The 42,154-nt window shown below is 45.7% G+C and carries 36 protein-coding genes and 2 tRNA genes; 10 read left to right on the top strand and 28 right to left on the bottom strand.

All coding sequences use genetic code 11. The features are described from left to right. Window positions 1-222: 222 nt before the first annotated feature. Entirely contained in the window at window positions 223-1,140 is a 918-nt protein-coding gene (murB, locus tag AB5026_RS07065; RefSeq protein WP_021650759.1) for a UDP-N-acetylmuramate dehydrogenase, read from the bottom strand. A gap of 117 nt (window positions 1,141-1,257) precedes the next feature. Beyond that, window positions 1,258-1,989 (bottom strand): ThiF family adenylyltransferase, encoded by a 732-nt coding sequence (locus tag AB5026_RS07070; protein WP_044961026.1) that lies wholly within the window; start codon window positions 1,987-1,989, stop codon window positions 1,258-1,260. A gap of 191 nt (window positions 1,990-2,180) precedes the next feature. Here AB5026_RS07070 and AB5026_RS07075 point away from each other — a divergent pair, with 191 nt between their 5' ends. Genes AB5026_RS07075 through AB5026_RS07095 form a run of 5 tightly spaced genes read left to right on the top strand, consistent with a single transcriptional unit; the run spans window position 2,181 to window position 5,160 of the window. Then, on the top strand, window positions 2,181-2,597 hold the full coding sequence (locus AB5026_RS07075) for a stage V sporulation protein AB (protein ID WP_015526908.1): 417 nt from the start codon (window positions 2,181-2,183) through the stop codon (window positions 2,595-2,597). 41 nt (window positions 2,598-2,638) lie between these two features. Beyond that, window positions 2,639-3,097, top strand: coding sequence for a SpoVA/SpoVAEb family sporulation membrane protein (locus AB5026_RS07080; protein WP_092069540.1), 459 nt, complete (start codon window positions 2,639-2,641; stop codon window positions 3,095-3,097). Continuing rightward, window positions 3,094-4,149, top strand: a complete 1,056-nt coding sequence (locus AB5026_RS07085; RefSeq protein ID WP_092069537.1) for a stage V sporulation protein AD — start codon at window positions 3,094-3,096, stop codon at window positions 4,147-4,149. The genes AB5026_RS07080 and AB5026_RS07085 overlap by 4 nt, the downstream gene beginning before the upstream one ends. Before the next feature lie 2 nt (window positions 4,150-4,151). Further along, window positions 4,152-4,508, top strand: coding sequence for a SpoVA/SpoVAEb family sporulation membrane protein (locus AB5026_RS07090; protein WP_059085334.1), 357 nt, complete (start codon window positions 4,152-4,154; stop codon window positions 4,506-4,508). A gap of 25 nt (window positions 4,509-4,533) precedes the next feature. Next, window positions 4,534-5,160 carry a stage V sporulation protein AA gene (locus tag AB5026_RS07095; RefSeq protein WP_059085333.1) on the top strand — a complete coding sequence of 209 codons (627 nt, stop codon included), beginning with the start codon at window positions 4,534-4,536 and terminating at the stop codon, window positions 5,158-5,160. Window positions 5,161-5,282: 122 nt separating this feature from the next. Here AB5026_RS07095 and AB5026_RS07100 read toward each other — a convergent pair whose 3' ends face one another. Together AB5026_RS07100 and AB5026_RS07105 are read right to left on the bottom strand one after the other, a co-directional pair. Next, window positions 5,283-7,265: a sodium-translocating pyrophosphatase gene (locus tag AB5026_RS07100; protein ID WP_368213025.1), complete on the bottom strand. Its 1,983-nt coding sequence runs from the start codon at window positions 7,263-7,265 to the stop codon at window positions 5,283-5,285. Between the two features lie 196 nt (window positions 7,266-7,461). Then, entirely contained in the window at window positions 7,462-8,385 is a 924-nt protein-coding gene (locus AB5026_RS07105; protein ID WP_021977051.1) for a 4Fe-4S binding protein, read from the bottom strand. Between the two features lie 191 nt (window positions 8,386-8,576). On the opposite strand from AB5026_RS07105, the gene AB5026_RS07110 reads away from it, so the two are divergent. Further along, complete coding sequence (locus tag AB5026_RS07110; RefSeq protein WP_368213026.1) at window positions 8,577-9,494, top strand: LysR family transcriptional regulator; 918 nt, start codon at window positions 8,577-8,579, stop codon at window positions 9,492-9,494. Between the two features lie 118 nt (window positions 9,495-9,612). Here AB5026_RS07110 and AB5026_RS07115 read toward each other — a convergent pair whose 3' ends face one another. Beyond that, on the bottom strand, window positions 9,613-10,911 hold the full coding sequence (locus AB5026_RS07115) for a dicarboxylate/amino acid:cation symporter (protein ID WP_015526900.1): 1,299 nt from the start codon (window positions 10,909-10,911) through the stop codon (window positions 9,613-9,615). Between the two features lies 1 nt (window position 10,912). After that, on the bottom strand, window positions 10,913-11,764 hold the full coding sequence (gene rfbD / locus AB5026_RS07120) for a dTDP-4-dehydrorhamnose reductase (protein ID WP_015526899.1): 852 nt from the start codon (window positions 11,762-11,764) through the stop codon (window positions 10,913-10,915). A gap of 332 nt (window positions 11,765-12,096) precedes the next feature. Between rfbD and AB5026_RS07125 the strand changes: the two genes are divergently transcribed. Further along, window positions 12,097-14,625, top strand: coding sequence for a leucine-rich repeat protein (locus AB5026_RS07125; RefSeq protein ID WP_368213027.1), 2,529 nt, complete (start codon window positions 12,097-12,099; stop codon window positions 14,623-14,625). A gap of 169 nt (window positions 14,626-14,794) precedes the next feature. Beyond that, the gene (locus tag AB5026_RS07130) at window positions 14,795-15,292 is read left to right on the top strand and encodes a QueT transporter family protein (protein WP_129974556.1); all 498 of its coding nucleotides are present in this window, start codon (window positions 14,795-14,797) and stop codon (window positions 15,290-15,292) included. Between the two features lie 62 nt (window positions 15,293-15,354). Here the strand turns inward: AB5026_RS07130 and AB5026_RS07135 are convergent, their stop codons facing one another. The 15 genes from AB5026_RS07135 to AB5026_RS07205 form a co-directional block, all read right to left on the bottom strand. Then, a complete protein-coding gene (locus AB5026_RS07135; protein ID WP_021650746.1) occupies window positions 15,355-16,077 on the bottom strand; it encodes a SigF/SigG family RNA polymerase sporulation sigma factor in 723 nt (240 codons plus the stop codon). 2 nt (window positions 16,078-16,079) lie between these two features. After that, window positions 16,080-16,505 (bottom strand): anti-sigma F factor, encoded by a 426-nt coding sequence (spoIIAB, locus tag AB5026_RS07140; RefSeq protein ID WP_015526893.1) that lies wholly within the window; start codon window positions 16,503-16,505, stop codon window positions 16,080-16,082. Then, a complete protein-coding gene (locus AB5026_RS07145) occupies window positions 16,489-16,848 on the bottom strand; it encodes an anti-sigma factor antagonist (protein ID WP_044961012.1) in 360 nt (119 codons plus the stop codon). Before AB5026_RS07145 ends, spoIIAB begins: the two co-directional genes overlap by 17 nt. Before the next feature lie 125 nt (window positions 16,849-16,973). Continuing rightward, window positions 16,974-18,299 carry a hypothetical protein gene (locus tag AB5026_RS07150; protein WP_368213028.1) on the bottom strand — a complete coding sequence of 442 codons (1,326 nt, stop codon included), beginning with the start codon at window positions 18,297-18,299 and terminating at the stop codon, window positions 16,974-16,976. Window positions 18,300-18,309: 10 nt separating this feature from the next. Further along, window positions 18,310-18,462, bottom strand: coding sequence for a hypothetical protein (locus tag AB5026_RS07155; RefSeq protein ID WP_021977044.1), 153 nt, complete (start codon window positions 18,460-18,462; stop codon window positions 18,310-18,312). Continuing rightward, window positions 18,459-19,757 carry a folylpolyglutamate synthase/dihydrofolate synthase family protein gene (locus tag AB5026_RS07160; protein WP_368213029.1) on the bottom strand — a complete coding sequence of 433 codons (1,299 nt, stop codon included), beginning with the start codon at window positions 19,755-19,757 and terminating at the stop codon, window positions 18,459-18,461. The genes AB5026_RS07155 and AB5026_RS07160 overlap by 4 nt, the downstream gene beginning before the upstream one ends. Before the next feature lie 171 nt (window positions 19,758-19,928). Continuing rightward, window positions 19,929-22,031 carry an LTA synthase family protein gene (locus AB5026_RS07165; RefSeq protein ID WP_368213031.1) on the bottom strand — a complete coding sequence of 701 codons (2,103 nt, stop codon included), beginning with the start codon at window positions 22,029-22,031 and terminating at the stop codon, window positions 19,929-19,931. 15 nt (window positions 22,032-22,046) lie between these two features. Next, window positions 22,047-24,701, bottom strand: coding sequence for a valine--tRNA ligase (locus tag AB5026_RS07170; protein ID WP_368213032.1), 2,655 nt, complete (start codon window positions 24,699-24,701; stop codon window positions 22,047-22,049). A 495-nt stretch (window positions 24,702-25,196) separates the two neighbouring features. Next, a complete protein-coding gene (locus tag AB5026_RS07175) occupies window positions 25,197-25,940 on the bottom strand; it encodes a creatininase family protein (RefSeq protein ID WP_059085324.1) in 744 nt (247 codons plus the stop codon). A 13-nt stretch (window positions 25,941-25,953) separates the two neighbouring features. Then, a complete protein-coding gene (locus AB5026_RS07180; protein WP_059085323.1) occupies window positions 25,954-26,784 on the bottom strand; it encodes a carbohydrate ABC transporter permease in 831 nt (276 codons plus the stop codon). Beyond that, window positions 26,784-27,626 (bottom strand): carbohydrate ABC transporter permease, encoded by an 843-nt coding sequence (locus AB5026_RS07185; RefSeq protein ID WP_059085322.1) that lies wholly within the window; start codon window positions 27,624-27,626, stop codon window positions 26,784-26,786. The genes AB5026_RS07180 and AB5026_RS07185 overlap by 1 nt, the downstream gene beginning before the upstream one ends. 66 nt (window positions 27,627-27,692) lie before the next feature. Then, the gene (locus AB5026_RS07190) at window positions 27,693-29,102 is read right to left on the bottom strand and encodes an ABC transporter substrate-binding protein (protein WP_059085321.1); all 1,410 of its coding nucleotides are present in this window, start codon (window positions 29,100-29,102) and stop codon (window positions 27,693-27,695) included. A 10-nt stretch (window positions 29,103-29,112) separates the two neighbouring features. Next, on the bottom strand, window positions 29,113-30,135 hold the full coding sequence (locus tag AB5026_RS07195) for a LacI family DNA-binding transcriptional regulator (RefSeq protein ID WP_059085320.1): 1,023 nt from the start codon (window positions 30,133-30,135) through the stop codon (window positions 29,113-29,115). Between the two features lie 198 nt (window positions 30,136-30,333). After that, on the bottom strand, window positions 30,334-34,206 hold the full coding sequence (locus AB5026_RS07200) for an FtsX-like permease family protein (RefSeq protein ID WP_173739933.1): 3,873 nt from the start codon (window positions 34,204-34,206) through the stop codon (window positions 30,334-30,336). Then, window positions 34,200-34,913 carry an ABC transporter ATP-binding protein gene (locus AB5026_RS07205; protein ID WP_021977039.1) on the bottom strand — a complete coding sequence of 238 codons (714 nt, stop codon included), beginning with the start codon at window positions 34,911-34,913 and terminating at the stop codon, window positions 34,200-34,202. Before AB5026_RS07205 ends, AB5026_RS07200 begins: the two co-directional genes overlap by 7 nt. A 321-nt stretch (window positions 34,914-35,234) precedes the next feature. On the opposite strand from AB5026_RS07205, the gene AB5026_RS07210 reads away from it, so the two are divergent. After that, window positions 35,235-35,573, top strand: a complete 339-nt coding sequence (locus AB5026_RS07210) for a hypothetical protein (RefSeq protein WP_278635217.1) — start codon at window positions 35,235-35,237, stop codon at window positions 35,571-35,573. A gap of 70 nt (window positions 35,574-35,643) precedes the next feature. Here AB5026_RS07210 and AB5026_RS07215 read toward each other — a convergent pair whose 3' ends face one another. The 5 genes from AB5026_RS07215 to AB5026_RS07235 are packed head-to-tail and all read right to left on the bottom strand — an operon-like array spanning window position 35,644 to window position 40,725. Then, window positions 35,644-36,282, bottom strand: a complete 639-nt coding sequence (locus AB5026_RS07215; protein ID WP_021650734.1) for a bifunctional 4-hydroxy-2-oxoglutarate aldolase/2-dehydro-3-deoxy-phosphogluconate aldolase — start codon at window positions 36,280-36,282, stop codon at window positions 35,644-35,646. Window positions 36,283-36,300: 18 nt separating this feature from the next. Beyond that, window positions 36,301-37,353 carry a sugar kinase gene (locus tag AB5026_RS07220; protein ID WP_147603389.1) on the bottom strand — a complete coding sequence of 351 codons (1,053 nt, stop codon included), beginning with the start codon at window positions 37,351-37,353 and terminating at the stop codon, window positions 36,301-36,303. A gap of 2 nt (window positions 37,354-37,355) precedes the next feature. Next, window positions 37,356-39,101 carry a dihydroxy-acid dehydratase gene (ilvD, locus tag AB5026_RS07225; protein WP_278635216.1) on the bottom strand — a complete coding sequence of 582 codons (1,746 nt, stop codon included), beginning with the start codon at window positions 39,099-39,101 and terminating at the stop codon, window positions 37,356-37,358. Between the two features lie 18 nt (window positions 39,102-39,119). Continuing rightward, complete coding sequence (locus AB5026_RS07230) at window positions 39,120-39,356, bottom strand: HPr family phosphocarrier protein (RefSeq protein WP_059085314.1); 237 nt, start codon at window positions 39,354-39,356, stop codon at window positions 39,120-39,122. A 13-nt stretch (window positions 39,357-39,369) separates the two neighbouring features. Then, window positions 39,370-40,725, bottom strand: a complete 1,356-nt coding sequence (locus AB5026_RS07235; protein ID WP_059085313.1) for a GntP family permease — start codon at window positions 40,723-40,725, stop codon at window positions 39,370-39,372. Between the two features lie 295 nt (window positions 40,726-41,020). Between AB5026_RS07235 and AB5026_RS07240 the strand changes: the two genes are divergently transcribed. Continuing rightward, on the top strand, window positions 41,021-41,713 hold the full coding sequence (locus tag AB5026_RS07240; RefSeq protein ID WP_173733878.1) for a FadR/GntR family transcriptional regulator: 693 nt from the start codon (window positions 41,021-41,023) through the stop codon (window positions 41,711-41,713). 126 nt (window positions 41,714-41,839) lie between these two features. Here the strand turns inward: AB5026_RS07240 and AB5026_RS07245 are convergent. Both AB5026_RS07245 and AB5026_RS07250 read right to left on the bottom strand, forming a co-directional pair. Continuing rightward, window positions 41,840-41,910: transfer RNA gene (locus AB5026_RS07245), tRNA-Cys, on the bottom strand. Between the two features lie 3 nt (window positions 41,911-41,913). Next, window positions 41,914-41,986 (bottom strand) — tRNA-Asn (locus AB5026_RS07250). Between the last annotated feature and the right edge of the window lie 168 nt (window positions 41,987-42,154).

The following is a 42,154-nucleotide window of genomic DNA, read 5'->3' on the forward strand; positions in this document are numbered from 1 at the left end:
GCTCCTGACACTCCTGTAACGATCACAAAACGCATAGTCTCTCTTCCTTTCCATTTCTTCTTCCGTTATCTGTAAAGCGTACATACGCATTCCTGTTCCCTCTGTTTCATATCCTGGGTATCTGAAAGCCGGGCTACGCTGAGGCTTTTAGGTCTGTGCGATCGGATCCACAGACAAGTAAGTGGTATAATTATTTTGAAAACGATGTACCAGAAATGGTCATCAGGCTTCAAAATCACCCAGGAACTTCACCTCCGGTTCCAGCGTAACTCCATATTTCTTATAAACGATATCCCTGACATTATCCATCAGCGTGCGGACATCCCTGGCAGTTGCACCGCCTGCATTGATCACAAAGCCACAGTGTTTCTCAGAAACCTGTGCACCACCTACCTGATATCCAGCAAGACCGCTGTCCATGATCAGCTTACCTGCAAAATATCCCTCCGGTCTCTTAAAGGTACTTCCAGCACTGGGATACTCCAACGGCTGTTTGGTGGTACGACGGATCGTCAGATCTTTCATGGTCTCACGGATCACTTCCGGATTTCCCTCCTTCAGCTGTAGCTTTGCTTCCAGCACGATATAACCTGCGGTTTTGATGATGCTGGTACGATATCCCAATTCCAGTTTATCTGCCGGAAGGGTAACGATCTCTCCCTCCTCATCCATCACAGTTACCTCTGTGAGAACATCCTTCATCTCGCCGCCATAGGCACCTGCATTCATCACAACCGCACCGCCCATAGTTCCCGGGATCCCGCCTGCAAACTCAAAGCCTGTAAGAGCTGCATTTTTTGCTGCTGCTGCCACCGATGAAAGCAGCGCACCTGCCTGTACGGTGATCTCTGTTCCTTCTACGGTAACGGCAGACATATTTTTGTAGATCTGGATAACCGCGCCACGATAACCGCCGTCTCCTACCAGAAGATTACTTCCGTTTCCGAGGATAAAATAAGGGATCGCACTTTCTTTACAGATTTTTACGATACGCCCCACATCTGTGTCTTTATCCGGCATCAAAAAATAATCCGCCGGACCTCCGATCTTAAAAGTTGTATGACGGCTCATTGCTTCGCCTGTAAAAACACGTTCTTCTCCAAGAAGATCGCAGAACTTTTTTATGATTTCTGAATTCACTTTTTATTTCCTCAGTCTTTCTGTTTTATTTCTGTAAAGCAGACATTACTGTTCCGCCTTGACTCATGCTCATGAACTGGATCTGTCCGTGATCTGCGCTCAATTTCTCATTTGCTGTCAGCTGTGTGAAACGTTTCCGGCTGACAGTATATCCCGCACAACTTCTCCCGCCAGCAGATATCCCGCAGTCCCTGTCACAAAGGAAATATTTCCTTCGGCAGGCTTCTTCACCATAGTTCTTCTCCGTCTGAAAAGCTTTTCTTTTGCCGGTTGTTCTCTGGAATACAGTACTTTGAGTTTACGTATTCCCTGTTTACGCAGTTCTTTTTTTATGATCCTGGCCGCCGGGCATACTGTGGTCCTGCTGATATCCGCAACCTCAAGTCTAGACGGGTCTATCTTGTCCCCGATGTCCAGGCAGGAGATCACAGGCACACGTCCCTCCCTTGCTCTGCTGATCAGAAGCAGTTTTGACGACAGTGTTCCCATTGTATCCACAATATAATCAAAGGAACGCAATTCAAACATTCCCGCAGTCTCCTCATTATAAAAGGTTTCGTAGGTATGCACCAAAATATTCTCATCAATATCCCGGATTCTCTTCTTGGCCGCCTCTACCTTGCTCATTCCCAGAGTAGAATGAAGTGCCAGCACCTGGCTTCCGATATTCGTCAATGTGATCTTTTCATGATCGATCAGTGTCAGACTCCCCACACCGCAGCGCGCAAGTGACTCTGCCACCTGTGATCCGGCTCCGCCAAGACCGAATACTGCAATTTTCGCCCTGCTGAGTTTTTTTACACCTGTATTTCCAACGAGCAATTCCATACGTGAAAAAGCATCCTGCATATCCGTCCTCCTGACACTGTTTTTTCTTTTGATTGAGAAAGACAGCGCCTGTCCGCCGCTGTCTATATTCTTTTTTATTATACTATCTCTGTCCGTAAATGTACAGATATTCTTGTTTTTTAAGATTTTCGCATAAAAAATTTATATTTTCTCATACTATTCCCATACAATCCCACAAGGAGGTTCTGTCCATGCTTCAACAGCTGATTCTGTGCTTTATCGGTTTCTGTGCCGGGATCATCGTTGCAGGAGGTGTCTCCGGACTGCTGATCGGCCTTTCCATTGTTCCCCGCTATGCAGGTATCACGCATACAGCTGACCAGATTTTTCTTTATGAAGATCTGACACTTCTGGGAACAGTTGCCGGAACCGTGGTCACCCTGTTTCCGATCAGAATTCCGCTGGGACCTTTTTTCCTGGCTGTCTGCGGAGTATTTTTCGGAATTTTCCTGGGCGGCTGGATCCTTGCACTGGCAGAAATCGCAAAAGTCTTTCCCGTCTTTGCCAGACGGCTGAAGCTCTCTCAGGGGCTTTCTCCGGTAATAATTTCCATTGCTGCCGGAAAAGCCCTGGGCTCCCTGTTTTATTATGCCATGAGCTGGATGTAATTCTTACTGTCACTCTACCATCTCACGAAAGGATTTTCCATATGCAAAATATCAACAAAAAAAAATATGAACAATATGTCAAGCAGCTTACTCCCACCCACAGTCTGCCGCTGAATATGGCAAAAGCTTTTCTCACAGGCGGACTGATCTGTCTTCTTGGACAGGTTATCTTAAACACAGCACAGGCTCTCGGTGCAGATGCTTCCGATTCCAGAACCTGGTGTTCTGTCATTCTCATTCTCTTAAGCGTCCTTCTCACAGGCTTTGGTATTTATCCCAAAATCGGCAAATTCGGCGGTGCAGGAAGTCTTGTTCCCATTACCGGATTCGCCAACTCAGTGGCTGCATCCGCCATTGAGTTCCGGGCAGAAGGACAGGTTTTCGGCATAGGGTGCAAGATCTTTACTATTGCAGGTCCTGTGATCCTCTACGGCATCTTAAGCGCCTGGGGACTGGGTGTGATCTATTATATCCTGAAGATCCTGGAGGTGATATCATGAGCAAAAATCTCAGACTTGGCGCAGCCAGCATTGCATTTTCACAGCCTTTGTATATCGAAAGCGCCGCATCCATCGTCAGTCAGAAAGAGGCGGACGGTCCTCTTGGAGATCTTTTTGACCTGGTCTGTGAAGATCCCATGTTTGGCTGTGACACCTGGGAATCTGCGGAAAGCACACTGCAGAAAGAAACTGCCACTCAGGCCATAAGCAAAGCCGGACTGAGCTCCGAAGATATCCATCTGATGTTCGCCGGAGATCTTCTCGCTCAGACATCAGCCACCTGTTTCGGCTCCGCTGGACTTGGAATTCCCTTTTACGGTCTTTACGGCGCCTGCTCCACCATAGGGGAAGCACTTTCTCTCGGTTCCCTTGCTCTGACCGCCGGATTCGGCACACGGGTCTTATGTGCCACCTCCAGCCATTTCGCAAGTGCGGAAAAAGAATTTCGTTTTCCCCTGGGATACGGAAACCAGCGGCCGTTTTCTGCCACCTGGACAGTAACCGGAAGCGGTGCCTGTATCCTAAGTACATCTCCTCCCGGAGAAAAAGCTCCTCTGCGCTCCGGCAAAGGCTGTGCTGCTATCACCGGCCTTACTGCCGGCCGTGTGATGGATTACGGTCTCAGGGATTCCATGAACATGGGAGGCTGTATGGCTCCTGCAGCCTGCGATACCATTGCACGAAGCTTTTCGGATTTCGGGCGGACGCCTTCGGATTATGATGCCGTCTTTACCGGGGATCTGGGGATCATCGGGCAGAAAATTCTCCTGGATCTTCTGGAGGAACAAAATATCCGGCTTTCTCCCATTCATAAAGACTGCGGTATCCTGATCTATGACAATCCTTCTCAGGACACCCACTCAGGAGGAAGCGGCTGCGGCTGTTCTGCTGTAGTCCTTGCCTCCTATATCCTTCCGAAGATTGTATCCGGAGAATGGAAGCGGATCCTTTTTGTACCAACAGGAGCGCTTCTTTCCAAAGTAAGCTTTAATGAAGGTGACAGTATTCCGGGTATTGCCCACGGAGTTGTCATCGAGCATATGGAGGTATGAGCATGGATTACTTTAACGCATTCTGGTTCGGCGGCCTTGTCTGTGCCCTGATCCAGATCCTTCTAGACAAGACAAAGCTGATGCCTGGCCGTGTGATGGTACTTCTGGTATGCAGCGGCGCCCTGTTAAGTGCCGTTGGCGTCTACCGGCCGCTGGTGGATTTTGCAGGTGCCGGGGCCTCCGTCCCGCTGATCGGTTTCGGACATGTATTATGGGAGGGTATGAAAAAAGCCATTGAAGAAGACGGCATCCTTGGGCTTTTTACAGGAGGCTTCACTGCCTGTGCTGCCGGAGTTTCCTCCGCCCTGATCTTCTCTTATCTGGCCAGTCTCTTCTTCCGTCCAAAAATGAAAAAATAATATTCCGGGAAAGGAGTTTTTTCTCATGAGTGATACTCTTTATCTGCAGCTGGATCAGAACATTGAAGTCACCAACCCACATGTATATCTTCAGGATATCGCTGCACTTTCCATGAGTGACCCCAAAATCCTCAATCGTCTGCGGGTCATGCCTGTGATCGTTCTGGATGTGAAAAAGCCCGGACGCTATGTGATGTCTGTCTCGGATCTTCTGAAAAAGATCCAGAAGCTGGAACCCTCCATTGATATTTCTCCCATCGGGGAAACGGATTTTATCATCACCTACCGCATCAGCTCTGCCACAGGGAAAATTTTCCGGTATGTGAAAATCCTTTTTGTATGCCTGGTTTCCTTTTTCGGCGCCGCTTTTTCCATTATGACCTTTAATAATGACGTAGATATGGGCAGCCTTTTTAGCCAGTTTTACACTCTTGTTACGGGAAAAAGTTCCTCCGGCTTTACCATCCTGGAGATTTCCTACTCCATCGGGATCGGCCTCGGCGTACTGATCTTCTTTAATCATTTCGGGCATCTGAAGCTAAGCGATGATCCCACACCTATGCAGGTGCAGATGCGGACCTATGAGGATGATGTAAACCGGACACTGATCGAACAGGCTGCACGAACAGAAAATCCAGAAACTGACTCATAACCAGAGCCCACTCTCATATCCGTACAATTCCGCCGCCTGTCGCACAAAAAAAGCTCCCTGCAGATTTCTCTGCAAAGAGCTTTTTTATATAATATGGGTTTACTTTTTTTCTGAAATGATATTTACAGAAGTCCTCCGATGGATAAGAACAGAGGAGCAAATACCAGTGATACAATAGTCATAAGCTTGATCAGGATGTTAATGGAAGGCCCTGATGTATCTTTGAACGGATCGCCGACTGTATCGCCGACAACGGCTGCTTTGTGCGCCTCGCTGCCTTTTCCGCCATGATGACCTGTCTCGATGTATTTTTTTGCATTATCCCATGCACCACCTGCGTTGGACATGAAGATCGCCATCAGTACACCTGTTACAAGAGCACCGGAAAGAAGTCCTCCAAGAGCCTCAACGCCAAGAACAACACCTACGATAACCGGAACAACGACCGCCATGATTCCAGGAAGCATCATTTCGTGAAGAGCTGCTGTTGTGGAGATCGCAACGCATGATTTGTAATCCGGTTTCTCGGTACCCTTCATGATACCCGGTTTCTCACGGAACTGGCGTCTTACTTCCTCGATCATCTTGTAAGCAGCCTTGGAAACGGATTCCATTGTGAAGGCCGAGAAGAGGAATGTAAGCATACCACCGATAAAGATACCGATCGTAACACGAGGAGCAAGGATATTGATCGCATCCAGATTTACTGCATTCGCATAAGATACAAACAGAGCAAGCGCTGTAAGAGCTGCGGAACCGATCGCGAAGCCTTTACCCATAGCTGCTGTTGTGTTACCTACAGAATCAAGCTTATCTGTGATCTCACGAACTGACTCATCCAGACCTGACATCTCTGCAATACCACCGGCATTGTCAGCGATGGGTCCATACGCGTCAACGGCAACTGTGATTCCTGTTGTGGAAAGCATACCAACTGCTGCAAGAGCGATTCCGTATAATCCATCCACACCGTATGCTACAAAAATACCAACACAGATCAGCAGGATTGGGAATGCTGTAGATTTCATACCTACTGCGATACCACTGATGATAGTTGTAGCTGCACCTGTCTCAGACTGCTCGCCGATTCCCTGAACCGGTTTGTAATCTGCAGATGTGTAATACTCTGTAATGTTTCCGATGATGACACCGACAACAAGACCTGCGATCACAGCAATGGCTGCCTTCATGTCTCCGAAGAGAGTCTTGCTGAGGATCAGGGACACGATGATAACAAGTGCTGCAGATACATAGCTTCCTCTTGTGAGGGCTTTCTGCGGATTGGAATTATCATCACCTTTTACAAAGAATGTTGCAATGATGGATGCGATCAGTCCACAGCCTGCAATAGCCAGCGGATAAAGAACACCGGAAACTGCTCCGGCTACCGCACCAAGTGTAAGGGCAGATACCAGAGATCCTACATAGGACTCAAAAAGGTCTGCACCCATACCGGCAACATCACCTACGTTATCACCTACGTTATCTGCGATAACAGCCGGGTTACGAGGGTCATCCTCCGGGATTCCTGCCTCAACCTTACCTACAAGGTCAGCTCCTACGTCAGCTGCTTTTGTATAGATTCCACCACCAACACGTGCAAACAGTGCGATGGAAGAAGCACCAAGGCTGAATCCAGAAAGTACGTCAACGTTCTTTGTGATGATATACACAACGCTGACACCCAGTGCACCAAGACCTGCAACACACATACCCATAACAGCACCGCCGGAGAATGCAATGGAAAGAGGCTTGTTCATTCCTCCCTCTTTTGCTGCATTTGCTGTTCTTACATTAGCCTTTGTTGCAACGGTCATACCGCAGTATCCTGCGATTGTTGAAAACAGAGCACCTACTACGAAGCAGATTGCTGTTACCCAGCTTCCAACTCCGATTCCGATCAGTACAAAAAGTACGGCTACAAAAATAACCAGGATCTTGTACTCTGCTGTTAAGAAGGCGCGGGCACCTTCTGCGATCGCACCTGCGATCTCCTTCATTCTGTCTGTTCCTGCATCCTGCTTGCTGACCTTCGCTGCAAGGTATGCTGCGAACAGAAGTGCCAGTACTGCTGCCACCGGCACCAAATACATGTAGTTTTCCACTCTTTTTACCTCCGTTCATGTATTGTTAATACTTTATCACATTATTTTGCATATTTCAAATAGAATTTTCACTTAGTTTTTTGTTAATATTGTGATATAATAAAATTTTATATAAACGAAGTAAAATTTTTTTATATTATTGCTCGCATTTTTTCAGTTTCAGACAGCTTATATAATAGGAAGTTTTTTTATATCTCTATTTGGACAAAATTTCCATTTTTCTTTCCAGAAGATTTTTTTCCAATAATTGTTTTTCTGCATTTTCGAATCCAATTCGTTCTATAGTCTCGGCAAAACGTTCTCCCTTTAATCCCTGGTCCTTAAAAAGCAGGATTGCCTTCTCAATAACATCCAGTGCCTCTTCCTCTGACGTAAAGATCCGGTTCAGGGCCTTTCCATGAGAAATTTTCTTTCCCCAGCGTCCACCGATATAGATCTTGAATCCGTAGGTACCGTCCGGGATGGAATGGAATGGACATTTTCCCACACACCTTCCGCAGTGTCTGCAAAGCTCCTCATCAATGTGCAGTTTCCCGTCAACGACTTTCGCCACTTTGTTTGGACATGCAGCTTCAATGGCACATTTTTTGCAGCCCTTGCATGCCTCGCTGTCAAAGTGCGGGATCCTCTGTCCGATGATCCCCACATCATTCAGATTTGGTTTCACACAGTTATTCGGGCATCCGCCTACTGCGATCTTAAATTTATGCGGCAGTGCAACCTGACGGTAGCCTTTATAGAATCTCCGGAAAATCTCTTCTGAAATTGCATAGGAATCCAGAAGTCCATACTGACAGGTGGTTCCCTTGCAGGATACTACCGGTCGGACCTTTGCTCCTGTTCCTCCTGTCTCCAGACCTTCCTTCGCAATAAATTCCTGAAACTCTTCGATCTTTTCGTAGGGGATTCCCTGGATCTCCACGGAAAGCCTGGTCGTGTAGGTAAGATTTCCGTTGCCGAATTTCTCTGCTGCTTCCGCCATACATCTATGCTGTGCCGCTGTCACCTTTCCGTTTACAGTGATCACCCGTGCAGAAAATTCATCGGTTCCCCGGTTATTCAAAAACCCCTGCCCCTTCAGTCTTTTCTCTTCCTCTTTGCTTACAGTTAATGCTGACATATTTCCTCCTCCTGGTCTCACCGGCATTCCGATACTTTCCCACGGTATCGTTGCCCTGTATTTTGCAATGTTGAAATCGTTTTCACGTACTTCCTACTATACCACTTGAAGATGTATTTGAGAAATGATATTATTTTATAAAAATGATAGGTTTTACCTATATACTAATTTACAATAAAAGGAGATTCCATATGACCATCCGCCATCTCACTGTTTTTGCGGCCGTTGCGGAACAGGGCTCCATGAGTGCTGCTGCCAAACATCTTTATCTTTCCCAGCCAACAGTCAGTCAGGCCATCCGTGAGCTGGAAGCTCATTATAACGGCCTTCTCTTTGAACGTCTTGGAAAAAAGCTTTATCTCACAGAACGGGGAAAGCTTCTTCTTCCCCATGCCCGTGAAATGATCCGCCAGTTTCAGCAGCTGGAAGAGCTGATGCAGAACCAGGGACAGTCTTCCACGCTGAAGCTTGGCTCCACCCTCACTGTGGGAACCTGCCTGACCCCATCCATTATCCTGGATCTGCAGAAAAAAATCCCGGACCTTGACGTTTACTCCTTTGTCACCAACACGCAAAATATCGAACAGAAGCTTCTGCGTTCTGAGCTGGACGCTGCTGTGGTAGAAGGTGAGATCCATTCCCCGGACCTTGTCGTTCTTCCCATCATCGACGACTGTCTGGTCCTTGCCACCGGAAAAAAGCATCCGTTTTACCGCAGAGGACGCATCCATGTCCAGGAGCTAAACAACCAGAAATTTGCAGTCCGGGAATATGGAAGCGGTACCAGACAGCTTTTTGAGGATTACACCCTTCGCCATGATCTGAAAATCCGGACTGCCTGGGAAGCCAACAGTCCGCGGGCACTGCTGAACGCAGTGCTGTATAACCAGATGCTCTCTGTTATGTCCATCCGTCTTATGCATCATGAGATCCGTCACCGTTCAGTCCGGGTCTTCTGCAACGAAGCAGGGGAATGGAACCGGAAATTCAAGCTGGTCTATCACAAGAATAAGTTTCTTACCCCTGCTATCTTTGAGCTGGAAAAGATCCTTCACACCTATCAGCAGCTGGAACTGCCCTCTGTCATGGGTGTTCTGGAACAGGAATAAGCAGGGGACTTACCTGATCCAGTAAAAAAACGGCCGCACATATCGCTTTTACGATATGTACAGCCGTTTTTCGTTTTTTCTCACCCGACAGGGTCGGATCTTTTTTTGAACCGGATATTTAGTTTGATTCGTTAAACACGTTTTTATCCAGTGCACCGTTCTGGTGTGCAACGATGGTTGTGCAGACTGCATCACCGGTAATGTTAACCGCTGTTCTGGTCATATCCAGGATACGGTCAATACCCATGATCAGACCAATTGCCTCAACCGGAAGTCCTACAGAGTTAAATACCATGGTCAGAGTAACAAGACCAACACTTGGTACACCGGCAGTTCCTACGGAAGCAAGGGTTGCAGTTCCGATAACTGTCACATAATCCATCGGACTTAAGTGGATACCGAAGGCCTGTGCCGCAAATACTACGGCAACACCCTGCATGATAGAGGTACCGTCCATGTTGATGGTAGCTCCAAGAGGAATGGTGAATGAAGAAATCTTCTTGGAAACACCCACTTTTTTGGACAGGGTATCAATGGACATCGGGATCGTGGCATTGGATGTAGCTGTTGAGAATGCAAATGCCATAACCGGGAAAAATTTCTTGATGAATTTTATCGGATTCAGTCCTGTGAAGATCTTCAGCAGGATCTGGTATACGCCGAAGCACTGGATTGCCAGTGCAAGGAGAACACCGATCATATATTTTGCCAGCGGGATAAATGCGCTGAAACCGATGTTTGCAAAGGTTCTGCTGATAAGGCAGAATACACCGATCGGTGCAAGTGCCATGATCATCATGGTCATCTCCATCATGATGTCATTGAACTGGCTGAAAAAGTTCGCTACTGTCTCTGCTCGCTCTCCCATTTTCGCAAGGATCACACCCACGATCAGGGCAAATACGATAACCTGAAGCATGGTTCCGCTTGCCAGGGAATTGATCGGATTGTCCGGAATGATATTCAGGATGGTATCCGTAAGAGAGGTAGCCTCCATAGTCTCCACAGAGGAAGCGGAGGACTGAATAGAGCTCATATCAAGTCCCACACCCGGATTGATCAGATTACCTACCGTCAGAGCAACCGAAACAGCCAGAGCTGTAGTCGCCAGATAAAATACCAGTGTTCTCACACCTACGGTTCCAAGCTTCTTGGTATCACCGATGGACATACTTCCGCAGACAAGGGAACAGAATACCAACGGTACAACCAGCATTTTCATCAGACGGATAAATCCCTGTCCGATCACATAAAGGATTCCCTCCACGATCACATCTTTCTTGAAGCTGCTGTCAGGAACCAGGTAACAGAGAATGATTCCCAGTATCGCACCTGCGATCAGCGCCACAAAGATCTTCGTGGTAAGGCCCATTTTCTTTTTCTGCTGTGTTTTCTCTTTTATATTTTTCTCTTTCATTCTAGTCCTCCGCTCTTTCATCCATATATTCTTTCAGCGATGCTTTCCAGTCCGGCATATCATACACTTCAATAATACGGAGGATAAAATTATCAAGGACGGCATATGGCGGTCTGACAGAAGAAAGATCTGACTGCTCTGTCGGCACGGATCTCAGTTCGATCTCCTTTCCTGCAAGGCGAAGGATCTCGGTTGCAAACTCATAACGGTTGCATACACCGCTGCAGGTTACGTGATAAGTTCCATATTCGTTGGTATCGATAAGATACAGGATCATTCTTGCCAGATCCTTGGCGCTGGTCGGTGATCCGAACTGATCCGAAGCAACGGAAAGCGCCTGGCCTTTTTCTGCTGTCTCCAGCACACGGTTTACAAAATTGTTTCCGCCTTTTCCGTATACCCAGTTGCTTCGGATAATGAAATGTTTGTGTGTAAACTCTTTTACATAGTTCTCTCCGGCTCTCTTGGAACGGCCGTAAACAGTCAGCGGATTGGTATCGTCAAACTCTGTATACGGTTTTTTGCTCTTTCCGTCGAAAACATCATCTGTGGAAAGCTGGACGATCTTTGCCCCGCATTTTCTTGCCACGATGCTTAAGTTTCTTGCTCCCAGTGCGTTGACACGGTATGCATGTTCCGGATTCTTCTCACACTCATCGGTATCTGTGATACCGGTGCAGTTGATGATCACATCCGGACGGTTAATGGAACCGAAGTTGATCACTTCATCTGTGTCTGTGATATCCAGCTCATCAAGATCTGTGTTCAGAGTCTCGATCTGCATTGGATCCAGAACATCATTCAGTGCCCGTCCGATCTGTCCGTTGGCACCTGCGATCCATACTTTTAACATCTTTCTACCTCCCTGGTGTAATATGTGTGATATATAAAATAAAGAGACATTGATTTAGATCAAAACCAATGCCCCTTTAACCTATATACTGTAATATATTTTATCAATATCACAAAAAACTGTCAAGAAAAAAGCCCCTGTTTCCATAAGGTTCCTGCTGCTGATGTTACTGCCCACTAGCAGTATTTCCTCAAGATGTTTTTGTGAACAGAATTTACAGAAATCCTGAGGATCGGGAGTTCCATAACTCCCGATTTTGTATTGTAAATTCTGTCCCATGAATTATAATCTAAACAGGAGATCATCTAAAAACACATACAAAGGAGAAACTTATGAAAAAGCTAAAAAAATTAACATCTCTGCTATTTCTGTTCTGCTGTCTTTGCTTCTGTCTGATCCTGTTTCCACAGACAGCCCGGGCAGGCTCTCTTACGCCAACCGCACAGGACAATCTCAATGTCAGGTTACGCCGTACCTCTGATCTTATTCCTGTTTCCGGCGGATACATGAGGGTCTTCCACCAGAAAAATTCTGTCGGCGTTGAATATTACGATAATGATCTGAAGATCAGAAGCAAGCGCAAGATCAACATGGAGCTTCCACTGTGGGGTGGCTTTTATGCCGGATCTGACGGATATTATCTGGTAGAAGGCCAGACAAACAACAAAGAAAACGATTCCGCTGAGGTCATCCGCGTTATCCGCTACGATACAAGCTGGAACCGGAACGGTGCAGCAGCAATTACCAGTAACCCGGAGCTTTTTGGCGGTGAGGTCCGCACGCCCTTTGACTATGGCTGTGTGGAAATGACAGAAAGCAACGGCAAACTCTATGTTGTTACCGGTCACGAAGGATATGTGGATCCCTCTGTCGGTCAGGGACATCAGGGCTTCCTTATGGCCGAGATCGACCAGGCAACCATGAAAGGAAAGATCGTTTCCTGCGATCTGTGGCATTCCTTTGCACAGTATATCAAATCACAAGGTTCTTATCTCTACGTACTGGAGCAGAGTGAGGGTTCACGATGTACAAAGCTTTCCAGATACGACAGCACTACACTTGCCTGCACCACCATAGAGCTTTTGCCATACGGAGGCTCACATACTTCTGTGTGGGCACTGGCCTGCTACGCAAGCGTTGACGGCATGGCTGTTTCCTCTGACAGTGTATTATGCGTTGGCACTTCCATCGATCAGTCCAAATATGATAAGGTATCTGAAAACACGCCTCATAACCTTTATCTGTCCGTCACACCAATGTCTGACTTTTCCGAAAAAGCAACCACTACCAGGAAGCTTACCAACTTTACAGGCGGAGGAAAAAGCTTTGCGGGCGTAAAGATCACCAAAATAAATGACAACCGTTTTATGATTTCCTGGGAAGAATACGTCTCCGACGATAACAAGAAAAACTCTTCCGCTAACGATCTGCTCTCTTCCAGCACCCTTCATTATCTTTTTGTGGACGGAAAGGGAAAGAGTCTCAGCAAAGAGTTTACAACAGCTGCTCCGATTTCTGACTGTCAGCCTGTGGTAAAGGATTCCAGGGTCGTTTATTATGCTTCAAACTCCAACACCTTGAACTTTTATTCCATTAATTCCGACAACGGAAAAGCTGACAAAAAAACTTACCATATCGCAGGTGACAACGCAACCTGGAATTTCAAAAACGGTATCCTTACGATCTCCGGCTACGGACCACTTTCTATTTCCACAGAGGAAAACCACCGATACCCGGTCTCTTCAACAAAAGGCTGGTTTACCTTCTACAGCGATTCCTCCTGGAAAGCTATCAAAAACCAGATCAGAAAGGTAATAATAAAGCCCGGGATCACAAGTATTTCCGAAAGGGCCTTTGTTTATCTTCCTGAGCTGAAAGAAGTGGACATCCAGAAAGGGGTCACAAAGATCGGAAAAGAAGCTTTCGCCTACTGTGACAAGCTATCCAGGATCAACATACCTGATACTGTTAAAAGCATTGGAACGGATGCTGTGTGGGGCGGCTACGGGTATGTCAACTCTCATGCATATTTTTGCAAGATCCATGCTCCGTACGGCTCTTACGCAGTTACATATGCCAAGAAAAACAATATCAGCTATGCATGCAATATTTCCGATGCAGCTGTAACAGGGATCAAAAAAACATATACCTATACAGGCTCTGACATAAAGCCCGTTCCAACCGTAACTCTTGGAAAAGCAAAGCTTTCTGGCATCAATGATTATCATGTGACATACCAGAACAATAAAAAAGCAGGAACTGCTACCCTGAAGATCATCGGTGATTACCATTTCTACGGAACCATCACCTTAAATTTCCAGATCACTCCTGCAGCCACACCAAAGCCACAGACTGCAAAAACATTCCGGGATGCTTATAATGTCTACACAGTCAATACCACCGGGACTTCCGTAGCACTGAAGGGACCACGTTCACGCAATACTGTCACTGCAAAGATTCCGGCCACTGTCAAAGCTAACGGAAAAACCTACAAAGTCACAGCCATTGCAGCCAATGCCTTCAAAAACTGTAAAAACCTGAAACAGGTAACGATTTCAGGAAATATCACAAGCATAGGTGCCGGAGCCTTCCAGGGATGCACAAGTCTTCGTACTGTAAAAATCGGTTCCCGAGTTTCTGCGATCGGCACAAAAGCTTTCTGTGACTGTAAGGCCCTTACCTCTGTCACCATACAGACAGGACGTCTTACTTCCAAAAGCTCAGGTAAATATATCTTCACAAGAGCAGGTCAGAATAATTACAAAAAACTGACTGTAAAGGTTCCGGCAAGCAGACTTTCCTCTTACAAAAAGCTGTTTCAGAGCCAGGGTCTGTCCACACAGGCCAGGGTTATCAAATAGTCAGGATCGTACCTTGCATTTCCACGCCCCTTATGCTATACTCAGTTTCGCTGCAAAAGCCCGCAAAAACCAAGGTCGTACAGGGCTTACAAGGCGGTCACCGCCTATAAATGTGCCGAGTGTTCGTGACCTTCCACTCGTAAAACAAAACTAAAGGAGAATAAAAAACATGAAAAACAAAGGTACTCATTTTCTGGTACAGGGAGCTGCCATTGCAGCTGTATATGTTGTCCTGACACTGGTATTCGCGCCACTTAGCTTCGGTGAAGTTCAGATCCGGTTTTCCGAGGCGCTGACCGTTCTTCCGTTCTTCACACCGGCTGCCATCCCGGGACTGTTCGTGGGATGTATCATCGCCAATCTTCTTGGCGGTGCGATTCCGGTTGACATCATTTTCGGAAGCATTGCCACACTTATCGGTGCATTCTTTACCTACAAGCTTCGCAATACAGGCAAATGGACAGCCCCAATCCCGCCGATCGTTTCCAACATTGTGATCGTTCCTCTTGTGCTTCGTTACGGATATGGCATTAACCTTCCTATCCCGTTTATGATGCTCACAGTAGGAGCCGGCGAATTTATCTCAGCCGGTGTGATCGGTATGATCCTTCTTGGAGCACTTTTCAAATACAAAAATGTACTTTTTCATAAAAAAGCAGCAGTCTGACTAAATCTGCTGCCCACAAAAAGGAGCCATGAGAAAACAGCAGCATTTCTCATGGCTCTCTTTTATTTTTTCTCTGCGGATTCCTGCAGACTGCGCAGGATCCTCTTTTCCATTCTGGATACCTGTACCTGGGATACGCCAAGCTCATGGGCGATCTCCATCTGGGTCATGTTCTGAAAATACCGCATATAGATCAGCCTCCGCTCCTTTGCCTCCAGAGTTCCCAGTATCTCTTCCAGAAAAATCCTGTCCAGTACTTTTTCCTGCCGGTTTTCTTTTTCCGGAAGCTTGTCCATCAGAGAAATCTCCGTTCCCTCACCCTGATAGATCGTTTTGTGAAGAGATTCCACCTCTGCACCGGATTCCATGGTCATTACCAGTTCTTCTATGGAAATTCCCATTTCCTCTGCCATTTCTCCCGTCGTAGGTTCCCGCTCCAGCCGGCGTGTCAGTGCTTCTCTCACCTGATAGATCCTGTAGTGGTTTTCCTTCAGAGAACGGCTTACCTTCAGTATCCCGTCGTCCCTGAGATAACGTTTGATCTCTCCGATGATCATGGGAACGGCATAGGTGGAAAATTTCACATCATAGGACATGTCAAACTTATCCACAGCTTTCAGAAGTCCGATGCTGCCGATCTGGAACAGATCCTCCATCTCCACCCCTCGTCCCAGAAAACGCTTTGCCACACTGTATATCAGTCCTGTATTTTCCTCAAACAAAAGATCTCTTGCCGCTTTATCCCCCTGGTGTGCACGCCCGATGAGGACAAGAGTACGATCCATAGTTACCTCCTGATGATCTTTTTCATGTGCACTGTAGTTCCACGGCCAACCTCCGATTCCACCTGAAGCTCATCCATAAACGCCTCCATGAATGTAAACCCCATACCGGAGCGGTCTTTATCAGCCTTTGTGGTAAACAGAGGCTCCATGGCTTTTTTGATATCCGGGATCCCGGCTCCGTGATCTGTCACATCTACCTGAAGCTCCTGCCCCCGGAGACGACATTCTACCCGAATCTTATGTATCTCCCCTTCATACCCGTGTATGATGCAGTTGGTCACTGCCTCCGATACTGCGGTCTTCAGATCCGAAATTTCCTCCAGCGTAGGATTCAGCTGTGTGCAGAATGAAGCCACAGCAACTCTTGCCAGTGCTTCATTTACCGGTCTGCTGTCAAAAATGATCGTCATTTCATTTGTGTTTTCCATCATAAACACCCTCCTGTTCACCTGCCGATTTTTTAATTCCACAGATTTCAATATATTTTCCCACTCCGGATAGCCGCAGAAGCTTTGCAATATGACTGTTCACATTGACAACCTGCACACATTTCCCCCTCATGCCAAGTGCCCGGTACCTACCCATCAGCAGACCGATCCCGGAACTATCCATAAAAACGGTCTCTGAGAAATCAAAAATCATATTTTTTATATAGTTATGTCCGATAATCCGGTCTGAATCTCTCCGGATCTCATCAGAAGCCGGATGATCCAGTTCCGCCGGAAGATGTACAGTCAGCACGGTTCCGGATTTTTCAAAACCTGATGTCATTCTATCATTCCCCCATTTTTGATTTTTTATTCCATTTTTCATGACCAAAGGGTAAAAAAAGAGGAATGCACCAACGCACATTCCCCTTATCCGAGGTTTCTCCTCTGTATGAGTTATGATCTTTTTTATTCTGTATAACCTCCATCGTAAGAGGAATCCTCATATCCTCCGTCACTGTAGCTGCTGTCTTCTCCGGAATCTCCGTCAGAGCTCTGTGCATCTTCTCCCGCCGAAGCTGCGGCATCCGCTCCAGCTTCAGCTGTTCTATCTGTGCTGCTATCAGCACTGGACGTTCCGCCAGAAGCTCCGCTCTCGATCCCGCTTACACCGGTCTTTCCGCTGATAGTACTGTAAATCCCCTTTGCAGAATCTGACAGTGTATCCACATATACCTTCTGTAGTTCCAACGCCGCTGTATCCAGATCCTCCTGCTGCATGGCAGTATATGCATTAAACAAAGCCTCATAGCTCTGACTGCGTTTCTGCTCTTCCTCTGCCTGCTTGGCAACTGCATCTGCCGTATCACTGGACTGGGCAACTTCTCCCTGAGCCTTGGTAAGCTCCACACTTTGGCTGGAAAGAGAATCACTGTATTGTATGATCTGCTCATTGGCCTGCCTGTAAATATCCTGTTTCACAGCCGGCAGTACAAGAAGCCAGAATGCTGCCGCACCTGCCGCAAATCCAAGTACCGTGGTAAAGAAAAGTGATATCTTTGATCTTTCTTTATAAGACGACGGCCTTACAACGATTTCTCCGGAAATATTATCATTCTCATTTTTTTCATTTCCAAACAAGCCCTTACGCCGTTTTTCTATCTTTGTGGTAACACCCGTCTGCTCGTCAACTTCACGCAGGAAACGAAGTGTAGTGGTATTGGTCTTGTCGATCCTGGCTGCTTTTTTCAGGGTTCTTCTTGCCTTGTTCCACTCCTGATTCTTCATCTGGATCAGCGCAAGAAGGTGATACCCCTTGATCAGCTTGGGATTCTGGGACAGGATCTTTTTCAGGCGGATGGCCGCCATATCCTCATGGCCTTCCCTGCACATGGCAAGGGCATTGTTGTATTTCTTGATGCTTTCGTTGATCGTTTCCAGTTTGTTCTGGTTTGCCTGAAGCCTGGCAATATATTCTGAAGCCAGATTCCGATTCTTCTGGATATTCTTGCTGATGACCCACTCACTCAGTGCGGCAACCACCTCACCGGTCTCAAAATATACAAGGCCAAGAAGATTTCTCGCACGGATATTCCGTTTGTCATAGGCAAGACTCTGCTTCAGACAGCTGATCGCCCCGGACAGATCCCGGATACTGGCTTTTTCCAGGCCCTGGTTATAATAAAGCTTGGAAAGGTAATCCACCTTCTTCTGGATCAGTACATTGGCTCCACAGTGCGGACAGTAATCCAGATCTGTATCTGTCAGGAACGCTCCACAGTTTATGCAGTTCATTCACTTCTCCTTATCTTACACGTCTGTTGCTCTTGACCTCACGCAGCATCTCCTGGAGTACATCCATGATATCTGTGATCTCCCGGTCATAAATGGCGCCTTCTACATCTGCCACATCCAGACATGGTTCAAATTTCTTCAGTTCCTCTTCATAATCGATCATAATTTTTTCCTCCTGATCACAGCCTTGATCTCACCGACCAGATAAAGGGATCCTACACAGAACAGCATTCCATCCTCGCCTTTTTCCTTTACTGCCCGTTCAAAAGCTGCCGGAACATCCTCTATTGCTTCAACTTCCGGTACTCCGTCTTCACGGAAGATCTCCGCAAGCTCTTCGACCGGAACTTTACGGTATCCGCCTACCTGTGTGACGATCACATGTCGGAAACGGATCCTGGTACAGATCGTACGGATCATATCCGTATAGTCCTTGTCATCCACTGCGGAAAACAGCAAAGTCAGAGGAAATTCCTTCTGGAAATGTTCTGCTGTCTCTACAAACTTCTCAACACCGTCTTCGTTATGTGCGCCATCCACGATCACACCCGGAAGAACCGTTTCCATCCTTCCCTGCCAGCGTGTTTTGGCCATACCGGCCTTCAGAGCCTCCAGAGATACCGGGATCTGATCTTCCAGTACCTGAATGGTTTTTACCGCAAGAGCTGCATTCATAACCTGATAACGGGCGATAAACGGTATGTCAAATACGGTATCGCCATATGTCTTGTCCTTAAGAGAAAATCGGATTCCGTCCTTTGTGATCTTATGGATCTCTGTATCTTCCCGTTTCAGCTCATAATATGGACATCCCAGCTTCTCTGCATTCTCACGCATCACTACGGCCGCATCCGGATCATTTCCGTCGTAGATCACCGGAACACCCGGCACCATGATCCCTGCCTTCTCTCCTGCGATCTCGGAAACCGTATTCCCAAGATACTGCATATGATCCAGGCTGATGGATGTGATCACACAGGCTGCCGGATCCTCCACCGCAGTGGTTGCATCCAGACGTCCGCCAAGGCCGGTCTCCAGTGTTACATAATCCACGCCGGCTTCTGCAAAGATCACCATTCCCATCAGAAGGAGTGTCTCAAAATAGGTGGGATGATAGCTGCCCTCCGCAACCAGCTCATCGGAAAGCTTTTTAACTTTTTCAAAAGCACAAAGGAAGGTATCGTCATCGATCACTTCCTCGTTGATCTGAAAACGCTCGTTGATCTCCACCAGATGAGGAGATGTAAAAAGTCCGCAGGAATATCCTGCTTCCCGAAGGACCGATGTGATAAAAGCACAGGTACTTCCCTTTCCGTTGGTTCCTGCCACATGGATCACACGGAATTTCCTCTGCGGATCTCCAAGTCTTTTTAAACATTCTCTGGTATGGTCCAGGCTGTTCTTAGTAGTAAATCTCGGTATATCTTCAATATACGCAACTGCTTCTTCGTAATTCATAAAAAAAACCATCACTTATCTATAATGTATTCGTAAAGAACTTTTGGGGAGAAAAGCTTCTCCCCTTCTGTTCGTTACGATACCATTATATAATAGTGGTGGAAGATGTCCAGTCCTAATCGTAATATTTTATCCGACATTTTTTGTATCGGAGTATCTTTTCTATGTCATTTACTGGTTGTCTGTACTGTTTTCTTCACCGGAATCTTCTGTGGATCCCGTTTCTGACGCTGTATCCGTTAGCCCTGTATCAGAACTGCTCTTTTCACTGTCAAGCTTCCACTTGCTGTCAGCAAGCAGTGCATAAACTGCCCGGTCATGGCTCTTGGTCATGGCTTTTCTGGTGGAACTGTTGCTTCGCTGCACTACCGAGATCCGGTCAAAATCATCCAGTTCTTTTCCGGTAATAATCAGCTTGGTAGGATTCACGTAAACCGTATCGTACCATTCTCCGTTGATCTTCACCTGGCTGGACGGCGTAAAGTTTGTTCCCTGGATATAATAGGTGTGATCCGTCTCAGACACAACCTGAATGGAATCCAGTGTGGTATCATAGATTCCCATACGCATCTTTGTCCGCTCAAAAGGATTCTCTCCGTCATATGTATACTGCTTTCCGTAAAGAAGATCGTACTGCAGGGTCTCCAGATCCACCTGATAATTTTTGGTATTTCTTCTTGCCTGATGATACTTGAAAGTATTTCCCTCATGGATACCTACACGGTCCATAACCTCTGCTGCCATCTGGTATGCCGCAAGATTTTCTTTCTTTTTCTTAAGTCCGAAATTATCCCACATCACATACTCTGTCTGGAACAGATATTTATTCTCCACATCCTCCACAGTCAGTCCCATGGTTGGCAGATGATCACCATACATAACCAGTACCACATCCTCCGGATAATCTGCCAGCTTATCAGTCAGCTCTTTGACAAAATCATCCATCTCATGGATCTGATTTACATAATACTCCCACTTATTGTTCAGCTCGTCCGTAGGGGCCCCGGAAACTGTGATCTCCGGATTTTCCAGCACCGGTTCTGAAGGGTAATCTCCATGTCCCTGTACGGAAATAGTATATACATAATCAGGTCCTTCTGTGGAATCCAGACACTTGACGATCTCATCGGTGAGGACACTGTCCTTGGTCCAGCCCAACGGGTTCTTCTGGTTTTCATCCTTCATGTACTCTGCCGAAGTAAAGGTATCAAATCCCAGATTCGGGAAAATGCTTCTTCTTCCGTAGAAATTCGCCTCATTGTTATGTACTGCATGGGCAGTATAGCCCAGATTCTTCAGAACATACGGCGCGCTCTCACATGTAGTTTCCTTAAGGATACTCTTGTAAGGATATTCTCCCGGTCCAAAATAATGAAGGCTCATTCCAGTAATGGATTCAAACTCAGTATTTGCGGTTCCGGCTCCTACGGAAGGTACCTTATAATATCCGGAGGAATACTCCTTCATCAGCTTTCTGAAATTCGGAATAGGATCTTCTGACAGCTCCAGATAATTTACCAGCGTAGGATCAAAAAAGGACTCCAGCTGCAAAAACAGAATATTCGGATGACTGCCTTCTTTCGTTTCCGGAAGATTTTCTTCCGACTTCTCGATCCTTTTGATCTCGCTTTTGGAATAATCTCTCGGTGCACTGATTCCGGTATTAAAGATCGTCGTTGCCAGACAGTAAGGATATCCGTAATCCTCATAAGCTATGGCAATATTTCCAAAATAATTGGAAAGAACTCTTTTTTCCAGAGCAAGCTGTGTGATTCCTCCAAATGCAAGAACCCCAACCAGGACCAGTGGAATATTCACCTTATATTTCAGCTTGCCTCTGTACTTCGGCGACCTTATCAGGATGATCAGAAGGATTAGAACCGCAATTCCCAGAAGAACTGCACCTATGGTCATCTGGGTATGGGTCAGATATTTTTTTGCAATACTGAGACCATCTGTCAGATTCTTCACATCCGGTCCTGTAAACGGTGTGACACGGTTGAGAAGAAGCACACCGTTTACGATTCCCAGAAACAGCCATAAGCTGCCCACAAAGATACGCCAGAAAATTCTCTTTCGGAAGAGATAAACAATCAGCATCGTCGTAAAGATAAACGCTGCATTATAAGCAAATACAAGCGGCCTTGTGGTCATGTAGGTCCACGCCTCTGTGAACGAGTGCCTGCATATGGCCTCGATCACAAAGTACAGGACTGCACAGCCCAGAGCCTGAAGTATCAGCGAAATCTTATTGAAAAAGTTACACCACTTCATTAAAACACTCCTTCGTTATTTCACCATCTGTGTTAACTGCAGGTTCACTTTCTCTTTCATCTCTTTGTATTTCTCAAGTTTCTCCTTCTCTGCCTCTACCTTGGCTGCAGGTGCCTTGTTCACAAAATTCGGATTGTTCAGCATTCCCTCGCAGCGTGCGATTTCTTTTGTAAGTCGCTCCTGCTCTTTTGTGAGACGTTCGATTTCTTTTTCACGGTCGATCAGATCCTCCAGCGGCAGATAAACCACACCGTCTGCCACAACGATGGATACCGCATCCTCACCGATTCCGTTCTTATCCTGCTGTACGTGGATCTCTTTTGCAAACGCAAGGTTTGTAAAGGATTTCTTGCAGGACTCAAAACGTGCACAGCACTCTGCATCCTTGCCTACGATGTAGATATTTGTCTTTCTGTTCTGCGGTACGTTCATCTCGTTTCTGGTGTTACGGATTCCACGTACAACCTCCTGGAAGCTTGAAACTGCTTTCTCAGCATCTGCAAAGTTCATCTCATCTTTGTATACCGGCCAGTCAGAGATCATAATGGACTCTTCCTCAGGAAGCAGTGTGCAGTAGATCTCCTCTGTGATAAACGGCATGAACGGATGAAGAAGCTTCAGTCCCTGTGTCAGTGCAGTGCGAAGTGTCCACAGTGCATCGTTTGCTGCTGCCGGGTTCTCCTCTGCTTTCCACAGTCTTACTTTGGCCATCTCGATATACCAGTCACAGAGCTCATCCCACAGGAAGTCATAAACTTTCTGTACAGCGATTCCAAGCTCATATTTATCCATGTTCTCGGTAACATCGCGGATCACGGTGTTCAGTCTGGAAAGGATCCATTTATCCTCGTTGCAAAGAGCGTTCAGGTCTTCCGGCTCTGTTACGGTCTTTCCTTCCAGGTTCATCATAATGAAACGGGATGCATTCCAGATCTTGTTTGCAAAGTTACGGCTGGACTCTACACGCTCCCAGTAGAAACGCATGTCATTTCCAGGTGCATTACCTGTCATCAGAGTCAGACGAAGTGCATCTGCACCGTATTTATCGATAACTTCCAGCGGATCGATACCGTTTCCAAGGGATTTACTCATCTTACGTCCTTGGGAGTCACGTACCAGGCCGTGGATCAGTACATGGTGGAACGGAGTCTCACCGGTCTGCTCCAGTGCGGAAAATACCATACGGATAACCCAGAAGAAGATGATATCATATCCGGTTACCAGAACATCTGTCGGATAGAAGTACTCAAGCTCCGGTGTCTTATCCGGCCATCCAAGCGTGGAGAATGGCCACAGTGCGGAACTGAACCAGGTATCCAGAGTGTCCTCATCCTGGTGCATATGTGTGCATCCGCATTTCGGGCACTTCTCAGGCATTTCTCTTGCAACAACCATCTCACCGCACTCATCGCAGTAATAAGCCGGGATTCTGTGTCCCCACCAGAGCTGACGGGAAATACACCAGTCACGGATATTCTCCAGCCAGTGCAGGTAAGTCTTGTCAAAACGTGCCGGAACAAACTGAAGATTTCCGTCGTCCAGAGTCTTGATGGCAGCTTTTGCCATTTCATCCATTTTTACAAACCACTGTGGTTTGATCATTGGCTCTACGGTTGTACCGCAGCGATCATGGGTACCAACGCTGTGACTGTGCGGAACAACTTTTACAAGGAGTCCCTGCTCTTTCAGGTCTTCTACCATGGCCTTACGTGCCTCGTAACGGTCCATACCTGCATATTTTCCGCCAAGGCTGTTGATAGTCGCATCATCGTTAAGGATATTGATCTCCTCAAGATTATGGCGGCGTCCAACCTCGAAGTCATTGGGGTCATGTGCCGGTGTAATCTTAACGCAGCCTGTTCCGAATTCCTTGTCAACATACTCATCGGCAATAACCGGGATCTCTCTGTCTGTAAGAGGAAGTTTCAGCATCTTGCCTACAAGATCTTTATATCTCTCATCCTCCGGATTTACAGCAACTGCTGTATCACCGAGAAGTGTCTCCGGACGAGTGGTTGCGATCTCAACAAAACGTCCTTCCTCACCTACGATGGGATAATTGATGTGCCAGAAAAATCCGTCCTGGTCTTCATGCACAACCTCTGCATCAGAAATAGAGGTCTGGCATACAGGACACCAGTTGATGATCCTGGAGCCTTTGTAGATATAGCCTTTCTCATAAAGGCGGATAAATACTTCCTGAACAGCCTTGGAGCAGCCCTCATCCATGGTAAAGCGCTCACGCTCCCAGTCTGCAGATGCTCCCAGCTTTTTCAGCTGATTGATGATCTTTCCGCCGTACTCCTCTTTCCATGCCCAGGCATGTTTCATAAATTCGTCACGGCCGATCTCGTTCTTATCAATCCCTTCCTTACGAAGCTTCTCTGTCACCTTAACCTCTGTAGCGATGGCTGCATGGTCAGTTCCCGGCTGCCAGAGGGCCTCATAGCCCTGCATTCTTTTGAAACGGATCAGTATATCCTGCATGGTCTCATCCAGTGCATGTCCCATATGCAGCTGTCCGGTTACATTGGGCGGCGGCATTACAATTGTAAAAGGTTTTTTGTCCGGATTAACTTTTGCATGGAAGTATCCGTTATCCATCCATTTTTTGTACAGACGATCCTCAATACCCTTGGGATCATAAGTCTTTGCAAGTTCTTTACTCATGTTTTCCTCCTGAATCTTTCTGATTATAGGAACCTTAAAATGTTCCTGTTCTCTGCAAGAAAAAACACGCCCTCCACACAAAAGCCAATAACTAATGTGCGAAGGGCGATCATTCTCGCGGTACCACCTTCATTATCCGGAAAAAACATCTGTTATTCCCGTCTATCTCTTGTCCCTTAACGCGGGGTACGTGAAAACCTACACAGCAGCATCTGCATCTGTTCTGCATTTCTGCTTTCAGTTTCCCGGCTCCTAAGCTACCTTCTGCAGTCCTCCATCTGAAAATGCCTTTCAGCCTGCGCTTCTCTTGCGTCTGTGCATTTCTCTCTGTCAGCGTAGATCTGCATACTCCTCTTATTCAACACCTTTGCCATGTTCCTACTATAATGAAATTTTCTTTTTTTGTCAAGACAGAGACCTTATTTCAAAAGTAAAAATCAAAATAAAATAGAATATCTCCACCGGTTATTTTTTCCAATGGAGATATTTTTTTATCTATCTTTCTTTTATTGTTTTGTACTCCTTCTCAATGCCTGCGATCAGTGTTTTCATTGTATATTCCAGAATTTCATTTCCGAATGCTTCCGATGATTCTCGGACCGGATGACGTCCTGCAATACCGATCAGATTACTCTCATCTTCTTTTACCTGTCCAAAGTCAACCAGTTCCGGCCGAACAGCCATTACAATAGAGGTCTCATTTGCTCCGGCATGATCATTCTGATATTTCAGTCTCTCATCATCCGCATAGGTCCATGCTGTCATAATGCACAGTCCGTATTTTTCTTCTGCCTCTTCCTTCATTTCCTGAAATGCATTTGTTGACGGACCGTGTCCATGTCCCACAACGATGCGGACTCCTGCTCTGGAAAGCTGTGCAAAAATACTGCGCAGCAGATCCTGAAACAGTCCCTTTTCCATCCAGTAAGCACTGCCTTTCATCTGCTGGGCACAATAAGTATTCAGTGCGCCCTCTGTATTGATATCCATTCCATAAAATACAGTTCCCCGATCATCAAATAAACGGTCAGGTCCCATGAACAGCATCGGAAGCACTACACCACCGACCTTTTCCGCCACCCGGACAAACAGTTCTTTTGACTGGATCCCGTCAGCTCCAAGAGGCATATGCGGACCATGCCATTCCAGTGTGCCAAGTGGCAGATAGGCAACCGGCATCTCCTTTATCCTCTGTACACATTCTTCCGGAAGTAATTCCTCGTATAATACTTTTTTCATGCTCGTCTCCTCCTTATCCTTTTACCGCTCCGGCAATTACTCCCTGTATGATCCATTTCTGGCAGACCATATAGAAAATAACGATTGGTATGATCGCCAACACCAGCATAGCCATCATAAGTCCCAGATCGATAGAGCCATATCCTCCTCTAAGATACTGGATCGCTACAGAGATCGTTTTGTATTCAGAGCCAATTACAAGATATGGAAGCAGATAGTCGTTCCAGATCCACATGGCATTCAGGATCGCAACTGTCATGACGGTAGGACGTATCACAGGAAGCACGACATTAAAGTAGATTTTCATAATAGAACAACCATCGATCATTGCCGCTTCTTCCAAAGAAACCGGGATTGATTTGATAAAACCTGTAAACATAAACACTGACAAGCCGGCGCCAAATCCTACATAGATAAACACAATGCCGATCAGATTGTCCAGCTTAAACATATTTGACACTTTAACAAGAGTAAACATAACCATCTGGAACGGTACGATCATTGCAAAAGCGAACAGATAATACAGTACCTTTGTAAAATGACTTTTTACACGTACCAGATACCATGCTGTCATCGAAGTCAGCAGAACAATAAGGACCACAGATGCTACAGTTATAAATAAAGTAATAAAAAATGCCTGTATAAAACCAGTCTTGATCAGACCCTCTCCATAATTCGCCATTTTTACAAAGGAGTCAGCATTAGGAAGTGCAAACGGTGTACTGTTGATATACAGCTTGCTCTTAAAGGAATTCATAAATACAATAATGATCGGGGCAATAAATAAAACCGAGATCACTGTAAGAATTACGATCATTGCTATTTCGCTTTTCTTGTTTTTCATCAGCTTTCAACCTCCTTACGCCGTGTGACAACAAGCTGCGTTACTGAGATTGCAGCTACGATCAGCAAGAACAGCACCGCTTTTGCCTGTCCTATTCCCTCATATCCCATCCTGTTGTAGAATGAATTATAGATGTCCAGTGCAACCAGCGAAGTTGATTTTCCCGGAAGTCCTGCTGTCAGAGCAAGGTTTAAGTCGAACATTTTAAATGCATTTGTCGTTGTCATAAACAGACAGATCGTAATTGCAGGCATGATCAGAGGCAGGATGATCTTTGTAACCATCTGTCTCCGGTTTACTCCATCGATAAGAGCCGCTTCCTTTACATCCTCTGAAATATTCTGGATAGCCGCAATGTAAATAACCATCATATATCCGATCATCTGCCAGTTCATGGCGATCACCATTCCCCAGAATCCGTATGAGGCCTTCACAGTAAGCGTTGTTTTGAAAAAAGCAAGAACACCATTGATGATCAGCTGCCAGATATAACCAAGTACGATTCCGCCCAGGAGATTTGGCATAAATATAACTGTTCGAAAAATATTTGTTCCACGGAGCTTTCTCGACAGCACATAGGCCAGTGCAAAAGCGATCAGATTGATAGTCACAAGATTTACAAGCACAAATTTAACGGTAAACCAGAGAGAAGCCAGGAAATCCTTATCCTGGAATGCAACTATATAATTGCTCAGTCCAACCCACTGTGCATCTGCCACAGTCGTAAATTTAGTAAATGAAAGATAAATTCCCAGTATAAATGGAATAATAAATGCAACTGTAAATGCGATCAGTGTTGGCAGTACCAATATCACAAATCTCTTTTTAAAAGCTTTTTCCATCTTTTACAAACCCTCTCTTTTATTACACAGGGCAGAAACATTTCTGTCTCTGCCCATGCTCTTCTACTATTGTGCGATCAGAGCTTTCTCCGATGCCCAGCAGTCGATTGTCTTCTTCACTACATCATCCCATTCCATACTTCCCTGTGCATACTCAAGAAGATAGCTTCCAAGCTGGTTTTTAAATTCCTGGCTCGGGAATGTTGCAAAATCCCAGTTGACCGTGTATAAAGAATCATCGTTCATATAAGTCAGCATATCCTGTACAAGCGGGTTATCCGGTCTTTCATCCTCTCCAAATGTGGTAAACGGAGGAATCATTCCAAGGATTCCATTACAGTATGCTTTTCCGCTGTCACTGTTGAACAGCCACTCAAGGAACTTCTGAGAAGCTTTCTGGTCAGCTTCATTAGCCTTGCTGTTTACACAGATATAGTTTTCTGTTCCAACACAGAGTCCCTGTTTTTCTTCTCCCTCTACTCCTGTGTAGATTGGAAGGAACTTAATATCATCCTCTTTGACTACGTTTCCATCCAGGTCATAGATCATTGCCCATCCCCAGTTTCCATTCTGGATCATAGCCACATCGCCCATTGCAAATTCTGCCATGGATTCCTCAACATTTTTAGCACCGACCATAGTTGGCTCTGTACATGAATTGTTCAGATAAAGATCAAAAATATTTTTGAAATTCTTATTGTATGTAAATTTGATCTCATCCAGATTATCTACGTCATCATCTTTATACTCATAGTAGATCGGAAGATTCATAAGATGTGTCTGCCAGCGCCAGTCTTCTCCAGGAGCAAATGAAGTAGATCCGAAAACTCCCTGGATTCCAAGATCATCTTTATGCTTTGTCATATCCTCTACTACAGTTTTAAGTGTGTCGAAATTTTTGATCTCTTTTGTATCTGAAATATCAACGGCTTTATCCGGAAGTGCAAAATACTTCTTCATAATTGCATCATTGTAGATGATTCCATATCCTTCTACCGCATACGGTATAGCATATACGCCATCTCCGTCTGTGATCGCCATATCTTTGTCAGTCAGCCATTCATAAATCTGGGAATCCTTCAGATCAGCACAGTAATCTTTCCAGGTCTGATAGCCGATCGGTCCGTTAACATTGAAAAGTGTCGGCATTTCTTTTTTGGAAAGCTCGGATTTTAATGTCTGCTCATAGGTTCCGCTTCCTGCCGTAACTACTTTCATATTGATTCCGGTTTCTTTTGTAAAGCTTCCTGCTACTTCTTCCCATTCAGCGGAAAGCTCAGATTTAAAATTCAGGAAATATACAGAGCCTGTATCTTCTTCGTCTGTATCTTTTTTGGCTGTATCTTCCTTGACGGTATCTTCTTTGGCGGTGTCTCCTCCGGAATTGCCAGTATTTCCGGCTGTTCCGCATCCTGCAAGAGTCAGCAGTGACATTGATGCCGCAATACCAGCGGCAATTAATTTTTTCGCTTTCATATTTTTCCTCCTATTTTTCATAATGACCAGGAATCCCCACACTGTCACGGATCTGCAGCAGATATTCATTTTCCTTTTCATCACATGGTCTCTCGACTCCATCCTGTAGATACAGCATGCCGTTTATGATACTTTTTGCCTGATATTCTACCGGCTGACTGATCGTAGACAGTGAGGGCGTTATGCGTTCCGAAAACGGAATACCGTCAAACGAAACTACAGATACGTCCTCCGGAATTCTGTAACCATGCTTCATGATCCAGGACATTACCTCTATCGCAACTTCATCGCTAAAACAAAACAATGCCGTTGGCAGCTTCTGAGGTACAAATATCTTCTCTATCACAGAAATCAGACTGCTTTTTTCATAGTCTCCATGGATCTGACCGATCAGGGACTCTTCTTGATCCAGCTGCATCTGCTTTACAGCTCTTAAAAATCCCCGTTTCCTTGCAATAAGGAAGCTGTCGTCCATTTCGTCAATGCAAAAGATGCCCCCTATCCTTCTGTGGCCAAGCTGGGCAAGATAGCATATGGTCTCATAGACAGAGCTTTCATTTTTTTCCATGATATTCAAACGCATTTCCGGTGACTGCATATGACAGACTTTAATCCTAAAATGTTCTTTTATATACGCTTCCTCTTCCCGTGAGAGCAGAAAAAGGCTAAAGCAGACTTCGATTCCTCTGATCTCCAGTTCTCTTAATGCTTCCAGTTTTTCCTCAAATCCTGAATTGCAATAACGGATAATACAGCCATATCCCATCTTACATGCAAACTCATTCAGATACCGAAACAACAGAAGCTGATACTGATTAATGTAGTTTGTCATTATAAAGCCGAACAGTTTTGACTTCTTACCAGCCAGATACTGTGCGTGAACGCTGGGATTATAATTGTACTTTCTGATGGTATCTACCACTCTTTTCTGCAGCTTCTCGCTGACTGGTTTGGAACGGTTGATAACACGGGAAACTGTAGCGATCGAACACCCGCTTTTTTTCGCGATAAATTTAATATCTATATTTGCCATATTTAAAATTCCTCCGGAAGAATTCTATGGTTACATCTTACAGGAAAACGTTTACATTTCAATTGTGAAATACTTACAAAATTAGCTTCAGGCAGATCATGGTCATCCCAGTCTTTCAGGATATTCATTACAAAACTGCCTGCATACAGGGAAATATGTAAAATTCCTGTATGCAGACAGTCTTATCATTTCATTATTTTATTCCACGCTCTTCAGTGACTCTACCATATTGATCTTTTTCAGCTTAAAATGCATTACCATATTTACAAACATGGAGAATCCAAAGGTAATGATCCCACTGTAGACAAAGCTTATTGGCTTGATATTTCTTCCAAACATCACCGCATCTACCTCAACGGTTGTGATCACATATCGGTGAAGGAGGATTCCGAACACTGCGCCTGCCAGAATCCCTATGAAGGACAGCAGGATATTTTCCCGGAATACATACTGGGAAACCTCGCCATCATAAAATCCCAGGACCTTCAATGTTGCAAGCTCTCTCTGCCGCTCTGTGATATTGATGTTGTTCAGATTATACAGTACCACAAATGCCAGCATTCCGGCAGAAATGATCAGGACCCAGATCACCGCTCCGAGGGATCCCAGCATTCGCTCTACCTGACCTGCTGTGCTGCTTGTATAGCTGATACTTAAAGCTGCCGGATATTTCAGGATCGCATTTCCAAGAGTTTCCAGATCACTCTCTGCATCCTCTTTCATAGTATATACTGTACTTGAATACTTCGGTTTCTCCCCGAATGTTTTTTCATAGCAGGATGGGGTCATGTAAACGTAATGTCCCATATAGTTCTCTGTGACAGCAGTGATCTTTACTTTATACTTTCTGTTGTCTTTCTCCAGGGTGATCTTGTCTCCTGCTTTCACACCGATAAGAGAAGCCGTTTTTTCACAGATCACCGCTCCATCATCGGTAAGCTCATACTGCTCGTGGGACTTTCTGTCACGTAATGTTACATCCTCTTTAAAATTTTCCGTATTTTCCGGAACATACACATAGATACTGACACTTCCCTTTTCTTTTGGTGCCGTCATCTTGGTGAGCTGCACACGGGTATAGTGATCGATCTCGCTGTTTCCATCCAGAAATTTCAGAAGATCCTTTTCCTGGCTGTCTGTGGCATCCTCATCATTGATCACCATGGCATCATAGTGCTGGATCTGGTCATATTGGAGAATCGCAATATCCATAATGGAATCATAAAGTCCGAATCCTACAAGCATCAGTCCCATGCTTCCTGCAATTCCGAAAATGGTCATAAAAAGACGCTTTTTATAACGGAAGAGATTTCGCATGGACGATTTCCAGGAAAAGCTCAGATGCTTCCAGATAAAGCTGATCCGTTCAATAAGGATCCGTTTTCCTTCTTTCGGTGCAGGCGGACGCATCAGAGATGCCGGTGTTTCTGCCAGGGTTTTTGCGCAGGAAAACAGTGTAGCGCCCATAGTACAGATCACCGCTGCCCCGGAAGCGATCAGTGCATATTGTAACTCATAATCCAGCTGCATGTGATCGCCAATATTCCAGTACATGATTCCATACGCCTGGATAATGATAAACGGAAGAACCTTTTCTCCGAAAAGTACTCCTGCGATACTTCCGCCTACTGTAGCCAGAAATGCGTAGCTGAGATACTTGGATGCAATGGATGCTTTTCCATATCCTAGCGCTTTCATGGTTCCGATCTGGGTTCGCTGTTCCTCCACCATTCGTGTCATCGTGGTAAGACTGATCAGAGCCGCTACAAGGAAGAATATCATCGGGAAAACCTTTCCGATGTTTTTCAGTCGCTCTGCGTTATCACCAAAATCCGAATATTCTGGAAGGTCATTGCGGTCCGTGACGATCCACTCCGGTGTTTCAATATCATCCACCTCTTTCTGGGCATCCTCGATCTTCTGCTGGGCTTCCGCAATTTTGTCATCGGCTTCTTTTTTGCCGTCCTGATATTCTTTCTTTCCATCGGAAAGCTTCTTTTTTACGTCCTCCAGGTCTTTTTTGGCGTCTTTTAATTTCTGTTCATTTTCCCGGATCTCTTTTTCACCATCCAGGAGCTTCTGTTCATTTTCATCCAGTTCTGCCTGACTGCTGGTAAGCTTTTCCGTATTTGTCTGGATCTCTGCCTGTCCTGCATTTAACTGTGCCTGCTTTTCCTCCAGCTGCTGCCGCCCTGCGCTGAGCTGGGCTCTGGCCGAATCCAGCTGACTCTGGCCATCATCCAGAGTTGCCTGGTTTGCCGTAATTTCTTCTTTTGCCGCTGAAAGCTCAGCTTTCTTTGTTTCCAGCTCTTTTTTCCCTTTATCCAGTTCTTCCTGGCCTGCGTTCAGCTGTGCTTCTGTCTGGGAAAGTGTCTCTTCCTGTTCCTTGATTTGGCTGAAGCCCTCATTGATCTGACCAAGGCTGCTCTCCAAGGTAGCTCTTGTCTGGGCCAGCTCTGATTTTTTCGCTGTAAGCTCTGACTGTGCCCCGTCGAGCTGTGCCTGGCCGGCATTTATCTGTTCTTCCATTGCACTGATCTGGCCATTTAATGTCTGGATCTGCGTGGAAAGCTCAGCCAGCTCTTCCTGGTTTTTTCCTGCTTCCGCACCGGCGTCATACTGCGCCTGCAGCTCCGCCGCCTGACTGCTTAATGCCTCTTTCTGGCTGGTCAATTCATCCAGCTGTGCCTGCTGCCCGGAAAGGGCTTCTTCACTGGAACTGATCTGGGATTCGCCCTCAGAAACCTGTACAAGTCCTGCCTCACACTGTTCTTTCTGACTGGTGAGAGCAGCCTTTGTTTCTTTGATCGTATTCTTTCCCGTTTCCAACTGTTCTCTTCCACTGTCAAGCTCAGCCTGTTTGCTTTCCAGTGTTTTCTCCGCTTCCCGGAGCTGGGCCTCACCGTCACTTACCTGCTGTTTTGCGGCAGTCAGCTGTTCATATCCGGCAGTCAGCTCTGACTGCTTCTCATTTATCTGTGCTTCGGAGTCAGCAAGCTGGGATCTGGCAGCATTTAACTGGGACAGACCGTCTTCCACCTGCTGTTTTGCGCTGTTAAGCTGAGACCATCCATCTTCAATCTGTTTTCTTCCGTCAGCAAGCTGCTGTTTTCCATCGGTCAGCTCCTTTTTTGCATCACTGAGCTGCTGTTTTCCATCTTCGTACTCTTTTTTTCCATCCTCATACTTCTTCTGCCCATCATCCAGCTTTTTCTTCGCGTCGCCAAGTTTTTCCTCTGATTCCTTCTTTCCGTCCTCAAGCTCTTTTCTGGCATCATTCAGTTTTTCATTGGCTTCTGCGACGATCTCATCGTAGCGCAGACTGCACTGTTCTTTTTCGATGCCTTCCACACGCTTCTGTATTTTCCTGATAAGATTGTCGTAAGCATCGGTATAGCTGATCACATCCCCAGATTCATGAACCATAATATAGATCTGGGTAAAAGCTTCCTGTTCAAAATCCTCAGGAAGAATGTATCCGAAGCCGCTGACCTCACCGGATCCAAGAGTCGTATTTCCTCTGTTAAATGAAATATAAAGAGGGCTGCTTCCGATTCCCACAACTGTATAGGTTGTTTTTTTCAGAAGCTCACTGTCTCCATCCTCACTGACAGATATGGTATCCCCGATTTTATACCCCCGATTCTTTGCAAATGGCTTGTCCAGAAAAATCTCGCCGCTTTTTTCCGGTATCCTTCCTTCATCTGCTGTAAGTAGATTAAAATTGCTGCTGATAGATTCCAGATGAAGAACCTTCCTGGCATCGTCCTCTCCACTCATAACATCCGTAGAGTAGCTGCCCTCAGCCAGTTCCACACCGTCAATATCCGATACCGCTTTTACATCACGCTGAGTCAGTCCCAGGGTTCCCTGGATCTTCAGATCCATCAGCTTTGCTGCTTCATAATAAGCATCTCCTGAATATCTCATATCCGGAGAAGACGCCTGGATCCCGGAAAAAAATGCAACACCCAGTGCCACGATCAGAAAGATCGAGATAAAACGTGCTTTACTTTTCCGGATCTCCATCCAGAAATCTTTGTGTAATGCCTTCATTCCGTCACCTACCATTCAATCTCTTCCACTGGTGTGGGATGTGCATTTTCAGTCATCCTGGAAACCTTGCCGTTTTTGATCTTGATCACACGGTCGGCCATAGGTGTCAATGCAGAGTTATGAGTAATGACAATAACCGTCATGCCCCGTTCCCTGCAGGTATCCTGAAGGAGCTTCAGGATTGCCTTGCCGGTCTGATAATCCAACGCTCCTGTAGGTTCATCACAGAGCAGAAGCTTTGGATTCTTCGCCAGCGCTCTGGCTATGGAAACTCTCTGCTGCTCACCGCCGGATAACTGTGCCGGAAAATTGGTCAGTCTCTCCCTCAGCCCTACTTCCTCCAGAACTGTCCTAGCATCCAGAGGATCCTTACAGATCTGAAGAGCAAGCTCCACATTCTCCAATGCAGTCAGATTTGGCACCAGATTATAAAACTGGAATACAAATCCAATATCCTCCCGTCGGTATCCGGTCAGCTGCCGGTCTGTATATTTTGCAATATTTTTTCCATCGATCCAGACATTGCCGGATGTGGCCTTATCCATTCCGCCCAGGATATTCAGCACCGTTGTCTTTCCGGCACCGCTTGGTCCTACCACAACCACAAATTCTCCTTTTTTTATCCGGAAGCTGATCTCATCCACAGCTATGATCTTCACTTCTTTTGAGCCATAGATTTTGGATACATTCTCCAGCTTCACATATTCTTCCGTATGCTCCATTTCCACCCCTCCTCTTTACTCTCTATATGATTTCAGGGGGCTTTTATCTGCCCCCTTTTAATTCTCTCACTCACGTATCACAGCTGTAGAAAAATGTTTTCGGCTGTGATCGAATATTATCAATAACTATATTTATAAGTATATCGGTTCTTAATTCAAAATGCAATTTCTACTTATATTTTACAAAGATTTTTCATTCCTGCGCATTTGTATTTTACATTTCTTTTCTATAATACAGACAGATAAAGAAAATCAATATTATGGCTGACTGTTGCTGACAACAGCAGAAGTATAATTCCAGCAAAACAGGAGGAATGGATTATGTATAAAGCACTGTGGAATCACTTAGATCAAAATTTTAAAAAGGCCCCTGCGCCAGCTGTTTTTCTTGCAATTTTGACAGCTGGATGGAGTGCAGCCGGAATTCTTGCAGGATTACTTGTTTGTCTGGAACTTCAGACAGAACTGATGGTGAAGCTGACTGTGATCTTATGTGCCGGTGGATACGCCGGACTGATTCCCGGTTTCTTCGGTGGGATCTTTTATCTTTACCGAATGGATCTTCGGAAACCTTCTGCGGATCCTGCAGCTGATCTGGCAGCTGAAGCGGAAAAAGCTTCTGCCGATCCTGCTTCATTGATCTATTTTCACAATAATTGACAAAAAAGCAGAACTCTGCCTGGTTGTGCAGGGTTCTGCTTTTTTTATTGAATATGTGTATTAAGTTTGATTACTTTCTTATGGAATCCGCAAGCTTTTTTGCTTCTGCTGTCAGTTCTCTTATTTTGTCAAATTCTCCTGCCTTCACAAGATCTCCTTTTACCATCCAGCTTCCGCCGCAGCAGAGGATTTTGTCACAGGAAAGATAGTCCTCAAGGTTTTTCGCATTGATCCCGCCGGTAGGCATAAAACGGATTCCTGTATAAGGAGCTGCCATAGCCTTGATCATTGAAATTCCGCCTGCCGGTTCTGCCGGGAAGAATTTTACTACCTTAAGACCTCTTTTCACTGCCTGCGCAACCTCAGATGGTGTGATACATCCCGGAAAAACAGGAATGTCTTTTTCCAGACAATAGTCTACGATCTTAGGATCAAAGCCCGGGCTTACGATAAATTTTGCTCCGGCGCCAACAGCCGCGTCTACCTGTTCTGTTGTAAGTACGGTACCTGCTCCCACAAGCATTTCCGGGAACTGCTCTGCCATGAGACGGATAGACTCTTCTGCTGCTTCTGTGCGGAATGTCACCTCTGCACATGGAAGGCCGCCCTCAACCAGAGCCTTCGCCAACGGTACTGCATCTTTTGTATCTTCCAGCACTACAACCGGAACCACACCAAATTTCTGAAATTTTTCTGCTATCTCTTTCATCTGAATTTCCCTTCCTTTTTATCTTTTTATATCAAAGTTCATTTCCATCACATGTCTGATCATAGATACATCATCGGTAATGTTTCCATCACCATGGATCGTATGCTTCACAGCACTGGCAGCAACACCGAAATTCACGGTATCTTCCGGTGTATACTCATTCATAAGGCCATAGATGATCCCACTTACAAATGCATCTCCGCCACCGACACGATCAAGAATGTGGAAGGTCAGGCGCTTGCTTTCGTAAGTCTTTCCGTTTAACCAGAGATATGCCATAAGACTGTTTTCACTGCAGCTATGTGCAAAACGGACATGTCTTGCAATGCATTTTATATTCGGATATCTGTCCGCAAATGCCCGGAACACTTTTTCCTGCTGTTCAAAATCCGGCTGAAACGGGATTCCATCCTTTACATCCCCTGCACTGTGGTCTTCTTCATTTTTCCAGATATGGTACGGCTCGATCCCGAAAAGGACATTTACATATGGAAGACAAAGTGTACAGAAATCTCTGGCCTCTTCCCAGGTCCACAGCGTACTTCTGAAATTTCCGTCAAAGCTTACGGTCATGTTCATTTCTTTTGCTGCCTTCAGGCAGTTTAAGATCAGATCCCTGCATTTTGTTCCAAGAGCAGGTGTGATTCCGCTCAGATGCAGCCATGTATATCCTTCCAGCATTTTTTTCACATCTGTTTTGCTGAAATCATACTCGGAAAAAGCGCTGTGTTTTCTGTCGTAAACTACCTTGCTGGGGCGGATTCCGTAGCCGGTCTCCAGATAATAGGTTCCAAGACGGTGTGTCGGAGTTTCTTCCGCTGTGGAATAAACCACACTGTCACAGTTCACATCATTGCTTCTCATCATACGTACAGAACTTTTTCCAAGACTGTTGTCCGGAACTACCGTAAAAAACGAAGCATCTATTCCAAGATTTGCCAGGGAAAGGGCTACATTCGCCTCGCTTCCCCCGTATCTTGCCTCAAAGGTTGTTGCTGTTCTGATTTTTTCATAATCCGGCGGTGTCAGACGCAGCATGATCTCGCCGAGAGTAATAAATTTATGTTTCATGATCAATACTCCAGATAGGCTCCCTTCATTGGGCTTGCAGCATGCTCACTGAAAAGTCTCAGCACGCCTTTTTTGTATTTTGGTTCTCTTGGCTTCCAGTTTTTACGTCTCTCGGCAAGGATCTGGTCGATCTCTTCCATAGACTTTCTTTCGCCTGCGATCCCGATGATGTTCAGCTTTCTTTCCATAACGTCGATCTCAATAAGGTCGCCTTCCTCAACAAGTGCGATTGGGCCACCGTCAACAGCCTCAGGGCTGCAGTGTCCGATAACAGGGCCTGTAGATGCTCCGGAAAAACGTCCGTCTGTGATCAGTGCGATACTCTTTCCAAGCTCTTTGTCACTGCTGATCGCCTCAGATGTGTAGAACATCTCCGGCATTCCACTTCCCTTTGGTCCCTCGTAACGGATGAATACTGCATCACCTTTCTGAACCTTATGCTTCAGAACTGCATCCAGACACTCCTCTTCACTGTCGAACGGTCTTGCGCGGAGAACGGATCTGAACATTTCCTTCGGGCATGCGGTGTGTTTGATCACAGCTCCCTCAGGTGCAAGGTTTCCACGGAGAACAGCGATGCTTCCGTCGGTTCCGATCGCCTTGTCATATGGACGGATGATATCTTCCTTTGTAAGGTTTACATTGTAACGTTTGTTAAATTCCTGAAGCCATTTGTCGCATTTCTCATAAAATCCGTTGTTCTTCAGCTCCTCAAGGTTTTCTCCGAGAGTCTTTCCTGTAACTGTCATCACATCCAGATGGAGATGTTCCTTGATTTCCTCCATGATCGCCGGTACACCACCTGCATAATAGAAGCACTCAGCGGGCCAGCGTCCTGCAGGACGTACATCCAGAAGGTATCTTGCATTTCTGTGCAGTCTGTCAAAGGTATCACCTGTGATCTCAATGCCAAACTCATGTGCGATCGCCGGAATGTGAAGCAGACAGTTTGTACTTCCGGAGATTGCAGCGTGTACAAGGATCGCATTCTCAAAGCTGTCCATAGTTACGATATCAGAAGGACGCATATTTTCCATCTGTGCGATCCTTACTGCCTGTCTTCCTGCCTCTCTTGCGAAAGCAAGAAGATCCGGGCTTGTTGACGGCATCAGAGCTGTACCAGGAAGTGTAAGTCCAAGTGCCTCTGCCATGATCTGCATTGTTGAAGCTGTTCCGATAAAGGAGCAGGCTCCACAGCTTGGGCAGGCATTGCATTTTGCCCAGTCAAGCTTCTCTTCGTCGATCTCTCCACGCTCAAACTTTGCACTGTACATTCCCAGCTGCTCAAGGGTCAGCATCTCAGGTCCCGCATTCATGGTTCCGCCCGTAACAAATACGGAAGGGATATTTACTCTTGCAAGTCCGATCAGATTTCCCGGTACACCCTTGTCACAGCTTGAAAGATATACACCGGCATCAAATGGTGTTGCATTTGCATGGATCTCGATCATGTTTGCGATCATTTCACGGCTTGCCAGGCTGTAGTTGATTCCGTCTGTTCCCTGGCTTTCACCATCGCAGATATCGGTACAGTTATAACGTGCACCAAAACCACCTTCTTCTGCGATTCCTTTACGAACTTCTTCCACAAGGATGTTCAGGTGTCCGCTTCCCGGATGGCTGTCACCATAAGTGCTTTCCACCATGACCTGAACCTTTCCCAGATCTTCTTTTTTCCATCCTGTTCCAAGGCGCAGCGGATCAAGCTCCGGTGCAAGCTTTCTCATTTCCTGACTTACTAACTTCATGATTTTTTCCTCCATTTCCTATTCTCTGATCAGATTCAGATTTTCCAGCTTTTCTCTAAGTTCCTTTACATCCTCTTCTTCTGCTCCGATTTCCACATTATCAAATGTAGGAAGACTGAATACTCCCAGCATGGACTTTGCATCTACGATATATCTTCCGCAGATCAGTTCCACATCCTTCCGGCAGCCGGATGCAGCCTGTACAAGATGCTTTGCATCATACATGTCTCTTAAATAAACCGGTATCTTTATCATTACGCTCTGCCTCCTATGCAAAAATTGAAATAACAAAGCCTACAACAAGTGCTGTAACACCGATCAGTGTTTCCATGATCGTCCAGGATTTTAATGTCGTTTTTTCGTCAATCTCAAGGAAAGTACTTACCAGCCAGAATCCGGCATCATTTACATGACTCAGTGCAGTTGCACCACCGCAGATCGCACAGCACATAGCAGCTCTGTAAAGCATGCTTGTATCCATTACTGCCGGCATAGTCGCCATGATTCCTGATGCCATGGTCATTGCCACAATGGAGCTTCCCACAGATGCCCTTACCAGGATTGCGATCAGAAACGCGATCAGGATCAGCGGAAGACCGCTTTTTTCCAGGGCCGGTCCGATAATATTTCCAAGGCCGGAATCCTGAAGCATCCATCGGATCACTCCGCCGCTGGCGATGACCAGAAGGATCATTCCAACCGGTCTCAGTGAATGATCCAGTATTTTCTTTAACTGTGCACCGGTAAAGCCACGACGGATTCCAAGAAAATACATTGCTGCAAGCGTTGCGATAGTCAGTGCCAGAAACGGTTTTCCGATAAATCCGAGAAAACTCTGTATTCCTGCCGGAATTGGCATGTATTTAGATACAGTACTGAGAAGGATCAGAACAAGCGGGATCAGTATCACGCCAAGCACCAGACCAAATGGCGGCAACTCTTTTCCATCATCTTTGATCTCTTCCACATTGGCCGGAAGTTCAGTGAAAATTTTGTTTCCAACCAGATTTCCCCAGATAATTCCTGAAACCAGCATACAGATCAGTGCAGTTGGAACTCCAACCATGATCATAGTTCCCAGGTTTACGCCAAGTGCATTGGCAACCAGTACAGATCCCGCAGAAGGCGGTACAAAAGCATATCCGCTGGCAAGACCTGAAAGAAGCGGAATCGCATAATACAGTGTGGATTTTTTTGTCTGCTTTGCAACACTGAATACCAGTGGGATCAGTACTACAACACCTGCTTCAAAAAATACGGTTGTACCGATCACCAGTCCGGTAAGTCCCAATGCCCATCCGGCTTTTTTCTGACCGAATTTGTCGATCAGTGTTTCCGCTATTCTTTGGGCTCCTCCGCTCACTTCCAGTATTCCGCCGAACATGGAACCCAGTCCTACCAGAAGTGCGATTCCCTGTAATGTCTTTCCAACACCTTTTTCTACTGTGTCTGAGATCATTTCCAGTGGCATTCCGGCACCTGCACCGATGATGATCGCTGAAATCATCATTGACAGAACCGGATGCAGTTTAAATTTGATGATCAGCACCAGCAGGATCACAATTCCCACTGCCGCAGCAAGCATCAATCTCATTGGATCTGCTGTAAATGTTGTTTCTTCCATTTTTTCTGCTTTTGCCTCCTTAATTCATCCGATGTTTTACTTTTCGTTAAATACATCTGACCTTTCTGCTGTTTTTTCTTTTGAATTGTGCTGATTTTCTTTGTTTTTGCTTCAATTCATCTGATGTATTTATAATATATTCATTCTGTCAAAAACGCAATACTGTAATTTTATCTAAATTATCGTCTTATTTTTTGTGTATTTTGTCGTTTTGACATTATAGTTTAAAGGAATTATTATAGATATAAGGAAAATATAAAAAGAAATAACGAATAGAAATGGAGAAACTCATATGATGATTTCGTCATCAGAAGAAAAAAGTCTTCCGCAAAAATTATCGGAAGACATCATCGCATTTATTTTAAAGGAAAATCTGCAGCCTGGAGACAAGCTGCCTAATGAAACGGTTCTGTCCGAACGTCTGAATGCCGGAAGAAGCTCTGTCCGCGAGGCAATGAAGCTTCTTGCTTCCAGAAATATCGTGACGATCCGTCAGGGATCCGGAACTTATATCGCATCATCTCCGGGAATGGTGGAAGATCCGCTGGGATTAACTTTTATCGGCAACAAGCAGAAGCTGATCCATGACCTTCTTGAAGTCCGTTTTCTGCTTGAACCCTCTATTGCAGCAATGGCTGCCACCCGCGCCAATAAAAAAGATATAAAAAAAATCACCACACTTTGTGATGATGTTGAAGCATTATTAAAAAAACATGCGGACCATACCCAGAAAGATATTGAATTTCATACAGCGATCGCGCTGAGCAGCAAAAATGTTGTTGTTCCGCGGCTGATTCCCGTAATTAACAGTTCTATTCCATTATTTGTCGAATCAACCAGTGGCGCTCTGCATGAAGAAACAATTGAAACACATCGTGAAATCGCAGATGCCATTGCAGAACATGATGCTTTGCGTGCCCAAGATGCCATGTACCTTCATCTGGTTTATAACCGTAAAAGAATCCTGCTTACAGAAAAAAATTCCTGATCTGTCGGACAGCATCCTTTCCGGATGCTGTCCGATTTTTCAGAAGTCTGGCTTCACGGTCTTCAGCAAGTACATTTTTATAGTAAAAATAAGCCCTGGAAATTCATCTTTCCAGGGCTTTCTAAGAGGTGCCACCCGGATTTGAACCGGGGATAGAGGTGTTGCAGACCTTTGCCTTACCACTTGGCTATGGCACCATGCTCCCCCTGTTGGACTCGAACCAACGACACTGCGGTTAACAGCCGCATGCTCTACCGACTGAGCTAAGGAGGAATATTTAATTTAAGGTTTGTACCTTAAAAACTACATACATGCTTGTTGATCGTTAATCAAACTCTTTGAATCAATTCTTAACCTGCGTTTCTTGGTCAAGCCCTCACCCGATTAGTAACAGTCAGCTCCATGTGTTACCACACTTCCACCTCTGCCCTATCTACCTCG

Source organism: Blautia sp. RTP21359st1_E11_RTP21359_211015 (assembly GCF_040910705.1).
Taxonomy (GTDB): Bacteria; Bacillota; Clostridia; order Lachnospirales; family Lachnospiraceae; genus Blautia_A; species Blautia_A fusiformis.

What these genes read in the sequence shown, in the direction of transcription:
- AB5026_RS07070 (WP_044961026.1), bottom strand. Translation starts at nt 1,989, where the DNA reads ATGCAGGATGCTTTTTCACGTATGGAATTGCTCGTTGGAAATACAGGT.
- AB5026_RS07075 (WP_015526908.1), top strand. Translation starts at nt 2,181, where the DNA reads ATGCTTCAACAGCTGATTCTGTGCTTTATCGGTTTCTGTGCCGGGATC.
- AB5026_RS07080 (WP_092069540.1), top strand. Translation starts at nt 2,639, where the DNA reads ATGCAAAATATCAACAAAAAAAAATATGAACAATATGTCAAGCAGCTT.
- AB5026_RS07085 (WP_092069537.1), top strand. Translation starts at nt 3,094, where the DNA reads ATGAGCAAAAATCTCAGACTTGGCGCAGCCAGCATTGCATTTTCACAG.
- AB5026_RS07090 (WP_059085334.1), top strand. Translation starts at nt 4,152, where the DNA reads ATGGATTACTTTAACGCATTCTGGTTCGGCGGCCTTGTCTGTGCCCTG.
- AB5026_RS07095 (WP_059085333.1), top strand. Translation starts at nt 4,534, where the DNA reads ATGAGTGATACTCTTTATCTGCAGCTGGATCAGAACATTGAAGTCACC.
- AB5026_RS07105 (WP_021977051.1), bottom strand. Translation starts at nt 8,385, where the DNA reads ATGTCAGCATTAACTGTAAGCAAAGAGGAAGAGAAAAGACTGAAGGGG.
- AB5026_RS07110 (WP_368213026.1), top strand. Translation starts at nt 8,577, where the DNA reads ATGACCATCCGCCATCTCACTGTTTTTGCGGCCGTTGCGGAACAGGGC.
- AB5026_RS07115 (WP_015526900.1), bottom strand. Translation starts at nt 10,911, where the DNA reads ATGAAAGAGAAAAATATAAAAGAGAAAACACAGCAGAAAAAGAAAATG.
- rfbD (WP_015526899.1), bottom strand. Translation starts at nt 11,764, where the DNA reads ATGTTAAAAGTATGGATCGCAGGTGCCAACGGACAGATCGGACGGGCA.
- AB5026_RS07125 (WP_368213027.1), top strand. Translation starts at nt 12,097, where the DNA reads ATGAAAAAGCTAAAAAAATTAACATCTCTGCTATTTCTGTTCTGCTGT.
- AB5026_RS07130 (WP_129974556.1), top strand. Translation starts at nt 14,795, where the DNA reads ATGAAAAACAAAGGTACTCATTTTCTGGTACAGGGAGCTGCCATTGCA.
- AB5026_RS07135 (WP_021650746.1), bottom strand. Translation starts at nt 16,077, where the DNA reads ATGGATCGTACTCTTGTCCTCATCGGGCGTGCACACCAGGGGGATAAA.
- spoIIAB (WP_015526893.1), bottom strand. Translation starts at nt 16,505, where the DNA reads ATGGAAAACACAAATGAAATGACGATCATTTTTGACAGCAGACCGGTA.
- AB5026_RS07145 (WP_044961012.1), bottom strand. Translation starts at nt 16,848, where the DNA reads ATGACATCAGGTTTTGAAAAATCCGGAACCGTGCTGACTGTACATCTT.
- AB5026_RS07150 (WP_368213028.1), bottom strand. Translation starts at nt 18,299, where the DNA reads ATGAACTGCATAAACTGTGGAGCGTTCCTGACAGATACAGATCTGGAT.
- AB5026_RS07155 (WP_021977044.1), bottom strand. Translation starts at nt 18,462, where the DNA reads ATGATCGATTATGAAGAGGAACTGAAGAAATTTGAACCATGTCTGGAT.
- AB5026_RS07160 (WP_368213029.1), bottom strand. Translation starts at nt 19,757, where the DNA reads ATGAATTACGAAGAAGCAGTTGCGTATATTGAAGATATACCGAGATTT.
- AB5026_RS07165 (WP_368213031.1), bottom strand. Translation starts at nt 22,031, where the DNA reads ATGAAGTGGTGTAACTTTTTCAATAAGATTTCGCTGATACTTCAGGCT.
- AB5026_RS07170 (WP_368213032.1), bottom strand. Translation starts at nt 24,701, where the DNA reads ATGAGTAAAGAACTTGCAAAGACTTATGATCCCAAGGGTATTGAGGAT.
- AB5026_RS07175 (WP_059085324.1), bottom strand. Translation starts at nt 25,940, where the DNA reads ATGAAAAAAGTATTATACGAGGAATTACTTCCGGAAGAATGTGTACAG.
- AB5026_RS07180 (WP_059085323.1), bottom strand. Translation starts at nt 26,784, where the DNA reads ATGAAAAACAAGAAAAGCGAAATAGCAATGATCGTAATTCTTACAGTG.
- AB5026_RS07185 (WP_059085322.1), bottom strand. Translation starts at nt 27,626, where the DNA reads ATGGAAAAAGCTTTTAAAAAGAGATTTGTGATATTGGTACTGCCAACA.
- AB5026_RS07190 (WP_059085321.1), bottom strand. Translation starts at nt 29,102, where the DNA reads ATGAAAGCGAAAAAATTAATTGCCGCTGGTATTGCGGCATCAATGTCA.
- AB5026_RS07195 (WP_059085320.1), bottom strand. Translation starts at nt 30,135, where the DNA reads ATGGCAAATATAGATATTAAATTTATCGCGAAAAAAAGCGGGTGTTCG.
- AB5026_RS07200 (WP_173739933.1), bottom strand. Translation starts at nt 34,206, where the DNA reads ATGGTAGGTGACGGAATGAAGGCATTACACAAAGATTTCTGGATGGAG.
- AB5026_RS07205 (WP_021977039.1), bottom strand. Translation starts at nt 34,913, where the DNA reads ATGGAGCATACGGAAGAATATGTGAAGCTGGAGAATGTATCCAAAATC.
- AB5026_RS07210 (WP_278635217.1), top strand. Translation starts at nt 35,235, where the DNA reads ATGTATAAAGCACTGTGGAATCACTTAGATCAAAATTTTAAAAAGGCC.
- AB5026_RS07215 (WP_021650734.1), bottom strand. Translation starts at nt 36,282, where the DNA reads ATGAAAGAGATAGCAGAAAAATTTCAGAAATTTGGTGTGGTTCCGGTT.
- AB5026_RS07220 (WP_147603389.1), bottom strand. Translation starts at nt 37,353, where the DNA reads ATGAAACATAAATTTATTACTCTCGGCGAGATCATGCTGCGTCTGACA.
- ilvD (WP_278635216.1), bottom strand. Translation starts at nt 39,101, where the DNA reads ATGAAGTTAGTAAGTCAGGAAATGAGAAAGCTTGCACCGGAGCTTGAT.
- AB5026_RS07230 (WP_059085314.1), bottom strand. Translation starts at nt 39,356, where the DNA reads ATGATAAAGATACCGGTTTATTTAAGAGACATGTATGATGCAAAGCAT.
- AB5026_RS07235 (WP_059085313.1), bottom strand. Translation starts at nt 40,725, where the DNA reads ATGGAAGAAACAACATTTACAGCAGATCCAATGAGATTGATGCTTGCT.
- AB5026_RS07240 (WP_173733878.1), top strand. Translation starts at nt 41,021, where the DNA reads ATGATTTCGTCATCAGAAGAAAAAAGTCTTCCGCAAAAATTATCGGAA.